The 53629-nt window shown below is 70.1% G+C and carries 59 protein-coding genes and 4 pseudogenes (2 of these 63 only partly in view); 39 read left to right on the plus strand and 24 right to left on the minus strand.

Going from position 1 to position 53629, the window contains the following annotated elements; genetic code table 11:
* Both rpsI and cynS read left to right on the plus strand, forming a co-directional pair.
* Window positions 1–389 carry the 3' portion of a 30S ribosomal protein S9 gene (rpsI, locus tag ACZ5AJ_RS02245; protein ID WP_464136721.1) on the plus strand. It extends 112 nt beyond the left edge of the window, so only the last 389 of its 501 coding nucleotides appear in the window; its start codon lies beyond the left edge, outside the window; it ends in the stop codon at window positions 387–389.
* A 212-nt stretch (window positions 390–601) separates the two neighbouring features.
* Window positions 602–1063 carry a cyanase gene (gene cynS / locus ACZ5AJ_RS02250; RefSeq protein WP_464136722.1) on the plus strand — a complete coding sequence of 154 codons (462 nt, stop codon included), beginning with the start codon at window positions 602–604 and terminating at the stop codon, window positions 1061–1063.
* A gap of 21 nt (window positions 1064–1084) precedes the next feature.
* Here cynS and ACZ5AJ_RS02255 read toward each other — a convergent pair whose 3' ends face one another.
* Window positions 1085–4486, minus strand: a complete 3402-nt coding sequence (locus ACZ5AJ_RS02255; RefSeq protein ID WP_464136725.1) for a DEAD/DEAH box helicase — start codon at window positions 4484–4486, stop codon at window positions 1085–1087.
* A 93-nt stretch (window positions 4487–4579) separates the two neighbouring features.
* Here ACZ5AJ_RS02255 and glmM point away from each other — a divergent pair, with 93 nt between their 5' ends.
* Window positions 4580–5926: a phosphoglucosamine mutase gene (glmM, locus tag ACZ5AJ_RS02260; RefSeq protein ID WP_464136726.1), complete on the plus strand. Its 1347-nt coding sequence runs from the start codon at window positions 4580–4582 to the stop codon at window positions 5924–5926.
* A 48-nt stretch (window positions 5927–5974) separates the two neighbouring features.
* Here glmM and coaA read toward each other — a convergent pair whose 3' ends face one another.
* Window positions 5975–6931: a type I pantothenate kinase gene (gene coaA / locus ACZ5AJ_RS02265; RefSeq protein ID WP_464136728.1), complete on the minus strand. Its 957-nt coding sequence runs from the start codon at window positions 6929–6931 to the stop codon at window positions 5975–5977.
* Window positions 6932–7152: 221 nt separating this feature from the next.
* On the opposite strand from coaA, the gene glmS reads away from it, so the two are divergent.
* The 7 genes from glmS to ACZ5AJ_RS02300 all read left to right on the plus strand — a co-directional run bounded on the left by glmS (window position 7153) and on the right by ACZ5AJ_RS02300 (window position 14298).
* Complete coding sequence (glmS, locus tag ACZ5AJ_RS02270; protein WP_464136730.1) at window positions 7153–9024, plus strand: glutamine--fructose-6-phosphate transaminase (isomerizing); 1872 nt, start codon at window positions 7153–7155, stop codon at window positions 9022–9024.
* 100 nt (window positions 9025–9124) lie between these two features.
* On the plus strand, window positions 9125–9610 hold the full coding sequence (locus tag ACZ5AJ_RS02275; RefSeq protein ID WP_464136732.1) for a holo-ACP synthase: 486 nt from the start codon (window positions 9125–9127) through the stop codon (window positions 9608–9610).
* Window positions 9607–11280 (plus strand): bifunctional ADP-dependent NAD(P)H-hydrate dehydratase/NAD(P)H-hydrate epimerase, encoded by a 1674-nt coding sequence (locus ACZ5AJ_RS02280; RefSeq protein ID WP_464136733.1) that lies wholly within the window; start codon window positions 9607–9609, stop codon window positions 11278–11280. The genes ACZ5AJ_RS02275 and ACZ5AJ_RS02280 overlap by 4 nt, the downstream gene beginning before the upstream one ends.
* A gap of 13 nt (window positions 11281–11293) precedes the next feature.
* Complete coding sequence (gene alr / locus ACZ5AJ_RS02285; RefSeq protein ID WP_464136734.1) at window positions 11294–12469, plus strand: alanine racemase; 1176 nt, start codon at window positions 11294–11296, stop codon at window positions 12467–12469.
* Window positions 12466–13071 carry a tRNA (adenosine(37)-N6)-threonylcarbamoyltransferase complex ATPase subunit type 1 TsaE gene (gene tsaE, locus ACZ5AJ_RS02290; protein WP_464136736.1) on the plus strand — a complete coding sequence of 202 codons (606 nt, stop codon included), beginning with the start codon at window positions 12466–12468 and terminating at the stop codon, window positions 13069–13071. The genes alr and tsaE overlap by 4 nt, the downstream gene beginning before the upstream one ends.
* Entirely contained in the window at window positions 13071–13787 is a 717-nt protein-coding gene (tsaB, locus tag ACZ5AJ_RS02295) for a tRNA (adenosine(37)-N6)-threonylcarbamoyltransferase complex dimerization subunit type 1 TsaB (RefSeq protein WP_464136738.1), read from the plus strand. Before tsaE ends, tsaB begins: the two co-directional genes overlap by 1 nt.
* Window position 13788: 1 nt before the next feature.
* Window positions 13789–14298 carry a GNAT family N-acetyltransferase gene (locus tag ACZ5AJ_RS02300; protein ID WP_464136739.1) on the plus strand — a complete coding sequence of 170 codons (510 nt, stop codon included), beginning with the start codon at window positions 13789–13791 and terminating at the stop codon, window positions 14296–14298.
* A gap of 52 nt (window positions 14299–14350) precedes the next feature.
* Here the strand turns inward: ACZ5AJ_RS02300 and ACZ5AJ_RS02305 are convergent, their stop codons facing one another.
* Together ACZ5AJ_RS02305 and ACZ5AJ_RS02310 are read right to left on the minus strand one after the other, a co-directional pair.
* Window positions 14351–16099 (minus strand): hypothetical protein, encoded by a 1749-nt coding sequence (locus ACZ5AJ_RS02305; protein ID WP_464136741.1) that lies wholly within the window; start codon window positions 16097–16099, stop codon window positions 14351–14353.
* Window positions 16084–17019, minus strand: coding sequence for an ABC transporter ATP-binding protein (locus tag ACZ5AJ_RS02310; protein ID WP_464136742.1), 936 nt, complete (start codon window positions 17017–17019; stop codon window positions 16084–16086). Before ACZ5AJ_RS02310 ends, ACZ5AJ_RS02305 begins: the two co-directional genes overlap by 16 nt.
* A gap of 166 nt (window positions 17020–17185) precedes the next feature.
* On the opposite strand from ACZ5AJ_RS02310, the gene ACZ5AJ_RS02315 reads away from it, so the two are divergent.
* Window positions 17186–18367, plus strand: a complete 1182-nt coding sequence (locus ACZ5AJ_RS02315; protein ID WP_464136744.1) for an AI-2E family transporter — start codon at window positions 17186–17188, stop codon at window positions 18365–18367.
* Window positions 18368–18515: 148 nt separating this feature from the next.
* On the opposite strand, the gene greA is transcribed toward ACZ5AJ_RS02315, so the two are convergent.
* Window positions 18516–19004, minus strand: a complete 489-nt coding sequence (gene greA / locus ACZ5AJ_RS02320; RefSeq protein WP_464136745.1) for a transcription elongation factor GreA — start codon at window positions 19002–19004, stop codon at window positions 18516–18518.
* 220 nt (window positions 19005–19224) lie between these two features.
* On the minus strand, window positions 19225–19629 hold the full coding sequence (locus tag ACZ5AJ_RS02325; protein ID WP_464136747.1) for a DUF4307 domain-containing protein: 405 nt from the start codon (window positions 19627–19629) through the stop codon (window positions 19225–19227).
* Between the two features lie 203 nt (window positions 19630–19832).
* Here ACZ5AJ_RS02325 and mca point away from each other — a divergent pair, with 203 nt between their 5' ends.
* On the plus strand, window positions 19833–20738 hold the full coding sequence (mca, locus tag ACZ5AJ_RS02330) for a mycothiol conjugate amidase Mca (protein WP_464136748.1): 906 nt from the start codon (window positions 19833–19835) through the stop codon (window positions 20736–20738).
* The gene (locus ACZ5AJ_RS02335) at window positions 20735–21142 is read left to right on the plus strand and encodes a hypothetical protein (RefSeq protein WP_464136749.1); all 408 of its coding nucleotides are present in this window, start codon (window positions 20735–20737) and stop codon (window positions 21140–21142) included. The genes mca and ACZ5AJ_RS02335 overlap by 4 nt, the downstream gene beginning before the upstream one ends.
* 65 nt (window positions 21143–21207) lie before the next feature.
* Here the strand turns inward: ACZ5AJ_RS02335 and trhA are convergent, their stop codons facing one another.
* Window positions 21208–22005, minus strand: coding sequence for a PAQR family membrane homeostasis protein TrhA (trhA, locus tag ACZ5AJ_RS02340; RefSeq protein WP_464136751.1), 798 nt, complete (start codon window positions 22003–22005; stop codon window positions 21208–21210).
* A 193-nt stretch (window positions 22006–22198) separates the two neighbouring features.
* Between trhA and ACZ5AJ_RS02345 the strand changes: the two genes are divergently transcribed.
* From ACZ5AJ_RS02345 to ACZ5AJ_RS02355, 3 genes are all read left to right on the plus strand, one after another.
* Window positions 22199–22957, plus strand: a complete 759-nt coding sequence (locus ACZ5AJ_RS02345; protein ID WP_464136753.1) for an isoprenyl transferase — start codon at window positions 22199–22201, stop codon at window positions 22955–22957.
* 236 nt (window positions 22958–23193) lie between these two features.
* Window positions 23194–24750: a PhoH family protein gene (locus ACZ5AJ_RS02350; RefSeq protein WP_464136754.1), complete on the plus strand. Its 1557-nt coding sequence runs from the start codon at window positions 23194–23196 to the stop codon at window positions 24748–24750.
* Window positions 24751–24928: 178 nt separating this feature from the next.
* Window positions 24929–25822 carry a hypothetical protein gene (locus ACZ5AJ_RS02355; RefSeq protein ID WP_464136756.1) on the plus strand — a complete coding sequence of 298 codons (894 nt, stop codon included), beginning with the start codon at window positions 24929–24931 and terminating at the stop codon, window positions 25820–25822.
* Window positions 25823–26084: 262 nt separating this feature from the next.
* On the opposite strand, the gene ACZ5AJ_RS02360 is transcribed toward ACZ5AJ_RS02355, so the two are convergent.
* The 8 genes from ACZ5AJ_RS02360 to ACZ5AJ_RS02395 form a co-directional block, all read right to left on the minus strand.
* Entirely contained in the window at window positions 26085–26738 is a 654-nt protein-coding gene (locus ACZ5AJ_RS02360) for a response regulator transcription factor (RefSeq protein ID WP_464136758.1), read from the minus strand.
* A complete protein-coding gene (locus ACZ5AJ_RS02365) occupies window positions 26729–27166 on the minus strand; it encodes a sensor histidine kinase (protein WP_464136759.1) in 438 nt (145 codons plus the stop codon). Before ACZ5AJ_RS02365 ends, ACZ5AJ_RS02360 begins: the two co-directional genes overlap by 10 nt.
* A gap of 66 nt (window positions 27167–27232) precedes the next feature.
* Window positions 27233–27907: a histidine kinase gene (locus ACZ5AJ_RS02370; protein ID WP_464136762.1), complete on the minus strand. Its 675-nt coding sequence runs from the start codon at window positions 27905–27907 to the stop codon at window positions 27233–27235.
* A 32-nt stretch (window positions 27908–27939) separates the two neighbouring features.
* Window positions 27940–28527, minus strand: coding sequence for a DedA family protein (locus ACZ5AJ_RS02375; protein ID WP_464136763.1), 588 nt, complete (start codon window positions 28525–28527; stop codon window positions 27940–27942).
* Window positions 28528–28708: 181 nt separating this feature from the next.
* Entirely contained in the window at window positions 28709–29143 is a 435-nt protein-coding gene (locus ACZ5AJ_RS02380; RefSeq protein WP_464136765.1) for a MerR family transcriptional regulator, read from the minus strand.
* Entirely contained in the window at window positions 29124–29501 is a 378-nt protein-coding gene (locus ACZ5AJ_RS02385; protein WP_464136766.1) for a hypothetical protein, read from the minus strand. Before ACZ5AJ_RS02385 ends, ACZ5AJ_RS02380 begins: the two co-directional genes overlap by 20 nt.
* A gap of 117 nt (window positions 29502–29618) precedes the next feature.
* Window positions 29619–31031: a class II fumarate hydratase gene (locus ACZ5AJ_RS02390; protein WP_464136768.1), complete on the minus strand. Its 1413-nt coding sequence runs from the start codon at window positions 31029–31031 to the stop codon at window positions 29619–29621.
* A 167-nt stretch (window positions 31032–31198) separates the two neighbouring features.
* Window positions 31199–32110 carry a carbohydrate kinase family protein gene (locus tag ACZ5AJ_RS02395; protein WP_464136769.1) on the minus strand — a complete coding sequence of 304 codons (912 nt, stop codon included), beginning with the start codon at window positions 32108–32110 and terminating at the stop codon, window positions 31199–31201.
* Between the two features lie 342 nt (window positions 32111–32452).
* Here ACZ5AJ_RS02395 and ACZ5AJ_RS02400 point away from each other — a divergent pair, with 342 nt between their 5' ends.
* Window positions 32453–32992 (plus strand): DUF4245 family protein, encoded by a 540-nt coding sequence (locus ACZ5AJ_RS02400; protein WP_464136771.1) that lies wholly within the window; start codon window positions 32453–32455, stop codon window positions 32990–32992.
* Between the two features lie 133 nt (window positions 32993–33125).
* Here ACZ5AJ_RS02400 and ACZ5AJ_RS02405 read toward each other — a convergent pair whose 3' ends face one another.
* Both ACZ5AJ_RS02405 and xseA read right to left on the minus strand, forming a co-directional pair.
* Window positions 33126–33413, minus strand: a complete 288-nt coding sequence (locus ACZ5AJ_RS02405; protein WP_464136772.1) for an exodeoxyribonuclease VII small subunit — start codon at window positions 33411–33413, stop codon at window positions 33126–33128.
* A complete protein-coding gene (gene xseA / locus ACZ5AJ_RS02410) occupies window positions 33410–34750 on the minus strand; it encodes an exodeoxyribonuclease VII large subunit (RefSeq protein WP_464136774.1) in 1341 nt (446 codons plus the stop codon). The genes ACZ5AJ_RS02405 and xseA overlap by 4 nt, the downstream gene beginning before the upstream one ends.
* 199 nt (window positions 34751–34949) lie before the next feature.
* Between xseA and ACZ5AJ_RS02415 the strand changes: the two genes are divergently transcribed.
* Together ACZ5AJ_RS02415 and ACZ5AJ_RS02420 are read left to right on the plus strand one after the other, a co-directional pair.
* Window positions 34950–35954 carry a 4-hydroxy-3-methylbut-2-enyl diphosphate reductase gene (locus tag ACZ5AJ_RS02415; protein WP_464136776.1) on the plus strand — a complete coding sequence of 335 codons (1005 nt, stop codon included), beginning with the start codon at window positions 34950–34952 and terminating at the stop codon, window positions 35952–35954.
* Window positions 35955–36115: 161 nt separating this feature from the next.
* A complete protein-coding gene (locus ACZ5AJ_RS02420; RefSeq protein WP_464138674.1) occupies window positions 36116–36853 on the plus strand; it encodes a TetR/AcrR family transcriptional regulator C-terminal domain-containing protein in 738 nt (245 codons plus the stop codon).
* Here the strand turns inward: ACZ5AJ_RS02420 and ACZ5AJ_RS02425 are convergent.
* Window positions 36742–37956, minus strand: coding sequence for a DNA recombination protein RmuC (locus ACZ5AJ_RS02425; RefSeq protein WP_464136777.1), 1215 nt, complete (start codon window positions 37954–37956; stop codon window positions 36742–36744). The genes ACZ5AJ_RS02420 and ACZ5AJ_RS02425 overlap by 112 nt on opposite strands.
* Before the next feature lie 158 nt (window positions 37957–38114).
* Between ACZ5AJ_RS02425 and ACZ5AJ_RS02430 the strand changes: the two genes are divergently transcribed.
* Window positions 38115–38894, plus strand: coding sequence for a hypothetical protein (locus tag ACZ5AJ_RS02430; protein ID WP_464136778.1), 780 nt, complete (start codon window positions 38115–38117; stop codon window positions 38892–38894).
* A gap of 33 nt (window positions 38895–38927) precedes the next feature.
* Here ACZ5AJ_RS02430 and ACZ5AJ_RS02435 read toward each other — a convergent pair whose 3' ends face one another.
* On the minus strand, window positions 38928–39332 hold the full coding sequence (locus ACZ5AJ_RS02435; RefSeq protein ID WP_464136780.1) for a winged helix-turn-helix transcriptional regulator: 405 nt from the start codon (window positions 39330–39332) through the stop codon (window positions 38928–38930).
* Window positions 39333–39579: 247 nt separating this feature from the next.
* Between ACZ5AJ_RS02435 and ACZ5AJ_RS02440 the strand changes: the two genes are divergently transcribed.
* Window positions 39580–40224, plus strand: a complete 645-nt coding sequence (locus tag ACZ5AJ_RS02440; RefSeq protein WP_464136782.1) for an NAD(P)-dependent oxidoreductase — start codon at window positions 39580–39582, stop codon at window positions 40222–40224.
* 52 nt (window positions 40225–40276) lie between these two features.
* Here the strand turns inward: ACZ5AJ_RS02440 and ACZ5AJ_RS02445 are convergent, their stop codons facing one another.
* The gene (locus tag ACZ5AJ_RS02445; RefSeq protein ID WP_464136784.1) at window positions 40277–41080 is read right to left on the minus strand and encodes a nuclear transport factor 2 family protein; all 804 of its coding nucleotides are present in this window, start codon (window positions 41078–41080) and stop codon (window positions 40277–40279) included.
* Between the two features lie 96 nt (window positions 41081–41176).
* On the opposite strand from ACZ5AJ_RS02445, the gene ychF reads away from it, so the two are divergent.
* The 6 genes and pseudogenes from ychF (at window position 41177) to ACZ5AJ_RS02475 (ending at window position 43374) form a co-directional block, all read left to right on the plus strand.
* Window positions 41177–42262, plus strand: a complete 1086-nt coding sequence (ychF, locus tag ACZ5AJ_RS02450) for a redox-regulated ATPase YchF (protein ID WP_464136785.1) — start codon at window positions 41177–41179, stop codon at window positions 42260–42262.
* Between the two features lie 33 nt (window positions 42263–42295).
* Window positions 42296–42554: pseudogene (locus ACZ5AJ_RS02455) on the plus strand (type II toxin-antitoxin system RelE/ParE family toxin).
* Window positions 42541–42841, plus strand: a pseudogene (locus ACZ5AJ_RS02460) (HigA family addiction module antitoxin). The pseudogenes ACZ5AJ_RS02455 and ACZ5AJ_RS02460 overlap by 14 nt, the downstream one beginning before the upstream one ends.
* The gene (locus ACZ5AJ_RS02465; RefSeq protein WP_464136787.1) at window positions 42838–43089 is read left to right on the plus strand and encodes a GNAT family N-acetyltransferase; all 252 of its coding nucleotides are present in this window, start codon (window positions 42838–42840) and stop codon (window positions 43087–43089) included. The pseudogene ACZ5AJ_RS02460 and the gene ACZ5AJ_RS02465 overlap by 4 nt, the downstream one beginning before the upstream one ends.
* 6 nt (window positions 43090–43095) lie before the next feature.
* Window positions 43096–43191, plus strand: a pseudogene (locus tag ACZ5AJ_RS02470) (GNAT family N-acetyltransferase); the annotation flags it as partial.
* A 57-nt stretch (window positions 43192–43248) separates the two neighbouring features.
* Window positions 43249–43374, plus strand: a complete 126-nt coding sequence (locus ACZ5AJ_RS02475; RefSeq protein WP_464138792.1) for a hypothetical protein — start codon at window positions 43249–43251, stop codon at window positions 43372–43374.
* A 473-nt stretch (window positions 43375–43847) separates the two neighbouring features.
* Here ACZ5AJ_RS02475 and ACZ5AJ_RS02480 read toward each other — a convergent pair whose 3' ends face one another.
* Both ACZ5AJ_RS02480 and ACZ5AJ_RS02485 read right to left on the minus strand, forming a co-directional pair.
* The gene (locus ACZ5AJ_RS02480) at window positions 43848–44135 is read right to left on the minus strand and encodes a DUF6966 domain-containing protein (protein ID WP_464136789.1); all 288 of its coding nucleotides are present in this window, start codon (window positions 44133–44135) and stop codon (window positions 43848–43850) included.
* Between the two features lie 38 nt (window positions 44136–44173).
* Complete coding sequence (locus tag ACZ5AJ_RS02485) at window positions 44174–45493, minus strand: ISL3 family transposase (protein ID WP_464136791.1); 1320 nt, start codon at window positions 45491–45493, stop codon at window positions 44174–44176.
* A gap of 878 nt (window positions 45494–46371) precedes the next feature.
* Between ACZ5AJ_RS02485 and ACZ5AJ_RS02490 the strand changes: the two genes are divergently transcribed.
* From ACZ5AJ_RS02490 to ACZ5AJ_RS02545, 12 genes and pseudogenes are all read left to right on the plus strand, one after another.
* Window positions 46372–47091: a tyrosine-protein phosphatase gene (locus ACZ5AJ_RS02490; RefSeq protein ID WP_464136793.1), complete on the plus strand. Its 720-nt coding sequence runs from the start codon at window positions 46372–46374 to the stop codon at window positions 47089–47091.
* A 312-nt stretch (window positions 47092–47403) separates the two neighbouring features.
* A pseudogene (locus tag ACZ5AJ_RS02495) lies at window positions 47404–47708 on the plus strand (HigA family addiction module antitoxin).
* Between the two features lie 47 nt (window positions 47709–47755).
* Window positions 47756–48247 (plus strand): GNAT family N-acetyltransferase, encoded by a 492-nt coding sequence (locus tag ACZ5AJ_RS02500; protein ID WP_464136794.1) that lies wholly within the window; start codon window positions 47756–47758, stop codon window positions 48245–48247.
* 86 nt (window positions 48248–48333) lie between these two features.
* On the plus strand, window positions 48334–48615 hold the full coding sequence (locus ACZ5AJ_RS02505) for a type II toxin-antitoxin system RelE/ParE family toxin (protein ID WP_464136796.1): 282 nt from the start codon (window positions 48334–48336) through the stop codon (window positions 48613–48615).
* Window positions 48602–48904 (plus strand): HigA family addiction module antitoxin, encoded by a 303-nt coding sequence (locus tag ACZ5AJ_RS02510; protein ID WP_175985843.1) that lies wholly within the window; start codon window positions 48602–48604, stop codon window positions 48902–48904. Before ACZ5AJ_RS02505 ends, ACZ5AJ_RS02510 begins: the two co-directional genes overlap by 14 nt.
* A gap of 11 nt (window positions 48905–48915) precedes the next feature.
* Window positions 48916–49395 carry a nucleotidyltransferase domain-containing protein gene (locus ACZ5AJ_RS02515; protein ID WP_464136798.1) on the plus strand — a complete coding sequence of 160 codons (480 nt, stop codon included), beginning with the start codon at window positions 48916–48918 and terminating at the stop codon, window positions 49393–49395.
* 130 nt (window positions 49396–49525) lie between these two features.
* Window positions 49526–50269, plus strand: a complete 744-nt coding sequence (locus ACZ5AJ_RS02520; protein WP_172801974.1) for a class I SAM-dependent methyltransferase — start codon at window positions 49526–49528, stop codon at window positions 50267–50269.
* A gap of 102 nt (window positions 50270–50371) precedes the next feature.
* On the plus strand, window positions 50372–50626 hold the full coding sequence (locus tag ACZ5AJ_RS02525; protein ID WP_464136800.1) for a HigA family addiction module antitoxin: 255 nt from the start codon (window positions 50372–50374) through the stop codon (window positions 50624–50626).
* On the plus strand, window positions 50626–51447 hold the full coding sequence (locus ACZ5AJ_RS02530; protein WP_464136802.1) for an alpha/beta fold hydrolase: 822 nt from the start codon (window positions 50626–50628) through the stop codon (window positions 51445–51447). The genes ACZ5AJ_RS02525 and ACZ5AJ_RS02530 overlap by 1 nt, the downstream gene beginning before the upstream one ends.
* Before the next feature lie 79 nt (window positions 51448–51526).
* Window positions 51527–51718, plus strand: coding sequence for a type II toxin-antitoxin system RelE/ParE family toxin (locus ACZ5AJ_RS02535; RefSeq protein WP_464136804.1), 192 nt, complete (start codon window positions 51527–51529; stop codon window positions 51716–51718).
* A gap of 64 nt (window positions 51719–51782) precedes the next feature.
* Window positions 51783–52103: a HigA family addiction module antitoxin gene (locus ACZ5AJ_RS02540; protein WP_464136805.1), complete on the plus strand. Its 321-nt coding sequence runs from the start codon at window positions 51783–51785 to the stop codon at window positions 52101–52103.
* Complete coding sequence (locus ACZ5AJ_RS02545; protein ID WP_464136807.1) at window positions 52100–52621, plus strand: P-loop nucleotide/nucleoside kinase family protein; 522 nt, start codon at window positions 52100–52102, stop codon at window positions 52619–52621. The genes ACZ5AJ_RS02540 and ACZ5AJ_RS02545 overlap by 4 nt, the downstream gene beginning before the upstream one ends.
* 52 nt (window positions 52622–52673) lie before the next feature.
* On the opposite strand, the gene ACZ5AJ_RS02550 is transcribed toward ACZ5AJ_RS02545, so the two are convergent.
* Window positions 52674–53054, minus strand: a complete 381-nt coding sequence (locus ACZ5AJ_RS02550) for a hypothetical protein (protein ID WP_464136808.1) — start codon at window positions 53052–53054, stop codon at window positions 52674–52676.
* 507 nt (window positions 53055–53561) lie between these two features.
* Window positions 53562–53629 carry the final stretch of a zinc-binding alcohol dehydrogenase family protein gene (locus tag ACZ5AJ_RS02555; protein ID WP_464136810.1) on the minus strand. 943 nt of this gene lie beyond the right edge of the window, so 68 of the gene's 1011 nt are visible here — the last part of the coding sequence; its start codon lies off the right edge, out of view; it ends in the stop codon at window positions 53562–53564.

The raw sequence follows: 53629 nt of genomic DNA on the forward strand, positions 1-53629 counted from the left end.
CCGCCCCCGGCTACGGGACCGGCCGCCGCAAGCAGGCCGTCGCCCGCGTCCGTCTGGTCCCCGGCTCCGGCCAGTGGACCGTGAACGGCCGCAGCCTCGAGGCGTACTTCCCCAACAAGGTGCACCAGCAGGAGGTCAACGAGCCGTTCAAGGTCCTCGACCTCCAGGGCCGCTTCGACGTCATCGCCCGCATCGACGGCGGCGGCGTGTCCGGCCAGGCCGGTGCGCTGCGCCTGGGCGTGGCCCGTGCCCTCAACCAGATCGACGAGGAGCACAACCGCCCGACCCTGAAGAAGGCCGGCTTCCTCACTCGTGACGCCCGCGTCATCGAGCGCAAGAAGGCGGGCCTCAAGAAGGCCCGCAAGGCGCCGCAGTACTCCAAGCGCTGATCGGCGCGGGGCACCGCCCCGCTGCGATCCCGCTGTGCGCACGATGCCCTCGACCTCCGGGTCGGGGGCATCGTCGCGTTCCCGGCGCCGGCATCCGTCCGATGACCGGGGTCCGAGACCGGACCGTGATGCCGTGCCTCGTCCGTCGGACCGGGACGATCCCCGAAGTCGTGCTCGACGAGCCTGCTCCCACCATCATGAGAGGACGGGACATGGAGCTGATCGAGAAGCGGAGGGCCGGCGAGATCATCGATGCGCGGCGACGGGAGCGGGGCCTGACCTGGGCGCAGCTCGCTGAGGAGGCAGGTCGGCCGGTCGTGTGGCTGACCTCGGCGGTGCTCGGCGCGCATCCCGTGCCGGAGTCGATCGCCGAGATGCTGCGGGAGCGGCTGGACCTCGAGGAGGAGCTGGTCGACGCGCTGTCCCGTCAGCCCTATCGGACGATCGACCCCGAGTTGCTCTCCGACCCCACGATCTACCGCTTCCAGGAGCTGATCCAGGTCTACGGCCCCGCGCTCAAGGTCCTCATCCACGAGGAGTTCGGCGACGGGATCATGAGTGCGATCAACTGCTCGATCGACCTGCGCCGCGGCACCCACCCCGGTGGGGACCGCGTGGTGCTGACCATCGACGGGAAGTTCCTGCCCTACGACTGGGCGGCCAGCGAGGGGTGAGTCAGGTCGGCGGTCGGCCGTTCAGCCGAGCAGCTCGCGGATGTCGTCGGCGGTGATGACGGAGCGGAAGGCGGCGCCGCCGTCGGTGAGGGCGTCGAAGAGCTCGGCCTTGCGCTGCTGCAGGGCGAGGACCTTCTCCTCGATCGTGTCCTCGGCGATCATCCGGTAGACCATCACCGTGCGGTCCTGGCCGATGCGGTGGGCTCGGTCGACGGCCTGGTTCTCCGCGGCCGGGTTCCACCAGGGGTCCAGCAGGAACACGTAGTCGGCCTCGGTGAGGGTGAGGCCGAAGCCTCCAGCCTTGAGCGAGATCAGGAAGACGGGCGCCTCGCCCTCGCGGAACTCCCGCACCACGGTGTCGCGGTCGCGGGTGGAGCCGTCGAGATAGGCATAGGGGACGCCGCGCCGGTCGAGCTCCTCGGCGACCCGCTGCAGGTATGAGGTGAACTGACTGAACAGCAGCACGCGATGCCGGTCGCCGATCACCTCGTCGAGACGGTCGAACAGGGCCTCCTGCTTGGAGCTGGGGACCCCTGCGTACTCCTCCTCGTCGACGATCGCGGGATGCAGCGCCATCATCCGCAGCAGCGTGAGCGAGCGGAAGACCGTGAAGCGGTGGCGGTCGAGGTCCTCCTCGATGAGGCCGAGCACCTTCTTCCGCTCCCGCTGCAGGACCGAGTCGTACAGCGCCCTGTGCTCCGGGCTGAGGGTCACGGTCAGGACCTGCTCGCGCTTCTCGGGGAGCTCCTCGGCGACCAGCTCCTTGGTGCGCCGGAGCATGAACGGGCGCACCCGCGAGCGCAGCTGCTCGATGCGATCGGGGTGCTCCCCGCTCTCGACGGGCATGGTGTAGCGCTGGCGGAAGCCCGTGGAGCCTCCCAGCAGTCCCGGTGCGGCGAGGTCGAACAGGGACCACAGGTCGTCCAGCGAGTTCTCCATGGGGGTTCCGGTGATCGCGAGCCGGAAGTCCGCGGCGATGCCCTCGGCGGCCTGATGGGTGCGCGAGCGACGGTTCTTCACGAACTGGGCCTCGTCCAGCACGAGCCCCTGGAAGCTCTCGCGGGCGAAGTCCTCGTCGTCCATCCGCAGCACGGTGTAGCTGGTGACCACGACGTCGGCCCCGCGGATCGCGGAGGACAGCGTCCGACCGCGAGAGCGGGAGGTGCGGTCCAGCACGCGGACGTCCAGGCCGGGGGTGAAGCGCTCGGCCTCCTGCTTCCACACGCCGAGCACGGAGGCGGGCGCGACGACCAGGAACGGCGGAGCGGGTGTCGTCGGATCGCCATCGGCCCGCGCCGGCGGCTCCGTCTCCGGCAGCCCCGTCGTCGGCAGCCCCGTCTCCGCCGTCCCCGTGCTCTCGGTCGACGTGCTCGCCTGTGCGGACTCGCGGGCGTGGGCGATGAGCGCGAGGGTCTGGACCGTCTTGCCCAGTCCCATGTCGTCGGCGAGGATCCCGCCGAGCCGATGCTCGAAGAGGAAGGCGAGCCAGGCGAAGCCCTCCCGCTGATAGGGGCGCAGGTCGGCGGTGAGCCCGGCGGGGACGGCGGGCGGCTCGATGGTGACGATCTCGCGGAGGGGCCCGACGCTCCGCTCCCAGGCGGAGACGGTCTCGGCGGACTCGGAGATCTCCTCGAGGTCCTCCCAGACGTCGACCTGGTAGCGGCTGATCGACTGATGCTCGGGGTTCCATTCGCTGAGCGCCTCGCCCTCGCGGATCAGCTCGCGCAGCGCATCGAACGCCGGGTGCTCCAGGGAGAAGTAGGTGCGATCGGGCATGAGCAGCCGGTCCTGGCCCTTGGCCAGAGCGACGAACAGCGTGGGGAACGGGATCTCGCGTCCCTCGATGGTGATCTGGAAGCCCAGGTCGAACCAGTCGCGCTTGCCGGGGGACTGGTGCTGGGAGACCCGCACCTGCGGGGCGCCGTCGAGCTCCCGGTAGGCGTGGCGGGTGCCGACGATCTCGACCTCGACGTCGGCCGTGGCCTGCAGCACGTCGAGCACATGCTCGGTGAAGCGCGCGGTCTCGGTGCCGTCGAGCCGCTCGGGCGCGTCGGAACCGGCCGTGGGCCAGGCCTCGCGGGCGTTCGCGAGCACCTCGTCCTCGTGGTCGGGGTCGCGCCGCTCGCCGCGGCTGCGGTCGATGGGGAGTGTCCGGGGCGGCTCGTGGTAGCGCCACGACCACTCCAGCGTGAGGCGGTCGCCGTCGGTGTAGCGAGCGGTCAGGCGGAGCGTCGCCGGTCGCGGCGCCGGCAGATCGACGCTGCCGTCGGTGCTGGTCACCGGAGAGATCGCGCGGAGCTGGGGGTAGGCCTGGGTGAGGAAGTCGTCGCGGTCCGCGGCGGGGATCCCGAGCGGCCCGGGACGCTGGAGCAGCTTGCGCAGCGTCATCGGCAGCGGGGAGCCGACCGGTGCGATCCGCGCGGCGAAGCCTCCGGTCGCGGTCTCCTCGAGGTCGATGACTCCCGCCGCGCCGAGCGGGCGTCCATGCCGGGCGGGCTCGCCGGCGATCGACACCCGAGGGCGCAGCTCGAGGTCCCTGGCTCCTTCGGGGGAGGCGAGGTCGAGGGAGACGTCGGCCTCGTCGACCAGCTCGATCGACTCCAGGCCGTCGCCCGCCAGGAGCTCGACGCCGACGTCGCGGGCGTGCGCGAGCGACTGCCAGATCAGGGGCGATCCGATGGAGTTGAGCCACAGATGCTCGATGGAGCCGCTGGCGTAGGAGCGCTCCGCGGAGGCCGAGGCGAAGATCCGTGTGAGGGCCTCGGCGTGGTCCCTGCGGTACTCGGTGCCGGACATGCGGTACTCGAAGGTCCGCCATGACAGCGATCCCTTGATCCATCCCCGGTTGCGGCCGCGGGTCATCGGGCGCATGCCCAGCCAGAGGTCCGATCCGGCCTCCAGATGCGCGGGGGTCGCGGTCACCCGGCGATGGCGCGGGGCCCGCGGCTCGAGGGAGGTCGCCTCCAGCTCGAACCGGATCGCCAGGGGCTTCGGCGCGGACTCCTCCTCGCCTCCGGACGCCAGCAGCGGGCGCAGGAGGGTGCGCCATTCGGCCGACGGGCGCTCCTCCTGCGCCGACCGCTCGAGCTCCACGAGCCGGTGCAGGAGCGCGGCGGCATGCTTGCACTCCCGGCCGACGGGGCAGCTGCAGCTCGACGCCCGCGGTCGCCACAGCCCGCCCGGAGCCGGAGCCTGGAAGCGACGGGAGACGGCGTCCTCGTCGTACTCCACGAGCTCGACGAGCGTGCGGTACGGGGCCGCTCCGCGACCGGCGACGGCGCCGCTCAGCGTCGACGTCGACGGCTGCCAGACGAGCTCCATGACCCGACCCTCGCGCTCATAGGCGAGCCCTCGGGCCGCCGCGCGCTCGCCCACGTGCTGGGCGATGGTCGAGGGCAGCAGACGGGGGAGCAGGTCGGGCATGCGGACAACGCTAGCGGCGGGCACCGCCGGACGGGGAGCCGCCGTGCGGGTACTCTCACTGCGTACCCCTTCCCATCCTGTGAGGAGAACCCTGTGGCCCGACTGTTCGGCACCGACGGCGTGCGCGGACGCGCGAACGACGACATCACCGCGGAGCTCGCGGTCGACCTGTCGGTGGGCGCGGCCCATGTGCTCGGCACCTTCGGCGCGTTCGGCGGCGCCCGGCCGCGGGCGATCATCGCTCGCGACACGCGGCCCTCGGGCGACTTCCTCGGCGCCGCCGTGAGCGCCGGCCTCGCCTCCGCGGGCGTCGACGTGCTCGACGCCGGCATCCTCCCCACGCCGGGCCTGGCCTTCCTGGTGCAGTCCACCGGCGCGGACCTGGGCGTGATGATCTCCGCCTCCCACAATCCCGCCCCCGACAACGGCATCAAGTTCTTCGCGCGCGGCGGCACCAAGCTGCCCGACGAGGTCGAGGACGCCATCGAGGCGCACATCGGCGAGCAGTGGGAGCGACCCCAGGGCATCGACGTCGGCTCCATCACCCCCTTCGACGGGGCGATCGAGGCCTATGTCGAGCATCTGGCGGGCACCCTGGACACCTCTCTCGAGGGCCTGACCGTCGTCGCCGACTGCGCCAACGGCGCCGCGTCCATCACCGGACCCGAGGCGCTGCGCCGGGCGGGTGCGACCGTCCACGTGATCGGCGACCGCAGCGACGGCGGGCTGATCAACGACGGCTGCGGCTCCACCCATCTCGAGCCCCTGCAGGCGGCGGTGCGCGAGCACGGCGCCGACCTCGGCGTCGCCTTCGACGGCGATGCCGACCGCTGCCTCGCGGTCGATGCCGCGGGCGAGGTCATCGACGGCGACCAGATCATGGCGATCCTGGCCCTCGACCTCAAGGAGCGGGGCAAGCTCCACGACGACACCCTCGTGGTGACGGTCATGAGCAATCTCGGGCTCAAGCTCGCCATGCGCGAGCACGGCATCACCCTCGGGCAGACGTCCGTGGGCGACCGCTACGTCCTCGAGGAGATGAACCTCGGCGGGTACTCCATCGGCGGCGAGCAGTCCGGCCATGTCATCCTCGCCGAGCATGCCACCACCGGCGACGGCGAGCTCACCGCTCTGCACCTGCTGCAGCGCATGGCCACCACCGGGAGGTCGGCTCGCGAGCTGGCCGATGTCATGACCCGCCTCCCGCAGGCCCTGATCAACGTCAAGGGCGTGGACAAGGCCCGTGCGGGCATCGACCGCGCCGTCGGCGACGCCGTGGCCGCCGCCGAGGCTGAGCTGGGGGAGACCGGGCGCGTCCTCCTGCGGCCCTCGGGGACCGAGCCCGTCGTGCGCGTCATGGTCGAGGCTCCCGACGACGCCGCCGCCACCTCGATCGCCGAGCGCCTCGCGGGTGTCGTCAGCGAGCGCCTCGCCCTCTGAGGCTCTGGCCCTCGGATTCCTCGGACTCTCCCGGACGGTCGTCCCGGGTCAGACCTTCCGCAGCAGGACGGTCTGCACCCGGTGGCGGCCGTCCTTGCGCAGGACCAGGTCGGCGCGGCCCCGGGTGGGCAGGACGTTCTCGGACAGGTTCGGGCCGTTGATCCGGTGCCAGATGTCCAGGGCGGTCTCCCGCGCCTCGTCGTCGGAGAGGCCCGCGTAGCGGCGGAAGTAGGAGCGGGGGTCGGTGAAGGCGGTGCGGCGCAGGGTGAGGAAGCGCTCGACGTACCAGCGCTGGACGTCCTCGGGGCGGGCGTCGACGTAGACGGAGAAGTCGAAGAAGTCGGAGACGGCCATGCCGAGCCTCCCGTCCGAGCGGGGGCGGGCCGGCTGCAGGACGTTCAGGCCCTCGAGGATCAGCACGTCGGGGCTGTCCACGACGACCTTCTCCCCGGGCACGATGTCGTAGGTGAGATGGGAGTAGACGGGCGCCTCGACGCGCTCGACCCCTGCCTTCACGTCCGAGACGAAGCGCAGGAGGCGCCGGCGGTCGTAGCTCTCGGGGAATCCCTTGCGATGCATGATCCCGCGCGCCTCGAGCTCGGCGTTGGGCAGCAGGAAGCCGTCGGTCGTGACCAGCTGCACGCGCGGGGTGTCGGGCCAGCGGGCCAGCAGCTCGCGCAGCACGCGCGCCGTGGTGGACTTCCCGACGGCCACGGAGCCGGCGACCGCGATCACATAGGGGGTGCGGTGCTGCGGCTGGGAGAGGAAGTCCCCTCGCGCGCGCCGCAGCGACTGGGCGGCCGCGACCTGGATGTTCAGCAGCCGCGAGATGGGGCGGTAGACGGCATCGACCTCGCGCAGGTCCAGGCGGTCGCCGAGGCCCTGGAGGTGCGCGATGTCGTCCTCGTCCAGGGGGAGGGGGGTCTGCTGCGACAGCCGCGCCCAGTCGTCGCGAGGGATCTCGGCGAAGGGGGACACGGCGGTCGACACGGCAGCGGGTCTCATGGCGACGATTGTTCCAGCAACGGTGACGGCATCCGCGCATTCCGGGCCGGGTGAGACCGGCGCCGCACCCAGAGGCCTCCGCCGGTGCCCTGCGCGAAGGTGACCGCTAGTGCGCACGATGCGGCAGGTGCGAGCAGGGGGCGCTCCGATCGTGAGCAAGACCTCTCGCTATCAGGCGTCCTGGCGCGATCGGGGGCTGACGGATCGTTAGCGTGGTCGGCATGTGCGGAATCGTCGGATACGTGGGCCAGCGCCCCTCCTCCCCCTCCTCCCGTCCCATCGACGTGGCCCTCCAGGGCCTCGCCCGTCTCGAGTACCGCGGCTACGACTCCGCGGGAGTGGCCGTCCTCGACCAGGACGGTGTGCGGGTCGCCAAGCGAGCCGGCAAGCTCGCGAACCTGCGCGGCGCCGTCGACGGCAGCGAGGCGACCTCGTCGGCCGTCGCGATCGGCCACACTCGCTGGGCGACCCACGGCGCCCCGACGGACGGCAACGCCCACCCGCATGTCGGCGGGAAGGACGATGAGCTGGCGCTCGTCCACAACGGCATCATCGAGAACTTCGCGACCCTCCGCGCCGAGCTGGAGGCCGACGGCTACGCGTTCCGCTCGGAGACGGACTCCGAGGTCGCCGCTCACCTGGTGGCTCGCGAGGTGGAGCGCGCCGGCGGCGATCTGACGGCCGCGATGCGTGCCGCCGTCGCGCACCTCGAGGGCGCCTTCACCCTCCTGGCCGTGCACCGCGACAGCCCCGAGCAGGTCGTCGCCGCACGCCGCAACTCCCCGCTCGTCGTCGGCCTCGGCGACGGGGAGAACTTCCTGGGGTCGGACGTCGCCGCCTTCGTCGACGTCACCCGCGATGCTCTCGAGATCGGGCAGGACCAGGTGGTCACGGTCACCGCCGACGACGTCGTCGTCACCGGCTTCGACGGATCCGAGGTCTCCGAGCCCAAGCGCTACTCCATCGAGTGGGACGTCAGCGCCGCGCAGAAGGGCGGTTACGACTCCTTCATGGCCAAGGAGATCCACGAGCAGGCCACTGCCGTCGCCGACACCCTGCGCGGCCGCATCGAGTCCGGTGCGCTGCATCTGGACGAGATGAGCATCGACGAGTCGGTGCTGCGCAGCGTCGACAAGATCATCGTGGTCGCCTGCGGCACCGCCGCGAACGCCGGCAACGTCGCCAAGTACGCGATCGAGCACTGGTGCCGCATCCCCACCGAGGTCGAGCTCGCCCACGAGTTCCGCTACCGCGACCCGATCGTCACCGAGAAGACCCTGGTGGTCGCGATCTCCCAGTCGGGCGAGACCATGGACACGCTCATGGCGATGCGGCACGCCCAGGAGCAGGGCGCCAAGGTCGTCGCGATCTGCAACACCTACGGATCCACCATCCCGCGCGAGGCCGATGCGGCGCTGTACCTGCATGTCGGCCCCGAGATCGCGGTGGCCTCCACCAAGGCGTACCTGGGCCAGATCACGGCCTGCTATCTGCTGGGCCTGTACCTCGCGCAGGTGCGCGGGAACCTGTTCCCGGACGAGATCGCGGCCCTCATGGAGGACCTCGAGCAGCTTCCCGCGCACGTCCAGACCGTGCTCGACGCCGCCGGCGACGTCGAGGACCTGGCGCAGTCGATGAAGGACGCCACGAGCGTGCTGTTCCTGGGCCGCCACGTCGGCTACCCGACCGCTCTCGAGGGTGCGCTCAAGCTCAAGGAGATCGCCTATATCCATGCGGAGGGCTTCGCCGCCGGCGAGCTCAAGCACGGTCCGATCGCCCTGGTCGAGGAGGGGCAGCCGGTGTTCGTCATCGTCCCCTCGCCCCACGGTCGCGACTCGCTGCACTCCAAGGTCGTCTCGAACATCCAGGAGGTGCGCGCCCGCGGCGCCCGCACCCTGGTGATCGCCGAGGAGGGCGATGAGGCGGTCCTGCCGTACTCCGACGTCGTCATCCGCGTGCCGCAGACCCGCACCCTGTTCGCGCCGCTGCTGACGGTCATCCCGCTGCAGATCTTCTCGTGCGCGCTCGCCGCCGCGAAGGGCCTGGACGTGGACCAGCCGCGCAACCTCGCCAAGTCGGTCACCGTGGAGTGACATCAGCACGCAGCACGCAGCACGCAGCATGCAGGGCAGGGCGTCGGGGGAGCTCCCCCGACGCCCTGCGCCGTCCGCACCGAGGTGTGATACTGCCGAGGTGAGCAATCCCGTCGACCACCACGATCCCGCGGGCTCCGCTGGCCCCGCGGGCCCCGTCGAACCCGCCGCCGCCCGGGCCTTCCCGCCGCGGGACGACGGGACAGTCGTGGGCGTGGGCATCGACGTCGCGGAGATCTCCCGTCTGGCGCGCTCGATCGAGCGCACGCCGGCGCTCGCCGACCGGCTGTTCACCGAGGAGGAGCGTGCTCTGTCCGATGCCTCCCGGGCGGCCCGCGTCGCGGCGAAGGAGGCGGTCGGCAAGGCGCTCGGCGCTCCCGGCGACTTCTCCTGGCAGGACGTGACCGTGCACCGCACAGCCTCCCGTCGCCCCTTCCTGGTCCTGCGCGGTGCGACCCTCGCCGCCGCCGAGGCCCTCGGGGTCGCGCACCTGCATCTCTCGCTCTCGCACGACGGGGACATCGCCACGGCGATCGTCGTCGCCGAGCGGGAGCGCCCCTCGGCTGACGACAGGAGGGCGTCGTGATCTGCGGATACTCGGCCGACGCCGTGCGCGCGGCCGAGGCGCCGCTGCTGGCCGCGGGGGAGCCGCTCATGCTGCGTGCCGCCGCCGCGCTCGCCGAGCACGTCCGCGAGGAGCTCGGCGACGGACCGGCGGCCGATGACGGCATCGCTCCCCGCGTCCTCGTCCTCGCCGGATCCGGGGCGAACGGAGGCGACGGGCTGCACGCCGCGGCGATGCTGCGGGAGGTCGGCATCCCCGCCGACGCGATCGCGACGTCGCCGCGGATCCACGAGGGAGGTGCGCGGGCGCTGCGGGAAGCAGGAGGCACGATCCACCGCCTTCACGCCGATCCTGGAGACGCCGCCTCTGCGGGCTCGGATGCCGAGGCGTCCTCCGCCGTCGGTCGGCTTCTCGGATCCGCCGAGGTCGTCCTCGACGCGATCCTCGGCATCGGCGGCCGTCCCGAGGTGCCCGAGGCGCTGCGTCCGCTCCTGAGGGCGGTCACGGCCTCCGGGACTCCCGTCATCGCCGTGGACCTGCCCAGCTTCGTCGACGCGACCACCGGGCAGGCCGCGCCCCAGGCTCTGAGGGCACGCAGCACCGTCACCTTCGGCGCCGTGAAGGCCGGGACGCTCCTTCCCGGCGGCAGCGGGCTCGTCGGACGGATGCACCTGGTCGACATCGGTCTCGCGGACTCCCGGCTCGGAGCCCCCGCCGTGACGCGGCTGGACGATGCGTCGGCGGCCGAGCTGTGGCCGCAGCCGGACCGCGAGGACAGCAAGTACTCCCGTGGGGTCGTGGCCCTGCTCGCGGGGAGCGAGCGCTACCCGGGCGCGGCCGTCCTGGCGGCCTCCGGGGCGGCGCGCGCGGGCGCGGGCATGGTGCGCCTGGTCGCTCCGGCGGAGGTGATCGCTCTCGTGCTCTGCAGCCGCCCGGAGATCGTCGGCCATCCGATCGCCGCCGGCGGCGGACCGACGGCCGACCCCTCCGAGGGGATCGGCGAGCTGGGTCGCACGGACGCGCTCGTCGTCGGCCCCGGGCTCCCGGCCGACGACCCCCGTGCCCGCGCCGGCATCATCGCGCTCTCCACAGCCCACCGGGCCGACGGACCGGACCGCGGTGTGATCGACGCCGGCGCGCTGGACGCCCTCGAAGCCGGAGACCGCTTCGACGCCGGGGTCGTGCTCACACCGCACCGCGGGGAGGCGGCGAGGCTCGTCGGACGGCTCGGCCTCGACGTCGACGCGCGCCCCTCGGCTCCCGCCGCGCCACTGGCGGAGGCGATCGCGGCCGCGTCCGGCGCCACCGTCCTGCTCAAGGGGGCCGTGACGGTGATCGCTCCTGGCCATCGCAGCGGCGGGGGCAGCGGCGAGCGCGCTGGCGGGAGCGTTGACGGGGGGACCGGCGGGCTCTCCGGGAGCGGAGCGGGGGAGAGCACCTCAGCCCTGCTCGCGCAGGACGACGCCGTGGCGCAGCTCGCGACCGCCGGCACCGGCGATGTCCTGTCCGGGATCCTCGGGACCCTGCTCGCGACGGGCCTTCCCGGCCCCGAGGCGGCGGCCCTCGCGGCACTCCTCCACGGGCGCGCGGGACGCCTCGCCTCCCGCGGCGGGGTCGTGCCCCTCGTCGCCCTGGACGTCGCCGAGCACCTCCCCGCCGCCGTCGGGACTATCCTGACGTGCGCCCAGTGAGCGAAGGAGCACGATGACCATCCCGATCCCCGCAGAGGATCCCCGACACCTCCCCACCCGGGCGGTGATCGATCCGTCCGCGATCACGGAGAACACCCGTGCGCTGACGGGGCTGCTCTCCGAGCACACCGCGCTGATGGCGGTGGTGAAGGCCGACGGCTACGGCCACGGCATGCTCACCGCCGCCCGAGCCGCCCTCGAGGGCGGCGCCACGTGGCTCGGCGTCGCCCATCCGGCGAGCGCCCTCGCCCTCTCCCGCGCGGGCCTGGACGTGCCGATCCTGTGCTGGCTGTACGAGCCGGAGACAGCACGGACGGTGCTCCCCGAGGCGCTGCGCGCAGGCATCCACGTCTCCGTCGGGTCCCTGGAGATGCTCGAACTGGTCTCGCGAGCGGCGCGCGAGGCGGATCGGCGCGCCCGCGTGCATCTGAAGATCGACACCGGCATGGGCCGCAACGGCGTGCTCCCGCATCAGGTGCGGGAGGTCGGAGCGGCCCTCCAGGCCGACGACTTCGTGAGCGTCGGCGCCGCGTGGACCCATCTGACCAGTGCTGATGAGGTCGACGATCCCTCGCTGACGGACCGTCAGGTGGAGGTCTTCGACTCCGCCTGCGAGGCGCTCGCCGAGGAGGTCGGGCCGATCCCGCTGCAGCACCTGGCGAACTCCGCGGCGCTGCTCACCCGCCCCGACCTGCACCGCGACATCGTCCGTCCCGGCATCGCGATCTACGGCTGCCCTCCGGTGCCGACGGACCTGCCGCTGCGGCCCGCGATGACGCTCACCAGCCGGCTCGCGCTGGTCAAGGAGGTGGAGGCCGGGCAGACGGTCGGATACGGCCGCCTGCACACGACGAGCGGGCGCACCCGACTGGGTCTGGTCCCCGCCGGGTACGCCGACGGCCTGCATCGCGCCGCGAGCGGCCGGTCGGAGGTCCTCGTGCGCACCGCCTCCGGCGACCGCCGCGTCCCGCAGGTCGGTCGGATCAGCATGGACCAGATCGTCGTGGACCTCGGTCCCGACAGCGATGCCCGTGCCGGCGACCCGGTCGTGATCTTCGGCGATGCGGGCGGCGAGCCCACCCAGCCCTCCGCGCCGACGGCCGGGGACTGGGGTCGCGCCGCCGGCACCATCCCCTACGAGGTCCTCACCTCCGTCTCCGGTCGCATCGCGCGGGAGGTCCTGGCATGAGCGCCGCCGCAGCGGCCCTCACGGTCCGCACCCGCGACGCGGAGGGCACCCGTGCCGTGTCGCAGGCGCTCGCGTCCGTGCTGCGGGCGGGAGACCTGCTGGTCCTGGACGGTCCGCTCGGTGCGGGCAAGACCACCTTCACGCAGGGCCTCGGCGCCGGTCTCGGAGTGCGCGGGCCGGTCGCCTCCCCGACCTTCGTGATCGAGCGCGTCCACCCGAGCCTCGTCGGCGGGCCCGATCTCGTGCACGTGGACGCCTATCGTCTCGGGGACGGCGGGGACATCGACGACCTCGACCTCGAGGCCGATCTCGACAGCGCCGTCACCGTCATCGAGTGGGGCCGGGACCGGGTCGAGCATCTCGCCGCGTCCTGGCTGCTGGTGGAGCTCGAGCGCCCCGACCAGGTCGTCGACCCCGAGGATCCCGACGAGCCGCGGGTGCTGCGGCTGCACCCCGAGGGCCCGCGCTGGGACGACCGGGCGGTCGCCGCGCTCGCCGCCGCGGTGGATGCCGCGGCGGGCGCCGCAGAGCCCGATCCCTCCGCCGATCCTGCGGCCCCCCTCGCCGATCCCGTCACCCCTGCCCCTGAGGAGAACCGCTGATGCTGCTCGGACTGGACACCTCCGGCGCGGTCAGCGTCGCCGTCGCCCGCGGAGCCCTCGACGGCTCCGCCGACGATCCCGCCCCCGAGATCCTCGCGGTGCGTGCGGACACCCGCTCCCGTCACCATGACGAGGTGCTCCTGGACCTGGTCGACCGGACCCTCGCCGAGGCGGGGAGCTCCCGGTCCGAGCTCTCGGGGGTCGTGGCGGGCCGTGGCCCGGGGCCCTTCACGGGCCTGCGGGTCGGTCTCGTCGTCGCCCGCTCCATCGCCGCGGTGCTGGACATCCCCCTCGTCGGCGTCAGCTCCCTGGATGCGCTCGCCCACCAGGCGCTCGCCGAGGACGAGGCCGCAGGAGGATCCGCCAGCACGGTCGCGGTCGCGCTCGACGCCCGTCGCCGCGAGGTCTACCACGCCCGGTATCGACGTGGGGACGACGGCGCTCTCGTGCGCGTGCAGGACCCCGCCGTCGGCGCCCCTGCGGACGTCGCCGAGCAGCTGCGGGGCGCGGACCTGCTGGTCGGCTCCGGGACTGCGCTGTATCCGCAGCTGCTGCCGGGGACCTCGGAGCTCGAGCACGTCGACGCGGGGCATCTGATCCTCGTCGCCGCTGAGCTCACTGCCCGCGGCGAGGACCTGTCGAGCACGGAGCCGATGTACCTGCGCGAGCCCGACGCCGCCAAGCCCACCGCCCGCAAGAGCGCGCTGGGACGCTGACATGGCGGAGCCCCCGACCCCCAGCGCCCACCACGGCCCGGCTGCCGCCCCCTGGGGCCTGCGTCCGGCGACCCTCGCGGACGTCGAGGAGATCGCCTTCGCGGAGCTCGAGCTGTTCCCCGACGAGGCCTGGAGCGTCTTCCAGCTCGCGGAGGAGATCGACCACCCCTCGCGCCGCTACGTCGTCGTCCGCGAGGGGGAGGACGCCGACGGCGAGCTCCTGGGCTGCGCCGGCATCATGATCGCCGGGGGCGTCGCCGACCTCCACACGATCGGCACCCGTCGTCCCGGCGTCGGCATCGGACGGGCGATGCTCTCCTGGTGCGAGGACCAGGCCCGGGCGGGCGGTGCCCGGCGGATGATGCTCGAGGTCCGCGAGGACAACGAGCGCGCCCGCGCCGTCTACACCCGGGCCGGATACCGGCAGATCGCGCGCCGCGCCGGCTACTACCGGATCCGCGGCCGGGCAGTCGACGCCCTCGTGATGGAGCGCGATCTGCGCGAGGACTGAGCCGGACGGCAGGCGCCGGGGCGCAGCCGGGCCGGACGGCAGGCGCCGGCTCTCACAGGAAGTCGCGCACCTTCTGGAAGAGATCCGGATAGCGCGTCTCGAGCCGGATGGTCCCGATCCGCAGGCCGACGAGGAGCACGATCACGCCGACGACGATCGAGAGCACCCCGGCGAGCAGCTGGATCAGCAGGTCCCCGGTGACCGCTCCCCAGATGCCGAGACCCGCCGCAGGAAGCTGCGGCACGGCCATGATCGCCATCGCGGCGCTCATGGCGAGCATCGCGTTCGCGCTCGAGGCGGACTTGTCCTTCATCGGGTTGGTCCCCGGGGGAGATGTCGGGTAGGGCAGCAGGGTGCCGATGACGACGGAGGCGCCCCAGCCCGTCGCCTGGATGCCGAGCGAGCACAGCACGGTCAGCGGGATCAGCTGCGGAAGGCCGTAGACCACCGGGACCAGGACCGCGAACACGAGCGTCGTCGGGAGCATGATGATCGCCATCGCGGCGATCCGGCCCAGCAGGTTCGCGCGCGCCGGCAGCGAGGCGGTGATGTTCACCCAGCCCGACGGCCCGTCGAATCCGATCTCGTTGGCGAGGGTGATGCCGGTGAAGCCGCACATCACCACGACCATCGCGAGCATCATCGGACGGGACTCCGGCAGCATCAGACCCATGGCCAGGAAGAACACCAGGATCACGGGGTAGATGCCGACGGCGGCGAGATAGCGGGTGTCGCGCCGCCAGTAGCGCAGCGACTTGCCCATCACGGCCCCGAAGCTGTTCGAGGGGGCGAAGCGGGGGACCAGCGAGGTGACCTTCGCCGAGCCCGAGGAGGCGTCCCCGCTGAGCGCCGAGGTCAGCGAGGCGTCCAGCGACCGGCGCCACCAGTGCCACACGAGCACGACGGTCGCCGCGGTCACGAGCGCCCGGACCAGGGCTGTGAGCAGACGTCCCTCGGCGAGGTCCATCGGGATCGAGAAGGGTGCTCCGAAGGGCGTCCACGCGAGCACCTCGATGCCCGTGCGGATCCAGCCCAGGAGCATCCGGGCGTCGATCTCCCCGAGCTTCTGCATCGACAGCGAGAAGCCGTACACGACGACGAGGAACAGCAGCAGGCCGATGATCCCGCCGACCTCGCGGCCGCTGCGGGAGCTGGCCCGGCTCGCAGCGTGGGCGAAGACGGCGCGCGGGAGCAGGAGGCACAGACCGATGCCGACCGCGTTGGCAGGCAGCAGCACGATCAGGGCGAGCACCACCTGCAGCGCGCCGCTGCCGAAGGCCAGCAGCCAGATCACCTCGAAGACCGTGGCGATCCCGACGGCGAGCACCGTCAGCAGGGTCGGCAGGGACACCGCCGCGGCCGCCAGCAGGCCCGGCTGCAGCTCTCGCGCGCTGCGCGGATACGGGGCGAAGGCTCGCGGGTCGAGGGTGTCGTCCATCCCGAAGGCGAGGAGCGGGACCAGCAGCCACGCCAGCACGGCGACGGCCCCGAGCCCGCGGACGATCAGCGGGAACGCCTCGCCCTCGCCGCTCCACACCGTCGCACCCAGCATCGCGAAGGCGAGGGCGGTGAGGCCGCCGGCCCCGTACAGCACGCCGATGATGGTGCCGATCAGCTTGCCGACGTTCTTCCGGTAGGACCGCTTCCACAGGGTCCACTTCAGCCGGACCAGGCCGCGCAGGAGCTCACGCCGGTCAGCGCGGCTGCGAGGTCCGACGGAGCCGCTCCCGACGGCGCCCGACGGGGCGTCGGCGCCCGGTGCGACGGCGGCGACCTGCTCGCTGCTCAGGACTCCAGCCACGACAGGCTCCCCTCCGCGACCCGGCCGCCTCCGACCAGGTCGATGAAGCGCTGCACCAGGCTGCCGCCCTGACGGACCTCGTCGAGGGTGCCGTCGGCCAGCAGGCGTCCGTCACCGATCACGGCGACATGGGTGCACAGGCCCTCGACCAGCTCCATCACATGGCTGGACAGCACCACGGTGCCCCCTCCTTCGACGTATGCGGTCAGGATCGAGCGGATGACCTGGGCGGAGACCGGGTCGACGGCCTCGAGAGGCTCGTCGAGCACGAGCAGCCGCGGAGCATGGACCAGCGCGCAGGCCAGCAGGATCTTCTTGGTCATCCCCGCGGAGTAGTCGACCACCAGCTTGCCGTCCTCCCCGGCGAGGTCGAGCGCATCGAGGAGCGACTGGCTGCGCTCCTCGACGACGTCGCCGTCCATCCCGCGGATGAGACCGACGTAGGTCAGCAGCTCCCGGCCGGTCAGACGGTCGAAGGTGCGCAGGCCGTCGGCGAGGACGCCGAGCCGGGCCTTGGCCCGCTCGGGCTCGCTCCACATGTCGACGCCGAGCACGTGCGAGGTGCCGCCGGTGGGGCGGAGCATGCCGGTGGCCATCGACAGCGTGGTGGTCTTCCCGGCCCCGTTGGGGCCGACGATGCCGTAGAAGGACCCGCGGGGGACATCGAGGGAGAGGCCGTGGACGACCTCGCTGTCGCCGAAGGACTTGGCCAGTCCTCGGATCGAGAGGGCCGCGCCCTCGTCGACGGCGGCGGTGGCGGACAGCGGAGCGTCGGCCGGCAGGGCCGCGGCGGAGGAGGACGGACCACCGGTCTCGGCCGACGTCGCGGGGTGCGTCCCGGAGGACACCCCAGGGCGCGTCGCGGAGGGGCCGGGGGATGAGCCGTGGGGAGGGGCGGGGAGGGGATCGGCGCTGGACATGCTTCCACGGTAGAGGGCCGCGAGCATCGTCCCCACCTCCGACCGGGGGATCCGCGCGTCGACCTTCGTCGGATCCTTCCGCTCCTGCCGTCGCCTTCCGTGTTCCGGGTTCCGTCGACCGCTAGAGTGAGCGGGTCAATCGCCCGGTGCGACGGAAGGAACCCCGATGCCCAAGCTGCGACCACAGCCGCGCGAGCACGTGCATCCTCGCGAGGTCGAGGAGATCCCCATGGGCGTGCGTCGGCTCGCAGCCTGGTCCTGGCGCTTCCTCGTGATCGCCGCCGCCGCCGCGCTCGTGCTCTGGGGCCTCATGCAGGTCTCCACGATCCTCGTCCCGGTGCTGCTGGCAGTGCTGCTCACGGTGCTGCTGATGCCGGTCGTCAAGGCGCTCACCCGCTACACCTTCCTGGGGCGGGGCGCAGCCAGCGGGATCGCCCTGCTGGGGCTGATCCTCATCGTGGCCGGCATGTTCACGCTCGCGGGCCGCCAGCTGATCGCCCAGTGGGCGGACATCCAGGACAAGGCGGTCACCGGCTTCCAGTCACTGCTGAGCTGGGTGACCACGACCTTCGACATCGATGCCCCGATGATCGACGAGGCGATCGACGAGGGGCTCGCGCAGCTGCAGGCGAACGCCGACGCCCTGGTCAGCTCCGCGATGAGCACGGCCGCGGTGCTCGCGAACATCGGCACCGGGATCGTCGTCTGCCTCTTCAGCCTGTTCTTCATGCTCTCGAGCGGGCCGACGATCTGGCGCTGGCTGCTGGGGCTGCTCCCGCCGGCCTCGCGGGTGACGACCAACGAGGCCTTCCGCAGGGGATGGAAGGCGCTGTCGGCGTACGTGCGCACCCAGATCCTGGTGGCCGGCGTCGACGCGACCGGCATCGCGATCGGCATGGTGTGCCTGGGCATGGGCTCCTACGCGGTGCCGATCTGGCTGCTGGTCTTCCTGTTCTCCTTCATCCCGCTGGTCGGCGCCATCATCTCCGGCGCGATCGCCGTTCTCCTGGTGCTCGTCCTCCAGGGGTGGGTGTTCGCGGTGATCATGCTCGCTGTGGTGCTCGCGGTGCAGCAGATCGAGGGGAACGTGCTGCAGCCGTTCCTCATGGGCAAGGCCGTGGAGCTGCATCCGCTGGCGGTCTTCCTGGGCGTGGCCGCCGGCGCGATGGTCGCCGGGATCCCCGGTGCGCTGTTCGCGATCCCGCTGATCGCCTTCATCAACGCCACGCTGCTGTACGTCGTCGGCCGGGATCCCAGTCCCGAGCTCGGGACCGACAGAGCCACCGAAGCGCACTTCGCGGAGCTCGCGCGCCGCAACCGCCGCTTCCGCGCCGCTCGGGCCCGCTGAGGCGCCGCTTGACCGCGCCGCTGGACCGACGGGCGGGACCGACGGGCGGGACATCGACTCCCGATAGTGGAGGAGCCCCGCTCCGGCAGCTGCCGGAGCGGGGCTCCTCCACGAGGGCGGGCTGCGTCGGGAGCGCCCGCGGTGCGGATCAGGGCTTGTAGGGCGTGGCGGCCTTGATCTCGATCGGCAGCGCCTTGCCGTTGGGCGCGGTGTAGTCGATCGTCTGGCCGACGGACGAGCCGTTGATCGCGGTGCCCAGAGGGGAGTCGGTCGAGTACACCTCGATGTCGTTGCCCTCGGCGATCTCGCGATTGCCCAGGAGGAACGTGCGCTCCTTGCCGGCCATGGAGATGGTGACGACCATGCCCGGCTCGACGACGCCGTCGTCCTCCGGCGCGGCACCGACGACGGCCGTCTTCAGCAGATGCTTGAGGTCCGTGATGCGGGCCTCGTTCATGCCCTGCTCCTCGCGAGCCGCGTGGTAGCCGCCGTTCTCCTTCAGATCGCCCTCGTCGCGGGCCGCGGCGATGCGCTCGGCGATCTCCGTGCGGCGCGGGCCCTCGAGCTCGGCGAGCTCCTGGACCAGACGGTCGTATGCGTCCTGGGTGAGCCAGGCGCCATTCGGCTGGCTGCTCATGGGTTCACTCCTGTCGTCGTGGTGGCGCCGAGCGGGCGGATCGCCCCTCAACGCGAATCACGGGGCACATGACACTCATGCGCCCCGTGTGCGGGTGATGAAGTCCGGCTCGGTGCCGGGTGTTCGGGGTAGCTTACACCGCACGATCACTGCGACCTGGGATCCCGGTCACGTCCGCTCCGGTCGAGCCTCTCGGGCAGCCGGCGATGCGGGAGCGGGCTCAGCCGACCTCGCAGTCGATGACCTCGGCGGTGACCGCATCGCCCTGGGTGGCGATCTCGACGTGGTGCGCGGTGCGACGCTCGGACTGAGCCTCGATGTCGACCTCGACGAAGCCCACCTGCGCGCTGCCCTCGTTCAGCGCCTGCAGGGTGCAGGTCGCCGCCGTCCCCGGCGTCATCGTGACCTGGAAGTCGACGCCCACCAGATGCTCGTCGATGTGCTCATAGGAGATGACTTCGGACTTCACAGGCTGATCCGCGAAGCGCAGGCCCACGAACACGACCGCGGCGAGGAACAGGACCGCACCGAGGATCACGAGCAGGCGGGCTGAGCGCGGCGAGACGAGCGGCTTTCCGTACCGGTCGACGTTCCGGGCGGAGGAGCGGGCCGAGGGTGAGGTCATGGCCCTCAGTGTCCCATCCTCCCCTGGATGCTGGAGGACAGCCCTCCCGTCCGCTGCGTCGGAAGGACGAGGGCCTGTGGCGGCGATGACATGTGAGGACCCGGAAGGTCGCGAGGCAGGTGCTGTCCAGGTGCGGTGGCGTACTCTCGAGCGGTGGTGCCTCGGCGCCCGCCGTCCGTCGTCGTCCCCGACCGAGGAGAGTCGTGAGCGTCCAGCTGCCCGCCCCCGATGAGCCCCTGCGCATGATGGCGGTCCACGCGCATCCCGACGACGAGTCGTCCAAGGGCGCCGGCTCGACCGCACGCTACGTGCGCGAGGGCGTCCAGGTCACGGTCATCACCTGCACGGGCGGTGAGCGCGGCGACGTGCTGAACCCCCGGCTGAAGGGCGATCCGGAGCTCGAGCGGAACCTCCCTGCGGTCCGACGCCAGGAGATGGCCAGGGCGCGGGAGATCCTCGGCGTGGACCACGAGTGGCTGGGCTTCGTGGACTCCGGTCTGCCTGAGGGCGATCCCCTCCCGCCGCTGCCGGACGGGTGCTTCGCGTCCCTCCCGGCGGAGGAGGCCGCGCGCCCCCTGGTGGAGGCGGTCCGTCGTCTGCGCCCGCATGTCATGACGACGTACGACGAGAACGGCGGCTACCCGCATCCCGACCACATCCAGGTCAACCGGGTCAGCCTGGCCGCCTTCGCTCTGGCCGCGGATCCCGACTTCGCGCCCGAGCTCGGAGAGCCCTGGGAGATCGCGAAGATCTACTACATCAACGGCTTCCATCGGCAGCGCTTCGCCGCGGTCGCCCGTCACCAGCGCGCGATGGGATCGCCCAACGAGGAGCTCGAGCAGATGCTCCAGCACTACGACGAGGGCCGGGATCGTCTGCTGACCACGCGCATCGATGTGCGCGACTACCTGCAGGTGCGGGACGACGCGCTGCGTGCCCATGCCACCCAGGTGGATCCCGACGGCCCGTTCTTCCGCATCTCCCATGATGTGGAGACCGAGGCCTGGGGCACCGAGGACTACGAGCTGCACATCTCCCGGATCGGGGTGCGGCTGCCGGAGGACGACCTGTTCGCCGGCCTGCGACCTGACACGGAGGAGGCCCGATGACCCCGTTCGGCATCGGCACGCTCGGCTTGCTGCTCGCGGAGGGCGCGACATCCGACGGGGAGGACATGACCGCGGCGACGGTCACCCCCGGCGTCGGAGGGTTCCTGCTCGTGTTCGCGGTGGGCGCCGTGATCATCCTGCTGGTGGTCGACATGAATCGCCGCGTGCGCCGCGTCCAGGCCGACGCCAAGGTCGCCGCGCGCCTCGACGCGGAGGCCGCCGCGGACCGGGCCGACGATGCGGGTGGTTCGGACGACGCCGGCGGCTCGCATGATGCCGGTGGCGCGGAGGACGCAGGCGGCTCCGATGATCCGGATGGGCCCGGTGGGTCCGGTGGGCCCGGTGGGCCGGATGGTTCCGACGGATCCGATGACTCCGACGGGTCGGCTCCTGCGCAGCGCTGAGCCACGAGCGCCGGGCATGTGCGCTCGGCACCCGCGCTGGGGCAGCGCCGCCTCGTCGGGCGTGCTCAGATCACCGCGATCGCGACGGCGATGAAGTGGCAGACGAAGCCGGCGATCGTGCAGGCGTGGAAGATCTCGTGGAACCCGAACCAGGCGAACGACGGGTTGGGCCCCTTGAGTCCGTAGACCACGGCGCCGGCGGTGTAGGCGATGCCCCCGGCGACCAGCAGCCAGACCACGGCCCAGCCGCCGCTGGCCTGGAGCTGCGGCATGTAGAACACGGCGATCCAGCCGAGGGCCACGTATGCGGGGACGTACAGCCAGCGCGGGGCTCCGGTCCAGAACAGGCGGAAGCAGACCCCGATCGCTGCGCCCGCCCAGGCGATCGTCAGCAGGATCGCCGCCTGCCGGGGCTCGAGCAGGGCGACGGCGAGCGGCGTGTACGTGCCGGCGATGATGAGGAAGATGTTGGCGTGGTCGAAGCGGCGCAGCATCATCGTGCGCTCGGGGGACCAGGTCCCCCGGTGGTAGGTCGCGGAGATCCCGAACAGGAGCCCGGCGGTGACCACATAGATGACGCTGGCCAATCGGGTACCTAGGCTGTCCCCGAGGGCGACCAGGAGCAGTCCCGCGATGACTGAGGCGGGGAACGTGATCAGGTGCAGGACTCCCCGCAGGCGCGGCTTGGGGAGCTGGAGGCCGAGCTGCTGGCCCCGGCGGGCCATCGCGCGGGTCAGGGTGCGTGGCGCGAACGGATGCGACGCGGCGGTGGGGATGTCGTCATCGCCGGGCTGGGGGTCTCCATCGGAGGGGAGGAGCGGCTCCTTCGTGCGAGCCTCCTCGGGCAGGGTGCCGGTGTTCATCTTCGAAGCGTAACCTACGGAACCGTAACCAGGGAATGGTGCGGCTGTGTCGATGTCGTGTCGATTCGCGCTCCGACGCAGGGACGTTCGTCCGCGTCTTGGATAATGGGGCACGACGTCGGAACGGCCTGCTCGAGCGCCCGAGGTCGACAGTCCGACAGCGAACACCGGAGAGCCTGTGGAACGGAGGCCCATGGACGACGACGGCCTCCTGTACCGCGTCTACGAGAGACGGCTGGTCAAGGAGCTCGATGAGTTCGATCTGCCGCAGCACCTGGGTGTGATCGTCGACGGGAACCGCCGCTGGGCGAAGTCGACCGGCGCCACCACCGCCGAAGGCCATCGCATGGGGGCCGCGAAGATCCTCGAGTTCCTCTCCTGGTGCCAGGATCTCGAGATCCCCCTGGTCACGGTGTGGCTGCTGTCGACGGACAACGTCCGCCGCCCAGAGGACGAGCTCGCCGCGCTGTACGGGATCATCGGAGCTGCGGTCGAGCAGATCGCCGACGCCGGCTACTGCGTGCGCCTGACGGGGAGCCTCGACTCGCTGCCCGCGGAAGGGCGCAGGGTCCTCGAGAAGGCGATCGAAGGGGCGACGCCGACGTCCTCCCTCACCGTGAACGTCGCCATCGGCTACGGGGGGCGGGAGGAGATCGTCGACGCCGTGCGCGAGCTCGTGCTGGACCTCGGCCGCGAGGGTCGTTCTCCCGAGGAGATCGCCGCGGCGATCAGCACCGAGTCCATCGCGGAGCATCTCTACACGCGAGGTCAGCCCGATCCGGATCTGATCATCCGCACCTCCGGTGAGCAGCGGCTGTCCGGCTTCCTGCTGTGGCAGTCGGTGCACTCGGAGTACTGGTTCTGCGAGACCTACTGGCCGGGGTTCCGTCGCGTCGACCTGCTGCGGGCCCTGCGCGACTTCTGCAAGCGCGAGCGCCGCTTCGGCGCCTGAGCGGGGGCCGCGGTCCGGGGTCGGCGGTCACGGCATCGTCTCGTCGGCGCGGGGATGCGACGTCGGCCGACGACGATGGCAGGATGGCGACATCCGATGCGGATGTGATCCGGCCAACATCGGGTGATGATCGGGTGAACGTCGACCCCGTGCCCCGCGGGGAGCACCCGACGGCCCGCCGGGTCGGGCTTATCGTCCCGGTGAGCACCTGCTGACGGGAGGCACCGATGGACGACATGAGCACTGTGGAGCATGTGACCGCAGAGCGCGGAGCGCAGGCACGAGAGACCGCGGAGGTCGAGGGGGCGATCGGTGGGAACTCGACCGGTGGGGACTCGATCGGTGGGGACTCGATCGGTGGGGACTCGATCGGTGGGGACTCGATCGATGGGACCTGGGCCGAGAACCCGGCGCTCGGAGGCGTCTCCGCTCCGGAGCCCGCACCCGTGGTCCCCTCCTTGCGGCCCAGCGGAGCGCAGGGAGCGCTTCCGGACCTGCACACCGGGACCATCACCTATGTCCTCGACACCTCGGTGCTGCTGTCGGATCCGCTCGCGATGGTGAGGTTCGCCGAGCATGACGTGGTGCTTCCCGTCGTCGTGGTCACCGAGCTCGAAGCCAAGCGTCATCATCCGGATCTGGGCTACTTCGCCCGCCAGGCGCTCAGGATCCTCGACGACCTGCGCGAACAGCACGGGAACCTCTCCCAGCCCCTGCCGATCGGGAAGAGCGGCGGCCACGTCCAGGTGGAGCTGAACCACATGAGCGTCTCCTCCCTGCCCGACGGGTTCCGTCTCGGAGACAACGACACGCGCATCCTCGCGGTCGCCAAGAACCTCCAGCTGGAGGGCAAGCACGTCGTGCTCGTCTCCAAGGACCTGCCGATGCGCATCAAGGCCTCCGCCTCCGGCATCCATGCCGAGGAGTATCGCGCCGAGCTCGCCCGCGACCGCGGGTACACGGGCATGGTCACCGCCGCGACCGACGAGGAGACGATGACCGCGCTCTACGACGGCGACGAGGTCGAGATCCCCGGCGTCGTGCATCTGCCGGTCCACACGGGACTGACGATCACCTCCGCCCGCGGCTCCGCTCTCGGTCGCGTCACCCGTGAGAAGAAGGTTCGACTGGTGCCCGGTGATCAGACGGTCTTCGGCGTCTCCGGCCGCTCCGCTGAGCAGAGGGTCGCGATCGACCTGCTGCTCGACGAATCCATCGGCATCGTCTCCCTCGGCGGACGTGCCGGCACCGGCAAGAGTGCGCTGGCGCTCTGCATGGGGCTCGAGGCTGTCCTCGAGCGTCGCACCCAGCGCAAGATCATGGTGTTCCGGCCCCTGTACGCGGTAGGCGGTCAGGAGCTCGGCTACCTGCCCGGCGACCAGGGAGAGAAGATGGGGCCGTGGGGTCAGGCCGTATTCGACACGCTCGGCTCGATGGTCTCGCAGAACGTGATCGATGAGGTCCTCTCCCGGGGGATGCTCGAGGTGCTGCCGCTGACGCACATCCGTGGCCGCTCCCTCCACGACGCCTTCGTGATCGTCGACGAGGCGCAGTCCCTCGAACGCAACGTCCTTCTGACCATGCTCTCCCGCATCGGTCAGAACTCCCGCGTCGTCCTCACCCACGACATCGCCCAGCGCGACAACCTGCGCATCGGTCGATACGACGGCATCGCCTCCGTGGTCGAGGCCCTCAAGGAGCACGAGCTCTTCGCCCATGTCACGCTGCAGCGCTCCGAGCGCTCCAAGGTGGCTGAGCTCGTCACGCACGTCCTGGACGAGCCGGTGCTCTGATCGCGCACGGACGCAAGGCCCCGCTGGGGCATGGGACGCATGCGCGCACGTGATGGCCTATGGCGATCACATGCGCGCATGCGTCCCGTAACCTCCCCGACCGCCCCCTCCGCCCCGCTTTTCCACATTCCGCGGCGCCCCATGGCGGTGCCACGAGGACGGTGGTCGGATCAGGGGCATGCAGATCCCCGGCATCATCCATCGCACGCGGCTGGCGCAGGTGGTCGCGGAGCGTCCCGAGCTCGAACCGGGACCGCGCGCCTGGGGGCTGCGCCGGGTCGGGCCGTGGTATGTCGCCGAGGACGCGCCACCGGACGTGGTCGCAGTGCTCCGTCAGGGCATGCGTCCCACCTGCGCGGACGGTGCGGCGCTGCACGGCCTGTTCGTCCCGCCTGTCCAGGGGGTGCACCTCTACCGCCCTCGCGTGCTCGTGGTCCCACAGGAGCAGCGCGGGGTGAAGCTCGACCGGATCCGGCGCCGGAACGGGAAGCCGCAGCGCATCGGCGATGCGCAGCCGATCATCCTCCACGGTCCGCAGCTGAGGGCATGGCCCGGAACGGACCCGGTCCCGGACCTGCCGCTGGTCCTCGAGCACGCGGGGCGGTGCCTGCCGACCGTGACGGCCGCCGTGATCCTCGAGTCCGCGGTCCACCGAGGCCGCGTCTCGCTCCTGGAGGCGCAGCGGATAGTGGCCGGGCTCCCGCATGACCCGCGCCGCGCACTGTCCCGGATCCGGGCCGACGCGGAGTCGGGCTCTGAGACGGCGGTGCGCTGGTGGTTCGAGAGCCTCGGCGTCGCCGTTCGCGCGCAGGTGCCCTTCCCGGGTGGGCTCCGGCGGCGCATGGACCTGCTGGTCGGGCTGAGCTGGGTGATCGAATGCGACAGCCGTGCCCATCATGACGACCCCCGCAGCTATGCCGAGGACCGGGAGAGGGACCTCTATCTCCGATCGCGGGGATATCACGTCACCCGCTTGACCTGGGAGCAGGTGTTCCTGCAGTGGCACACGACGGAGGTGCTGCTGCGGAGGATCCTGCGCCGTGGCGAGCACCGGCGCCCACCGAAGGCATGAGTCGGGAGTGCGCACGCGGAGCATTCGGCAGGCGCCGCAAGGCGGGCGAGGCGAGGCACGGCGCGGTGGGAGCGCAGGGAGGCGCGGCGAGCGGGGCGAATGCGCGCATGTGATGGCGTATGGCAATCGCATGCGCGTGTTCGTCCCGTCCTCGCACTCGTCCGCGTGTCCGTCCCCGCCCGGGTGCCCGCACCGGGTCGATGATGCAGCACAGACGGGTCGATGGTTCGGATGGTGCGGGGCGGAAGGGGCCTCGGCGGCGTCAGCCATGCTCGGCGCCGAGGTACAGGAGCACGGCGAGGACGCGTCGATTGACCTCCCTGCCGGCGGGGATGGCGAGCTTCGAGAAGATCGTGTTGATGTGCTTCTCGACGCCGCTGCGGCTGATGCAGAGGCGCTGAGCGATCGAGGTGTTGGAGAGTCCCTGCGCCAGGTGCGCCAGGACGTCCCGCTCCCGGTCCGTGAGCGCGGCGAGACGGGGGGCGAGTCCGTTGCTCGCGGCGAGGAGCTGGCGGATCACCTCGGGGTCGAAGGCGGTGCCGCCGGCGGCGACCGCCTCGATGGCGTCGAGGAAGTGACGGATGTCGGAGACCCGGTCCTTGAGCAGGTAGCCCACGTCGCCGGAGCCGTCCAGCAGCTCACGGGCATAGCGCCGCTCGATGACCTGGGACAGCAGCAGCACGGCGGTCCCGGGGTGGTCGCGGCGGATCCGCAGCGCTGCGTGCACGCCCTCATCCACGAAGTCCGGGGGCATGCGCACATCGATGATCGCGAGAGCCGGTGCGTGCTGGGCGACGGCGCGCAGCAGCTCGGTCGCGTTCGAGGTGCCGTCGACGATCTCGTGTCCCTCGAGGGCGAGGAGCTGGGCGACGCCCTCGCGCAGCAGGAGGGAGTCTTCGGCGAGCACTATGCGCATGGGAAGCGGGCCTCCACGGTCGTCGGGCCCCCGTCGGGGCTGGTCACCTGCATGGTCCCACCGCGGGCAGCGACGCGGGAGCGGATCCCACCGAGCCCCGGCCCGTCGGGATCGGCGCCGCCGCGGCCGTCGTCCAGGACCCTGATGCTCAGCGCGCCGGGTTCACGGGTGAGCCGGATCTCCAGCCGCGTCGCCCCGGAGTGCTTGAGCGCGTTGGAGACGGCCTCGCTCGCCGCATAGAAGGCGGCTGTCTCCGTCACGAGGTCGGTACGGCGCGCGACGTCCGAGTGCCGGTCGATGCCGGGGGCGGAATCAGGACGCGGGTCGATGTGCAGGGCGGTCGGCAGCGTCGTGCGGTCGCGCAGCGCCTCGAGGGCAGCGTCTAGGCCGTCGCGGGCGAGCATCGCCGGATGCAGCCGCCAGGACACCTCGCGCAGATCGTCCAGGACCGTCTGGACCTCGTCCCGGGCGCGGCTCAGGAGGGCGTCCTGCTCCTACCCGGGCACGGTGCGCTCGACGCGTGCGAGGAGCAGCGACAGGGCGACGACCCGCTGCTGGACGCCGTCGTGGATATCGCGCTCGATGCGTCGGCGCTCGCCGTCCACTGCCACGACCACATCGTCCAGGGTGGTGGACAGCGAGCGGACCTGCCGTTCCAGGTCCTCGGCGGCAGGCCGGGAGAAGGCGGCGCGTGCCAGGCGGGACAGCCAGCAGGTCCCGGCGAGCCCGCACAGCGCAAGGAACAGCAGCACCAGCCCGGGCGGCCCGAACCAGAGGACGGACTCCCAGGTCACGGCACCCGCGGGGGCGTCGAACACGGCCACCGGCCCACCGGTGGCGGCGCCGACCAGCATGCTCGCGCCGGTGACCAGGCCCAGCAGGATCAGCGCCCAGATCGCTGCGGCGAGAATGCCGAGCCCGAGCTGCACCCCGAGGAACGCGGTGGGGCGTCGCAGCGGACGCAGCGGCGCTGCGCGGAGCCCATCGGACGCGGTGCGGCCATCCGCCCAGGCATGAAGGCGGTCCACGGCGCCGAGCGCGCTGCGGGAGGAGCGCGCGTTCGCGGGCAGCGTCAGCAGGGCGACGACCAGAAGGGGGACCAGGGCGACGATCGCGGCCGCTTCGACGGTGCGGTGCAGCGCCGCATGCGCGACCTGGGGCGCAGCCATGACCGACCCGGTCCTCCTCATGATCGAGGTGTTCATCGTGCTGGGCGCGCCCGCAGGCCCTGACGGATCCGGATCGTGAGGAACCCGGCGAGAGCTGCCGCGCAGGCGATGATGACCAGCTTCTGCAGGATGTCAGAGTACTGCTTGACCAGATGCCAGTTCTCACCGAGTCCGTAGCCGGCCAGCACGAACACCGTGTTCCACAGGCCGCTGCCGATGCTGGTGAGCAGCGTGAACCGGCCCAGCGGCATCCGTTCGACTCCTGCGGGGATCGAGATGAGGCTGCGGAAGAGGGGGATCATCCGCCCCAGCAGGACGGCCTTCCCGCCGTGGCGGGCGAAACACGCCTCGGCCCGCTCGACATCGGCGACGCGGACCAGCGGCAGCCGACCGGCGACGCGCTTCAGGCGGTCCGCTCCGAGCCAGGCCCCGAGCCCGTACAGCATGAGCGCGCCGACCACGGACCCGGCGGTGGTCCACACGAGCGCCTCGATCAGGCTGAAGCTGCCTCGGCTCGCGGTGAATCCCGCCAGCGGGAGGATGATCTCGCTGGGGAGAGGCGGGAAGAGGTTCTCCAGGGCGATGGCGATGCCGGTGCCGGGCGCGCCGAGGGTCTCCATGAGGTCGACCGCCCAGGCGGCGACGGAGTTCAGGGGGGTGTCGGTGTCATGGTATCGACGCTAGGGCCACGGGCAGCGCGATCCACTCCTGCGTGCCACCCGAACAGGTGCGGAGAACCGCAGCGCTCGGTGTGATCCGGTACGCACGGGACGAATGCGTGCGGGTGATGGCATATGGCGATCACATGCGTGCATGCGTCCCGTCAGCCTCCTTGTCTGCGACCTCGCAGTGCACCGGGATGTCCGGCCACGGCTCCCCGGCGTCGAGCTCAGCACGCCAGGTCTGCAGCTGCTCCCGCGCCTCCGCGAGGGCGCGCTCCCTCTCGTCGAGGAGCTCGCCCAGCCGGTCCAGGCTCGACCGCGCCGCCTCGATCCTTCCGCGTACCGTGCTGTGCTCTGTCTTCGCCGCGAGGAGGTCGCGCACCTGGTCCAGGCCGAACCCGATCCGGCGCAGCGCGCCGACGATGCGCAGCTGGTCGAGGACCGAGGGATCATAGCGTCGCGCCCCGCCGCCCGTGCGCGCCGCCGGTGGGATGATGCCCTCGCGCTCGTAGAAGCGCAGGGCGTCCGGGCTCAGCCCGCTGCGGCGGGACACCTCACCGATGGGAAGCGACATACCAGGAGTAAAGCACGAGGCAGACCGCGACGAGCGCGCCCCGCACCAGATGGTGGCTGAGGTGGAACTCGCCGATCGTCCGCCCCCACAGAAGGGGAGCGGCGCACACCATCACTCCGGCGAGCAGGCCGAAGGCGATGAGCACCTCCCTTGGCGCGGGCTCGCCGAGGCGGGAGGGGAGCGCCGCGAGCGCCACGGCGGAGACGCTCAGCAGCGCGGCCGACGCATAGGCGATCAGGGGTGCCGCGAGGGCGGCGGGGCTCGCCCCGCTCTCGGGCACCGCCTGCGCGAAGGCGACGAGGGCGAGGATCTGGGACAGGGCCAGGAGCGCGAAGGGCGTGAGCAGGAGGATCCACATGCCGCCAGCACACTCCCTGGAGTGCGCTCCAGGTCAAGGGACGACGAGCGCCCCGTCCCTCGCGGGGGCGGGGCGCTCGGTCGCGATGCCGGACAGCGGCGCGCGCCGCCGAGGCGCTCAGGCCTTCGGCGAGGTCATGGAGAGCACGTCGAGGGCCTCATCGAGCTGGGCCTCGGTCAGCTCGCCGCGCTCGACGAACCCGAGAGCGATGGTCGCCTCGCGCACTGAGACCTGCTCCTTGACGGCATGCTTGGCGATCTTCGCGGCCGACTCGTAGCCGATGAGCTTGTTCAGGGGCGTCACGATCGAGGGGGAGGCCTCGGCATAGAAGCGGGCCTTGTCCTCGTTGGCGACGAGCCCGTCGACCGTCTTGTCCGCGAGGACCGTGGAGGCGCTGGCGAGCAGGCGGATCGACTCCAGGAGGCTGGTTCCCATCAGGGGGATCTGCACATTCAGCTCGAAGGCGCCCTGCGCGCCGCCCCAGGCGATGGCCGCGTCGTTGCCGACGACCTTCGCGCACACCTGGAGGACGGCCTCGGGGATGACGGGATTGACCTTGCCGGGCATGATCGAGGAGCCCGGCTGCAGATCGGGGATGGCGATCTCGCCGAGACCCGTGTTGGGGCCGGACCCCATCCAGCGCAGGTCATTGCAGATCTTCGTCAGCGACACCGCGATGGTGCGCAGCGCGCCGGACATCTCGACCAGACCGTCGCGCGCGGACTGCGCCTCGAAATGGTTGCGCGCCTCCGTGAGCGGGAGGGACGTCTGCTCGGCGAGGTTCGCGATGACCTTCTGCGGGAAACCGGCGGGGGTGTTGATGCCGGTGCCGACGGCAGTGCCGCCCTGCGGGACCTCGGCGGTGCGAGGCAGAGCCGCCTCGACGCGCTCGATCCCGTAGCGGATCGCGGCGGCGTAGCCCCCGAACTCCTGGCCGAGGGTCACCGGTGTCGCGTCCATGAGATGGGTCCGACCGGACTTCACGACGCTCTTCCAGGCCTCGGCCTTGGTCTCGAGGGACTCGGCCAGGTGGGCGAGTGCGGGCAGCAGCGTCTCGACGACGCCCGCGGTGACCGCGACGTGCACCGACGTCGGGAAGACGTCGTTGGAGGACTGGGAGGCGTTGACGTGGTCGTTGGGGTGGACCTCGAGACCGTCGTGGGAGGCGAGCGTCGCCAGCACCTCGTTCATGTTCATGTTCGAGCTGGTGCCGGAGCCGGTCTGATAGGTGTCCACGGGAAACTGGTCGTCGTGCGCGCCGGAGATGACCTCGTCGGCTGCGGCGATGATCGCACCGGCAGTGCGCTCGTCGAGCACGCCGAGCTCGAGATTGGCGCGGGCGGCGGCCTTCTTCACCTCGGCGAGAGCGTGGATGTGCGCTGGCTCCAGCCCCTGGCCGGAGATCGGGAAGTTCTCGACGGCGCGCTGCGTCTGGGCGCGGTACAGGGCGGACGCGGGTACGCGGACCTCGCCCATGGTGTCGTGCTCGATGCGGTAGCCGTCGGATTCGGCGGTGGTGTTCTGGGACATGTGCTGCTGCTCCCTGGTGGTGGTACGGAGACGTCGTTGTTCCGAGGAGGTCGGGGCCCGGGGCGCGGGCCCGGCGGCCCGGGCCGGATCAGGCGGGCCCGGGAATCCGGCCCCGCCCATCTTGCGGCGACAGACGGGGCACGGTGGATCGGGGCGGAGCCGGGAGCTCAGGCGAGCTCATGGCTCCACGGGGGATTGGCTCCGGCGCGGGAGACCGTCACCGAGGCCAGACGCGAGGCGCGCCGGAGCACCCCCGCGAGATCGTCGGACGGGGTGCTGGCGAGCTGCTCCCGCGCTCCGGCGCCCACCAGTCCCTTGTCGGCGAGGGCATCGAGGATGCCGGCGGAGAAGGTGTCACCGGCGCCGACGGTGTCGACGGCCTGCACCTTGAACGGGGCGACCTGGACGCGGCCGGCGTCGGAGAATCCGACAGCGCCCTCGCCCCCGCGGGTGAGGAAGGTGAGGCCCGGCCCGAGCCGGCGCCAGGACGCGACGACGTCCTCGACATCGTCCGTGCCGTAGAGCCAGGCGACGTCCTCGTCGGAGGACTTGACCACGTCGCTGAGCGCGATGTTCGCCTCGACCAGCTCACGGGTCGCTGCGGCATCGCCCATCAGGCTCGGCCGGGCGTTGGGGTCATAGCTGATCAGCGCGGTGTCGCGATAGCGGCGCAGCACGTCGACGACGGTCGAGGCGCCCGGTTGCAGCACGGCGGCGATCGAGGAGGTATGCACGGCGGAGACCTGATCGGGCAGTCCCGTCGGGTTCGGATCCCACTGGATGTCGAAGGTGTAGGTCGCAGCACCCGTCTCGTCCAGCACGGCCTGGGCGGTGGAGGTGGGGGCGTCGACGACGCTGCCGGGCGTGAGGGCCACCCGGGACTCCTCCAGGTGGGCGCGGATCGCGTCGCCTCGGGCGTCCTTGCCGATGTGGGTGAGCAGATGGCTGTCGTGGCCGAGGCGTCCGAGGGCCACGGCCACATTCAGGGGGGATCCGCCGGGGTGCTCGGCACGGGGGCCGTCCGCAGGGACGACGATATCCGTGAGGGCTTCACCGACGATGAGGAATGTGGCAGTCACCCGTCGATCATCGCAGGTTTCGCGCCTGGGGGCGAACTGTCCGGCCGCTGATGTGGACGGGTGCGGACCGGTGCGTGGACCAGTGGGGGATCACTCGCCCTGCCCTCAGGCGCGGCAGGGGAGAATGGGGGCATGCACGGTCCCTCCGACGCCTCTTCCTCACCCTCTCCGATGACGGCCGACAGCGCTGCACCCGACCAGGCTCCCACTGACCAGGTCTCGTCGGACCAGGCTCCCACCGACCAGTCCCCGTCGGACCAGTCTCCGTCGGAGCATGCTCCGCACGATCAGGTCCCTGCCTCGGCACCGGCCCCGGCGCCCAGGAAGTCACGCTATGCCGATATGGCGAGGACTCCGCTGCGGAACATGGTGTGGGCGATGAGCCTGACGATGGCGGTCGTCGTGCTCATCGCGATCGCGTTCTTCGGCGTCGGCAGCAAGGATGACCAGGAGACGCCCGAGAACTCGCAGCTGGATCTGTCGGAGACCGCGGAGCGCGCCCGCGGCGCCGTGGACTTCCCGGTCGCCGAGCCGGCCCTGGGTGAGGAGTGGACGGTGCGCACTGCGCGGCTGGATGCGTCGGACGTCGCCAGCTGGGAGATCACCTACACGTCGCCCGACGGAGAGCTGGTGACCCTGACGGAGCAGGAGGAGATCGGCGCCCCCGTCATCGCCGCGGCACTGCCCGGTGCATCGGTCGAGGAGGAGATCGAGGTCGAGGGGGCCCAGTGCCAGGTGCTCGCGACCGGCGGCTCCTCCGAGGAGGAGCTCGCCCGTGGGCTCTCCTGCGCAGGCGACGGCTGGGGGATCCTCGTGCACGGGACGACTGACGACGCCGAGCTGCGTGCGGTGATGGAGGCATCGATCAGCTCGATGAGCTGACACTCCGCTCGTTCTGCGCGACGACCGTCGGACCGGGTTCAGATCGGACGCGAGCACGGTCGGACGTGAGCACGGTCGGACGTGACGACCACCCCACGGGAGGCCGATCCGACCGGAACCGCGAGAGCCTCTCTCACCCCTCGTCGCGACGGGCCGAGACGGCGTCCTCGAGGCGTTCGCGGGCGCCATCGAGCCACTGCTGGCAGCGGCGGGCGAGCATCTCTCCGCGCTCCCACAGCGCGATCGAGTCCTCGAGGCCGCCCTGCCCGGACTCGAGTCGTCGGACCACGTCGACGAGCTGGTCCCGGGCGGCCTCATAGCTGAGCGCTGCGATGTCCTCGGGCAGCGCTTCGGCTGCGTCGGCGTCGGCGGGCTCGGCCGGCTCGATGCTCTCGGTGCGGTGGTCGTCGGCGGCGGTCATGCGGTCTCCTCGCGGGTCGGGGGGATGTAGGGGTCGTGCTCGGTGCGCTGGACGCCGAAGCGGCCGTCGGCGACCCTCACGGTGAGCGGATCGCCGGGAGCCGAGTCGGCGGGGGAGCGCAGGATCGCGCCGTCGGGAGTCTGCACGACGGCGTAGCCGCGCTCGAGGGTGGCCAGGGGGCTGAGCGCTCGGACCTGCCGTCCGAGGTGCGCGACCTCGTCCGCGGCGCGGTCGAGCCGTGCGCCGATGAGGGTGCGGGCGAGCGCCGTGCGAGAGCGGATCTCGTCGGCTCGGCCGGTGAGGATGGTGGTGGGATCCTCCAGCACCGGCCGTGAGCGGATCGCCTCCAGTGCGGACTGCTCGCGCTCGAGGCGGCCGCGGATCGCGGTGCGCAGACGGGTGCGTCCGAGTGTGAGCTGGTCCAGCTCCGCCTGGATGTCGGGGACCACTCGCTTGGCGGCGTCCGTCGGTGTCGAGGCGCGGACGTCGGCGGCGAGGTCGATCAGCGGCGTGTCGACCTCGTGTCCGATGGCCGAGACGATCGGGGTGGAGGCGGAGGCGACCAGGCGCGTGAGCTGCTCGTCGGAGAAGGGCAGCAGGTCCTCGAGCGAGCCCCCTCCTCGGGAGACGATGATGACGTCGACCTCCTCGAGATCGTCGAGCTCCCGCAGTGCTGCCGAGACCTCGCGCACGGCCTTCGCCCCCTGCACCGCGACCTCGCGGATCTCGAAGCGCACCGCGGGCCAGCGGCGCCGGGCGTTGACGACCACATCGCGCTCGGCGGCGGACTCGCGGCCGCAGATGAGCCCGACCGTGCGCGGAAGGAACGGCAGGGGCTTCTTGCGGGCGGGATCGAACAGGCCCTCCGCGGCGAGCACTCGCTTGAGCTGCTCGAGCTGCGCGAGGAGCTCTCCGATGCCGACGGGGCGCATGTCGTCGGCCTCCAGCTGGAGGCTGCCGCGCTTGGTCCAGAAGGTCGGCCTGGCGTGCACGACGACTCGCGCGCCCGCGACCGGCTCCATGGGCAGCGTGCGCAGGACGCGCTCGCGCACCGGGACGGAGAAGGACATGTCCACCTCCGCATCCCGCAGCGTCATGAAGGCCATGCCGGAGCCGGGGCGGCGGTTCAGCTGCACGATCTGGCCCTCGACCCAGATCGGCGACATCCGCTCGACGTACTCGCGGACCTTCACCGCCAGCTGGCGCAGGGGCCAGGGGTTCTCCGCGGTGGTCTGCGCGGCGGTGGGCGCGAGGGCACGGCGGGGTGCGTCGGCCGCGGCGCCCTCTGCTGCGGCGCCGTCGGCCCCGGGCTCCGGCTCGGGGAGGGTCTGGCTCATGGGTCCACTCTGGCATGTCCCGGTGACAGCTCAGCGGTGACGGGCCCGCTGGGGACGAAGGCCGCATGGGGAGGAGCACCGCGCCGTCGGATGTGGGATGCCGGTTGCCGGATGCCCGGGAGCACGGCGCATGTGGAGGGTTGGTGAGCCTCGCCCCACGGACCGCCCCATCGGGCCTGCGGTTTCCTACGATGGAGCGGTGAGCACCGGAACCGTCCTCCTGGCAGAGCCCCGCGGATACTGCGCGGGCGTCGACCGCGCCGTCGTCGCCGTCGAGAGGGCGCTCGAGCACTACGACGAGACCGTGTACGTGCGGCACGAGATCGTGCACAACAAGTACGTCGTCGATCGCCTGAAGGACAAGGGCGCCGTGTTCGTCGACGAGGTCGACGAGATCCCCGAGGGCTCGCTCGTGATCTTCTCCGCGCACGGCATCTCGCCGAAGGTGCGGGAGATGGCGAAGGAGCGCAACCTGCGCACGATCGACGCGACCTGCCCGCTCGTGACCAAGGTCCACAAGGAGGCGGTGCGCTTCGCGCGTCAGGACTACGACATCCTGCTCGTCGGCCACACCGGCCATGAGGAGGTCGAGGGCACCGCGGGGGAGGCGCCGGACCACGTCCAGATCGTGAACTCGCCCGACGACGTCGGCTCGGTCACCGTGCGCGATCCCGAGAAGGTCGTGTGGCTGTCGCAGACCACGCTCAGCGTCGACGAGACCATGGAGACGGTGGACCGGCTCAAGGAGCGCTTCCCGACGCTGCAGGCCCCGCCCAGCGACGACATCTGCTACGCCACGCAGAACCGGCAGGTCGCGATCAAGAAGATCGCTCCGGAGTCGGACCTGGTGCTCGTGGTCGGCTCCCCGAACTCCTCCAACTCGGTGCGTCTCATGGAGGTCGCGCTCGAGGCCGGCGCCAAGGCCTCTCATCGGATCGACTCCGTCGAGGAGCTGCGTGAGGAGTGGTTCGAGGGCGTCGGGACCGTCGGCGTGACCTCGGGCGCCTCGGTCCCGGACATCCTGGTCCAGCAGCTGCTCGCCGAGCTCGCCGAGCGCGGCTACGGCGACGTCAAGCCGGTGCGCACCGCGACCGAGGACCTGATGTTCTCGCTGCCGCGCGAGCTGCGCCAGGAGCTGTCCTCGCGGGGGGACGGCGACCGCCGCACCAAGCCCAGCGGGGACCGCGCCACCGCCGAGTCCTGATCGGCCGGCCGCCTGCCGCTGACGGCCTACCGCTGACGGCCTGCCGCCGACGGTCCGGTGCGCGCGGGTGCGGTCACCCGGCGGTCCGCCGTGGGAAGACGAACGCCGCCACGGCGACGGCGAGGGCTATCGCCGATGCCGAGGGGCTCGCCGCCGTGACGATGCAGGCTGTCGCGGCGTCTCTGGGGTTCACCACCATGTCCCTGTACCGCTACGTCTCCAGCAAGGAGGAGCTGCTGCAGCTCATGCAGGATGCGGCGCTGAGCATCCCCGAGGAGGTGCGGCTTCCTGACGGATGGCGCGAAGGGCTCCGGGCCTGGGCGCTGATGGTGCGCGAGGTCTATCGGTCGCACCCCTGGGCGCTGGAGATCCCGCGGGGCCAGGCCGCCGTGCTGATGCCGAACTCGGTGCGGGCGGCGGATCTGGGCGTCGGCGCGCTGGAGGATCTCGACATCGACGACGAGGCGAAGCTCGGAGTGATCCTGGTGATCTCCCAGCTCGCCGCCTCCATGGTCGAGCTGGAGCGCTCGCTCGCCGATGAGGGGATGCTGGCGGCGACCGCCGACGGAGCCGCGCTGCTCTCCGATGCGGTCACGAGCGAGCGCTTCCCGCACGTCCATCGGCTGTACGCCCTGGAGTCGCGATCACCTGCAGCCGATGCCGCCGTGCCGGTGCTCGAGGGTGCCACCCTCGAGGTCGACGACGAGTTCATGCTGGGTGTCGACCTGCTGCTGGACGGACTCGAGAAGCGACGGTCCCGCAGTCGGCAGGCCCGAGGCGGCGAGGCTCAGCTCGCCGACCGGCCGTCGTCGGCCTCCTCCTTGAGACTGCTGTCCGCAGGGGTGGCGAGATCGGCGATTTCGGACTCGTCGAGGGTGCGGGCTCGGCGCGTCAGCTGATCGACCTCATCGATCCGGGTGGCCGTCAGCCCCAGGTCCTCGAAGCGGCGTGCGGTCACCATCACGCGCGACTGCAGGGAGCCGACGGCGTCGTTGAACGCCGCGACCGAGGAGTCCAGCGAGCGCCCCACCTTGCCCAGGTGCCCGCTGAGGGTCCCGAGCCGATGATGGAGCTCCCGCCCGGTCTCCAGCACGGTGCGGGCATCGCGGTTCAGGGCGTCGGTGCGCCAGGTGTGCGCGACGGTGCGCAGCAGTGCCATCAGCGTGGCGGGGGAGGCGATCACGACGTCCTGGGTGAAGGCGTGCTCGAGCAGGCCCGGATCCGGTTCGAGCGCGGCCGCGAGCACTCCGTCGCTGGGGACGAACAGGACCGTGAACTCCGGGGTGTCGCCCAGCGCCTTCCAGTAGGCCTTCGAGGAGATCACGTCGACGTGGCGGCGCAGCGCCTTCGCATGCGCATGCCGACGACCCGCGGCGCGATCGGGATCGGCCTCCTCGACGGAGTCGAGGTAGGCCTCCATCGGCGCCTTGGCGTCCACCACCACCCGGCGGTCCCCGGCGAGGTGGACCACCAGGTCGGGGCGCTGACCGCCTGCGCCGTCGGCCCGCTTCCCCGGCAGCTGCTCGCTGAAGTCGACGTGCTCGAGCATGCCCGCGGCCTCGACGATCCGCCGCAGCTGCACCTCACCCCATCGCCCCCGCGCTGTGGGGGCGCGGAGGGCGGCCGTGAGGGCATGGGTCCCCGCATCGAGCTGCTCGGTACGTGCGGCGAGCTCCCCGAGGTGCTGGCGCAGCATCCCCTCGGACTCGGCGCGCAGCCGCTCGGTCCTTGCGAGGGCCCGCTCCACCTGGGCGAGGGACTCGCTGATGGGGGCGAGGGTGCGGTGGAGGCTCGCCTCCCGCGCCTGGTCCGCGGCCTCTCGTCGGGCCGTGTCGCGATCGAAGCGCTCACCGGCCAGATCCAGCAGCATGGCGGAGGCTCCCGCCTGCTCCTCGCGGCGGGTCTCGGCGGAGCGCGAGCGCTCGCGCATGATCAGGAACGTCCCGGTCGCACCGAGCGCGATGCCGAGCAGCAGGACCAGGACGAGGGGGAGGGCTTCCATCCCTCCAGCACATCACGCGGTCCCGACATTCCGGCCGCGACATGCGGCGCGGGGCACGTCGGGCCTGGTGGTGACGGCGCGGGTGGGGCATTCTGGGAGCAGTCGGAGCAGTTCCCGGGCGCATCCGGGGTCGGGGCAGGGGGTCGAGCATGGTCACGATGCGCAGGGGCCTGGGCCGACGGATCGGCATCGTCCTCTGCGCGATCGTCCTCGTCGTCGTGCTGATCTGGGGCGTCGCCCTCGTGCAGGTCACCCTGCTCCTGCCCCGGGACGCGCAGCGTGATGCGACGGCCGGCCTGGCGGCAGGGGTCGCGGAGCTGGCCGATCTCGCCGCCGCCGACGCCGCGATCCTGGATGAGGAGTTCGGTGAGCCTGTCGGCGCGGAGCGCAGGCTGCGCTGCGCGATCCACCCGGTCGACAGCGGCTGGTTCACCTCCGATCATCGACAGAGATGCACCCTGATCGAGGTCGAGTACCGCGAGGTCCCCGTCGGCCCGACCGATCAGAGGCGGACTGCGGCCGAGGCCGCGGCCCTGACGCTGCGGTCGGTCGACTCCTGGTCGGAGGGGGATGGCGCGACGGGCGAGCTCCTCGGCGATGACGGGACATGCCAGGAGGTGCTCCGCTCCGAGGTCGACAGCTCGGGCGACGGGCACGGCTTCCCGATCGACGACCCGGAGGCCGACCTGCATGCCGTCCTGGTCACCGATCTCGCTGCGGTCGAGGACTGCGCGCTGCCCTATCTGATCAGCGCCCGTCTGATGGACGAGCGGACGATCACGGATCCGTCCGCCTCCGCACCCGAACTGCCCGACGGCGCGGTCTCCCTGGTGATCGTGCGCAGCATGAAGGTCTCGAGCAGCTCGCTGGGATGCCTGCCGCTGCCGGTCTTCTGCCAGCCGCCGACGACGAGCGTCCGCATGCCCGACTCCTTCTGAACGACCTCGGCGACCGCGCTCAGCCGACCGTGCTCAGCCGGCTGCGCGCACGCGCTCTGGGTCGTCCCCGGGCTCCTGCTCGCCGCCGCTCGCCTCCCGGCGTGCCGCGAGCACCTGCGGCATGTGGGAGCGTGCCCATTCGAACAGGGCGTCGAGGGGTTCGAGGAGCGTGCCGCCCAGCTCGGACAGCTCGTACTCGACATGCGGCGGGACCTCGGCGAAGACGGTCCGCTCGACGAGCCCGTCGGCTTCGAGGGAGCGCAGGGTCTGGGTGAGCATCTTCTGGGAGATGCCGTCGATCCGACGACGGATCTGCGAGAAGCGCAGCGGACCGTCCTGGAGCGTGAGGATCACCAGCACCGTCCAGCGGTCGCCGATGCGGTCGAGCAGGCCGCGCGAGGGGCAGGTGCGGTCGAAGGGGTCGAAGTCGAGGGCCATCTGAGTCCTTCCGGAGCGGCCGGGAACGAGGTGGAGCTGGAGCTCCGGGCACCTCGAGGCAGTTACCTCAAGGTGCCTACTTCCCGACAGTTCCTAGGTTACCTATAGTGACCATCGAGTGCACAGAGGCGATCGGCTGTCGATCGGCTGTCAACCGGTTGTCGATCGGCGCCGTCGTCCCCGCCGCATGGCCGTCTCGGCCGTGCTCACCCATCGTCAGGGCGCATCCCGCCCGGAAGGAGCAGACATGGCTCGCATCATCGTCCTCGGAGGCACCGGCTACGCCGGCTCGCACATCGTCGCGGAGGCCGCTCGTCGCGGTCACGACGTCGTCTCCGTCTCCCGCACCGCCCCCGACTCCCTGCCCGAGGGCGCATCGCACGCGGCCGGCGACCTGCGGGACACGGCATTCGTCGGATCGGTGCTCGAGGGCGCCGACGTCGTCATCGAGGCGGCGTCCCCGCGCGGGGACCTCGCCGAGCCCGGCGCCCTGCGCGCCGTGTACAGCGCCGTGCTGCCGCTGGTCGGCAGTCGGCGGCTGGGCGTCATCGGCGGTGCAGGGTCGCTGCGGGTCTCCGAGGATGGCCCGCTCGTCATCGACACCCCCGAGTTCCCGGACGCGATCAAGGATGAGGCCCGCGAGCTCGGCGGCGTGCTCGAGGACCTCCGGGCGACAGGCGAGGAGCATGACTGGTTCTACGTCAGCCCCGCGGGCGGCTTCGGCGGCTTCGCGCCCGGAGAGGCGACGGGCAGCTACCGCACCGGCGGAGACGTGCTGCTGACCGATGACGAGGGTCAGTCCTTCATCTCCGGAGCGGACCTCGCGCTCGCCGTCGTCGACGAGATCGAGGAGCCCGCGCACCGTCGCGAGCGCTTCACCGTCGCCTACTGACACGGGCGCGCCCTCCGGATGGCACCGTGCTCCGGAGGGCGGCCCCCGCCGGTCAGTCGACCGACGAGGAGTCGATCAGCCAGTCGCCGTCGACCTTGACCAGATGGAAGTCGCCGGACTGCTCGTACTCGTCGCCGTAGTAGGTGTAGGTTTCCTCGACCGACACCGTCGCGGAGTCGCCGCTCCTCGAGGTCTCGACGATCTCGAACTCGAAGTCGGAGATCTCTGAGGCGGCGCTCTCGAAGTCGTCGCAGGTGGCCTCGGCGCGGAAGTCCTCGGTGGTGGTGGCGAAGAACGCCTCGCAGTCGCCGTCGACCCACGCCTGCTCGTACTGCTCGACCGTGCTGCGCGGGCCGCTCGTGGCGTTGATGACGAAGACGAAAATCAGGACCACGGCGACGATCGCCAGGATCAGGAGGCAGCCGCAGCCGCCGATCGCCCAGGGGAGCCAGCGCTTCTTGGACGTCGGCGGCTGGCCGCCGGCGGCCTGGGCGGGTGCTCCCTGGCCGGGTGCTCCCTGACCGGGGGTGCCCAGCCACGGTGACGCCGACGCAGGAGCCGAGGAGTCCGACGACGAGAAGCCGCCGGAGAACGCGGGCTGCTGGCCGTTCTGGGCAGGCTGGAACTCGGGCTGCTGGCCCGACTGGGGCTGGCTGGGCTGGGCGGGCTGGGGCTGGCCGGGCTGGGCGGGCTGGGGCTGGCCGGGCTGGGCGGGCTGGGGCTGGCCGGGCTGGCCCGGCTGGCCCGACGGAACAGCGCCGGGCGCCGCCGACGGAGGCTGCTGGCCGGAGGTCGGCGGCTGTGCGGGACGGCCGGAGGAGGGATCGGGCGCGGCGGGAGGCAGGGGATAGGTCATGCCGGAAGCGTATCGGTTCGCATTCGCGGAGACGCGGAAGAGAGCTTCGCCCCTTCGGCTGGGACGACCGCATCCCGGGCCGTAGACTCTCCTGCCGTGGCTCTCACCATCGGAATCGTCGGACTGCCCAATGTCGGCAAGTCAACCCTGTTCAACGCCCTGACCCGCGCCGAGGTGCTCGCGGCGAACTATCCGTTCGCCACGATCGACCCCAACATCGGCGTCGTCCCGCTGCCCGACCCGCGCCTCAAGGGGCTCGCCGAGGTCTTCGGCAGCGAGAAGCTGGTGCCCGCGACGGTGTCCTTCGTGGACATCGCCGGCATCGTCAAGGGCGCGAGCGAAGGAGAGGGGCTGGGCAACAAGTTCCTCGCGAACATCCGCGAGGCCGACGCGATCTGCCAGGTCACCCGCGCGTTCACCGATCCCGACGTCACCCGTGTCGACGGCTCCACCGATCCCTCCGGGGACATGGAGATCATCACCACCGAGCTCATCCTCGCCGACCTCCAGACCATCGAGAACGCGCTGCCGCGGCTCGAGAAGGAGACCAAGCGCAAGACCATCGAGCCCACCGTGCTCGAGAACGTCACCAAGGCGCAGGCGCTCCTCGAGACCGGCGTGACCCTGTTCCAGGGTGCCGAGGGCGCCGGCATCGACGTCGCCGAGCTGCGCGAGCTGCAGCTCATGACCGCGAAGCCGTTCATCTACGTGTTCAACACCGACGAGGAGGGCCTCGCCGACACCGCCTCCCAGGATGCGCTGCGCAAGCTCGTCGCCCCCGCCGAGGCGATCTTCCTCGACGCGAAGTTCGAGGCCGAGCTCATCGAGCTCGACGACGACGAGGCGAAGGAGATGCTCGAGTCCACTGGCCAGGAGGAGTCCGGCCTGGACCAGCTCGCACGCGTCGGCTTCGACACCCTCGGCCTGCAGACCTACCTCACCGCCGGTCCGAAGGAGTCCCGCGCCTGGACCATCCCCAAGGGCGCGACCGCCCCACAGGCCGCCGGTGTCATCCACACCGACTTCGAGCGCGGCTTCATCAAGGCGGAGATCGTCTCCTACGACCACCTCATCGAGGCCGGCTCCATGAACGAGGCCAAGGCCCATGGCTGGGTCCGCATGGAGGGCAAGGACTACGTCATGCGCGACGGGGATGTTGTTGAGTTTCGGTTTAACGTCTAGCGTTATTGACGCTGGTCGTTGCATCCTGGTTTCGTGATTAGGTCGTTCGGCGACAAGGTGACCGAACGGCTGTGGCGTCGTGAACGCGTGCACTCGATCGATCCTCGGATCCATCGAGTCGCATTGCGAAAGCTGCGTCAGCTGGGATCCGCGAAGATGCTTGACGACCTGCGCGTCCCACCCGGCAATCGGGCCGGCCAGCACAAGCATCAGGATCAACGACCAGTGGCGGGTCTGCTTCGTGTGGACCGACGCCGGACCAGAGGAGGTGGAGATCGTTGACTACCACTGACAAGATCGCGCGCTCCATCCCGGTGAGGTCCTCATGGAGGACTTCATCGAGGGCTTCGGCATCACACAGAACAAGCTGGCAGTGTCGATCGGCGTACCGCCGCGACGCATCAACGAGATCGTCCACGGTAAGCGGCGATCACGGCGGATACCCCGCTGCGCCTCGCGAAGTTCTTCGGCACCTCGGCCGAGTTCTGGATCAACCTCCAGAGTCACTACGAGCTTGACCGTGCAGAGGACCTGGCGGGCGAGCAGATCGCGGCGATCACACCGCTGAGCGTCGCATGAGCGTTGCGTCCCCGGCGCTGCGCCGGCTTCGTCCTGACGATGCTCCCGCCGTGCTTTCGGCTTTCAGGTCCAACCCCGACATGGCGCCCCAGGGCGGCGTGTCGACGCTCGCCGAGGCGGATAGCTACGTGAGCAGGTTGATGGAGCCGGGCTCGCCGCACGAAGCCTGGCCCGTCGTCGCTGAGGATGCGCTCGTCGGCCTGGTGTGCGTGAGCGTCGACGACGAGAACCGTAGCGGCTGGTTCTGATACTGGATGACGGATGCCGCCCGCGGACGCGGCTGGACTGCCGCGGCCGCTGCCACCATCGCGAAGTGGGCGCTGACCACACGTGGGCTGGAGCGCCTAGAGCTCGGTTATCGGGTGAATAACCCCGCATCAGGAGCGGTGGCGAGGCGATCGGGGTTCGTGAAAGAGGGGACCGAGCGTGAGAAGTTCCTCGTGGACGGTCAGCGGATCGACGTGGACACCTACGGACGGCTGGGATCCGATCCTTCACCATCCTTCGATCCCCTCCCGATGATCGACGGGTAGCGGCGGGGCTCCAGATGGTTCTCCGTGCCGGAACTCGGTCAAATTTCGTTTTGCGCTTTAACCTCTGACGGCTCTAGGTCGTGAAGAATTAGTGGCGATCTCGCCAGTTGTGCGAAGCGTCGATCAGTTCCTCAAGCGCGTCACGGGTGCTTGCTAGCGTGGCCCGATCCGGCCGTCGTAAACCAGAAGGTGGTCGACGAGCAATGGTATGGCGCACGGCTCAATTCTGTCGGTGTCATTGTCGGCGTCGCTCACCCCGACGTTGCGATCACATCTGTTGCGCTCGCTGAACTGCTTGCCAGTGTTCTGGGACTACCGGACGGTCGCCGTAAGACTTAACTGGCCAGGCACATCGAATCGGCGCTTGCGCCGTATCGAGGGAGTCGTTCGGTGTTGCCCTTCGATGACGTGGCGGCGGAACGCAAGAACGCTGACGTTCTTGCCGATCGCGAGGCCGCCCGCGAGCCGGTCGGCTAATGCTGTTGGCTCAACTGCCAGATTCTTGAACGGAGGCCGTCGAGTTTGTTGTTCACTGCGTCGACGTCGTCGGAGGCAATCTCGTGACCGTTGGCCGGGTGGATCACGAGATCGTTCAGGCTGCCCATTCCTCCGAACGCGGAGCGTACGTCCCCGGGCACCGCGCGCCCGCTTGCGAGTCTGGCCGCGGCTCGTCGAGCCCACGATGACCACCAGTCGTCGCTCACTTGGTCCAGGAGACTGCTCAGATTCATGAGTTCGACCTGCAGTGCGTCGTACGGCATGAGTTGAGTTTAGGGGCTCTTCGGACATCCGGTGGGGGTCATGGGGTGAGTCCGCCGGCGGCGAGGAGCATGCGGAGCCGGTAGTTGTGCCGGTTGCGGTAGCCGCGGGCGAGGCGGCGGTGGAGCTCGATGATCCCGTTCACGGCCTCGGTGCCACCGTTCGATGACCGCCCCGTCGTGAAGTACGCCAGGAACGCGTCGCGCCAGCGGCGGAGGGTGCGGCCCAGTCGTGCGATCTCGGGGATCGGGCAGGTGTGGAACGTGTCGACGACTTGCTCAGCGATCCGCCGCCCCGCAGCCAGATCGCCCTGGTGGTAGGCGGAGCGGAGTTGCTGCGCGCACTGCCAAGCGACGGACACTTCGTCGTGCGCGGGGTCGGCTTCCATCGCCGCGGTCAGCCTCACCCGCTGCTTCTCGGTGAGGTTCTCGGCCCCGGCGCGCAGGATGGTCTGCACCCCGTAGAGCGGGTCGCCCTTGCGTCCGCGGTGCCCGAGGGTGTCCTGCTGAACGCGACGGCGGACCTCGTCGACCGCGGCGGTGCCGAGCTTCGCAACGTGGAACGCGTCGAGGACGGCGACGGCGTCGTCGAGCTTGTCGTCGATCGCGGTCTTGTATCCGGCGAACGGATCCAACGCGGCGACCTTCACCTGCTTCCGGAACGCGTCGCCGCGCTCACCGAGCCAGGTCGCGTACGCCTTCCCGGATCGACCGGGCACCAGATCCAGCAGCCTGGCCCGCGTCTTCCCTTGGCTGTCGCGGGTGAGGTCGACCATCCCGGTCAGCTCCTTCGGCCCCCGTCGGCGCGGGTCGACGTGATGCCAGACGTGCTCGTCGACGCCGAGGCTGGTGACATTCTCGAACCGGGACTCGTCCGCCGCGAGCTTGACCAGTTCGGGTTCGACGGCCCGCCACACCGTCTTCCACGACGTCCCGAGCTGCCGGGCGAGTCCTTGGATGGTGGCGTGCTCGCGACGCAGCTGCCCGATCGCCCACGCGACGGCGCGCTTCGTGATCGACCCGCGCGGCGCGACCAGCGACGGGACCTGTTCCACGAACGTCTTCCGCGGACAGCCGGACTCGCCGCACCGCCACATCCGCTGCCGCCACACCACCCTCACCCGCGTCACACCCGGCACGTCATGCAGCACCCGAAGGCGCCGACCACGGCTCGTCACGAGCACGCCGCACCCCGGGCAGCCCGTCGGGGACGCCGGAGTCGAAACGGTCACCACAAGAAGTCCGTCGCGACGCTCGACGTGCTCGACATGGACGCCGTCGAGGCCGAGCAGCAGGTCGCAGCGGGCACACGGACAGTCGGCGGGGCGCGCGTCAGCGCACCCCGAAGTAGGGTGAAGCACGTCGAGGTCCTCGGTCGGAATCAGAGAGTTAGCGCTTCTGATCCTCGGGGACCTCGACCCCTACCGCCGAATCACCGCCCGGCCACCCTCACCCCACCGGATGTCCGAAGAGCCAGTTTAGGCCGGGCATCTCACCGATTCCTCCGCCACGGAACGGGCGAACCGTATTCTGGGAACATGCAGATGGAGCCTCGGATGTCGACGACGCGGCGACGCTCCTGGCCCTGTTGCCCAGCACAAAGCATTTCTACGACCTCGGGGCGGTATTGCCGAGCTGAGACATGCTCCAGGCCGATCTGCCCTCTCAGGAACGGCTGAGAACGGCCGCCTCGATCCTCGTCGGTTCGGGCCTCGGAGAGGTAGACACCGTATGGCGGCTGCGTCTCACTGCCGCAGGGGAGGTGGCGCTGTCGACGGTCAGCTGCGGGAGCACAGGGGATGCGAGAGCGCCCCTCGATGCTCGGCAGGGGCCTGCGCGCTCGCGAGCTGAGCCCCGTAGCGCTAAGCCTTCCTGAGGGCGCGTATGTTTCGGCCTTCGACTCCTACACGGATCGGGCGAAGCGTCGTGCCGCACGTCCGGTACGAAGCCGGTGGTGGTGGCCCGCCATGACCGGCAGGCGGTGACGCACCGCCGGATGCCTGAGCGGCAAGTCGCTCCGTCCGATCTGGCTCTGGGCGATGCTCCGCAGACCTGGCGGACTGTGCGTCGCGCCGACGAGACTGCAGAAGCGCTCCCCGCGCGCCTCCCCTTGGGATGAGGCAACGTCGGCGCTGATGGTTCTCCGTGCCGGAACCCGGTGGAGTTCCGCTTCAACGTGTGAGTGGAATGCCGGTTCGGGCGCGATGGTGCCGACCGGCAGTGATGCTAGCCTGAGTCGATGCGAGCGCTGACGTGGGATGGCATCCGCAATGTACGTGATCTGGGCGGGCTGCCGACTCCGCTGGTGGCCGACGGCGTGACCTCGCGCGGGCGGGTCGCTCGTGGCCCCCGGCGTGAGCTCTTGACCGATGAGGGGTGGCGCGACGCCTCGGCGTGGGGCCTTCGGTCGATCGTCGACCTGCGGTGCGACTACGAGGTCGGAGCGAGAGAAACGGATCCGGCAGCGGTGCCACCGCGCGACGTGTCAATCGTGCTCGCGCCCACCGAGGATCAAGGGCATCCGGAGTTCCGCGAGGTCTGCCTTCCGATCCTCGACTCGCCAGAGTATTGGCAACACAATGTGCGGATACTTCCCGAACACATCCGAGTGACGCTCGAGGCCATCGCCAGTTCGGACCCTGGAGTTTTCGTTCACTGCTCGGCGGGACGTGATCGAACGGGGATGATCTCGGCGCTCCTGCTCGCCAATGCCGGGGTGCGGGCGGCCGACATTGTGGCTGACTACGCGGAATCCGTCCGCGTCATGGCCGGAACGGCCGCTCACGGCGGGCCGACCCACGATCGACAGGCTTCATGGTCGCAGGAACAGGCCACGACGTGGCTGTCGGAGGTGACGCCGCATGTGGAGGCGTTCATCGCAGAACCCGACTCGATCATGGACGCCGTCGGTGTGGGTGGCGAGACGAGGGATGCACTCCAGAACCTCTTGACGACGTGATAGATACGCCGCGGGTCACGCACGAGTTCAGGCCGTGCGTGTAACGCCTATCGGTAACGCAACCCGGTGGAGTTCCGGTTCAACGTGTGAGCCGCGGCCGGTTGTTGAGCGAGCGAGCTCTCGCCGTTCGTTGAGCGACCGAGTTCGCCCCGTTCGTTGAGCGAGCGAAGCGAAGACGAAACGCCAACCGGAGCCTGCGGGATTCGATCTGAGTGGAGCTTCGACGGTTCGTCGACAGCGGCATGAGGATCAACGATCAGTGGAGGATCTGCTTCGTGCGGATACACTCTGGACCGGGGGAGATAGAGATCGTTGACTACCACTGACAAGATCGAGCCGATCCATCCCGGTGGGGTCCTGATGGAGGACTTCATCGAGGGCTTCGGGATCACGCAGCACAAGCTGGCCGTGTCCATCGGAGTGCCGCCGCGGCGGATCAACGAGAGCGTGCACCGCAAGCGTGGCATCACGGCAGACACGGCGCTTCGCCTTGCGAAGTACTTCGGCACCTCGGCGGAGTTCTGGATCAGCCTGCAGAGCCACTACGAGCTCGACCGCGCGGAGGATCTCGCGGGTGAGCAGATCGCGGCGATCTCCCGCCGCTGAGGGTCGCGTGACCGTCGGGCCGGACGTGGTGCTTCGCCGACTTCGAGCATCGGATGCGATGGCCGTCCTGACGGCGTTCACCTCAGCTCCCGATATGTCTCGCCAAGGAGACGTGGGGACCCTGGAGGATGCCCAGCGCTACGTCGCGCATCTTTGTGATACGGCCACGGCGCACGGGGCCTGGGGCATCGCTCGTGATGACGTGCTGCAGGGGCTGGTGTGCGTGACCGTCGACGAGGGGAATCGCAGCGGTTGGTTCTGGTACTGGATGACGAACTCCTCGCGGGGCCGTGGATGGACGAGTCGCGCTGCGGCGACCGTGGCGGACTGGGCGCTATCGGAGCGCGGTCTCGAGCGACTCGAGCTCGGACATCGCGTGAACAATCCGGTATCCGGTCGAGTGGCGAGGGCCGCCGGATTCCTCAAGGAAGGGACAGAGCGCGGGAAGTTCCTCGTGGACAGCCCGAGGGGCGATGTCGACACATACGGCCGACTGCGATCGGATCCGTCGCCGCCGTTCGCCTCCATCCCCATGGTTGACGTCGGATGACCGCAGATGGCCTTCCGTGCCGGAACTCGGTGGAGTTCCGATTTAAAGTATAGCGTTATTGACGCTCCGCGTTATACATTGGTCTCGTGATCAGATTGTTCGGCAACAAGGACACCGAGCGTCTGTGGCGTCGTGAGCGCGTGCGGTCCATCGATCCCAGGATCCATCGGGTTGCTCTGCGCAAGCTGCGTCAGGTGGGGTCGGCGGAAGTGCTCAACGACCTTCGCGTCCCGCCGGGCAGCCGGCTCGAAGCACCGAAGGGTGATCGGGTCGGGCAGTACAGCATCAGGATCAACGACCAGTGGCGAATCTGCTTCGTGTGGACGGATGCTGGGCCAGAGGAGGTGGAGATCGTTGACTATCACTGACAGGATCGAGCCGATCCACCCTGGAGAGGTCCTCATGGAGGACTTTATCGAGGGGTTCGGGATCACTCAGAACAAGCTCGCCGTGTCGATCGGGGTGCCGCCGCGTCGGATCAATGAGATCGTGCACGGCAAGCGGGGGATCACCGCGGACACCGCGTTGCGGCTGGCGAAGTACTTCGGCACGTCGGCTGAGTTCTGGATCAACCTGCAAAGCCACTACGAGCTGGATCGCGCAGAGGATGCTGCAGGGGATCAGATCGCGTCGATCACGCCGCTCCAGGTCGCGTGATGTCTGGAGGGATGGACGCCGAGGAGGTCGTCCGCGTCGTCGACTGGCTCGACGAGCGCTCTGTCGTGTACCAGGTGAACGGCGGCTGGGCTGTCGATGCCTTGGTCGGATCCCAGTCCAGAACGCACGGAGACCTGGACCTCTTCGTCGACGCTGGGCAAGTCGACACCCTCATCGAGTGGCTGTCCGGTCGCGGGTACGAGGTCGTCGAGGATTGGCGACCGATTCGTGTGGAGCTGCGATCGGGCGATCGGGCTGTCGACATCCACCCGATGACGCTGGACGCAGCCGGTGACGGTGTGCAGAGGGGGTTCGGGGACGAGACCTTCGCCCATCGTGCGCGCGATCGTGCTGAGGGGATGATTCGTGGTCGCCCAGTGGTCGTAGCGACTCCGGCGAGGCTCGTGGAGTTGAGGTCGGGATATGAGCTCCGGCCTGAGGACCATCACGATCTCGAGTTGCTCCGGGGGCTGGGTGACGGCAGAGGATGAGCGACGTCGACGCGTCTCGACCGAAGATGGTTCTCCGTGCCGGAACTCGGTGGAATTCCGCTTCAACGTCTGACGTGTTCCGGTCGTTGAGCCGGCCGCAGGCGAGACGAAACGTACCTATGCTGGCCTCATGATTGACGAGTGGCGACGCGTGTACAGAGAGTCGACGATGGTGGGCTGGGACTTCTCGACCCTCGACGGGCAGCTTAGCGCCGACGAACCGTGGTGGGACTTCGAACAGGATTGCTTCTCCGCCATTGCTTCTGCACGGCGGATTGCGGACCTTGGGACCGGTGGCGGTGAGAGGCTGCTGGACCTGCTGGGCTCGGACGACATCACGGGCAAGAGCATCATCGCCACTGAGGGTTGGGAACCGAACGTCGCGGTAGCGCACCGCGCTCTTGCCTCGCGGGGCATCGCAGTTGTCAGGTACGACTCTGAGCAGGACACGCGGATGCCGTTTGCCGACAGCAGCTTCGATCTCGTGATGTCCCGCCATGAGTCGATTGATCCGCAGGAGATTGCACGGGTGCTGGCTCCCGGGGGTCGATTGTTGACGCAACAGGTTGACGGGCATGATGCGGAGGAAGTCCACGAATGGTTCGGTCAGCCGTTTGAGTATCCGCATGTGACTTCGCGTCGCTTCGTCGATGACATTGAGACGGCGGGCCTGAATGTTGACGTCGTGGACGATTGGCATGGAACGATGGAGTTCGAGAGCGTGACGGCGCTGGTCACGTATCTTGCCTTGACTCCTTGGGATGCGCCGAACTTCTCCGTATCTGAGCACGAGGCCCAGCTGTTGGCGCTGGACGAAGATCGCCCGATCAAGGTGACTCAGCGGCGTTTCCGCGTGTACGCGACGAAGCCGTAGGCCGATGAAGCTGAGGGTTGGGCCGCACACCGTCAACGCTCAAGCAGCGCGGCGGGGACTGAGGCAGATCGGATCGAGACGATCCACCCGGGAGAGATCCTGATGGAGGACTTCATCGAGGGTTTCGGGATCACGCAAAACAAGCTTGCGGTGTCGATCGGTGTGCCCCCGCGCCGGATCAATGAGATCGTGCACGGCAAGCGCGGGATCAGTGAGGACACAGCTATCCGGCTCGCGCGCTACTTCGGCACGTCCGAGCAGTTTTGGATGAACTTACAGTCGAACCATGAGCTGCGGCTCGAGCGTCGAGCGCTGTGCGACATGGTCGCGGCGATCACGCCACTGCACTTGACGTGATGGACCGCATAGTGCTGCGCCCCGACGGCGTCTGGATCGCGGTCACCGACCTCGGTGGCGATGGCCCCACCGTCGTACTGTTGCACGGCCTCGCGGGGAGTTCACGCGAACTGTTGCCCACGGCGCATGCGCTACCGGGCTATCGTGTGCTGCTCGTAGACCAGCGGGGGCACGGCGCGAGCACGCGGCTTCCCGATGATCTGTCGCGCGATGCCTTCGTCGGAGACGTCGTCGCAGTGATTGAGGAACTCGTCCCTGGGCGGCGGGCGACGCTTGTCGGGCAGTCGATGGGAGCCCACACCGCGTTCCTTGTCGCGGCGGCGAGGCCAGACCTGGTCGAGGGGCTCGTGATGCTGGAAGGGCACGTGGCGGGCAACGGCGATCCGGGAGAGGCTGCCGGACTCGGCAGCTACTTCGAGTCCTGGCCGGTGCCGTTCGAAGACGAAGCTGCCGCGCGCGGGTTCCTCGGTGATGACGCGATCGTCAATGCCTGGGTGGCCGACCTTCTTCAGACCGATGATGGCCTGGTGCCGCGCTTCGATGCCTCGGTCATGCAGCGCACGATCGAGGCCGTCCATGAGCCGCGCTGGCAGGAGTGGGAGGCTCTGCAGGTTCCGACGCTCGCAGTCTTCGCAAAGCATGGGATGTTCAGCGATGCCGACAAGGACGAACTGATCCGGCGCAGACCCGAGACGGAGAGAGTAGATCTGGCCGACGGCAGCCATGACGCCCACCTCGACGCCTTCGACGAGTGGACCGATGTGCTCCATCACTGGCTGTCCCGCGATCAGACCGGGCCGTTGCGACCCAGCGGCCGCTGAGGTTGGTCCGTGCCGGAACTTGGTGGAGTTCCGATTTAACGTCTAGCGTTAATGACGGTGCGCGTTATATACTGATGGCGTGATCAGATCGTTCGGCAGCAAGGACACCGAGCGCATCTGGCATGAGCAGTACGTCAAGCGCGTTGACCGGACGGTGCAGAGGGCGACCCTGCGGAAGCTCGAGCTGATCCATGCGGCGAAGGATGTCGAGGACCTCAGGGTCCCGCCAGGTAACCGCCTGGAGCGTCTTGTCGGTGACCGACGCGGCTAGCACAGCATCCGCGTGAATGCGCAATGGCGTCTCTGCTTCGTCTGGAGAAACGGAGGTGCAGAAGATGTCGAACTCGTCGACTACCACTGAGGCCGACCTGATCGAGCCGATCCATCCGGGGGAGATCCTCCTGGAGGACTTCATCGAGGGCTTCGGGATCACGCAGAACAAGCTCGCCGTGTCCATCGGGGTGCCCCCGCGGCGGATCAACGAGATCGTGCACGGCAAGCGCGGGATCACCGCTGATACGGCGATCCGGCTGGCGCGCTACTTCGGCACATCCGAGGAGTTCTGGATGAACCTGCAGTCCCACTACGAGCTTCGGCTCGAGCGCCGAGCCCTGAGGGACAAGGTCGCCGCTATTACTCCACTGCGGGTCGCGTGACCGGCCGCCTCGTCGTCGTCTCCGGTCTACCCGGAGTCGGCAAGACGAGCATTGCCGAGATTGTCGCCGCGCGCACGAGGTCGGTCCACCTGTCCATCGACGCGATCGAGGAGTCGATCCTCGCCTGCGGTCTGCCGTCAGGGTGGCAGGTTGGTGTCGCGGCGTACGAGGCGGCGCGAGCGATGGCGGAGCAGAATCTGCGACTCGGCCACGATGTCGTAGTCGATGCTGTCAACGACAGTGAAGAGGCTCGCCAGACCTGGCGGACTGCAGCCCTGCGAACAGGCGCGCATGTCGAGTTCGTGCACCTCGTGACCTCCGACGTACAGGAACATGAACGGCGGCTCAGCAGCAGGGATCGCGGTCTCGTCCACGTCGGCGAGCCGACCTGGGCGGAAGTGCAGCGCCGTCGAGCTGACTACGCCGCGTGGTCCGATGAGTTCTTGGAGTTCGACACGACGGCGCGGACTGCGAACGAGGTTGCAGACGCACTCATCGCGCGCCTCGGCGCGGGATGAGGGCACGTCATCGCTGATGGTTCTCCGTGCCGGAACGTGGTCGAGTTCAGGTTTAACGTCTGAGCACTCGACGGACCGCATCCAGGGTGGTCTCGGGCGAATCGTTGAAGCAGAGCGGTGTGCCCGGTTGGAGAGCGATGATCGTGTTGACAACCCGCTCAAAGACCGGGGTGTAGTCGTGGGAGGCTCGAAGTCCCGACCCGATTTCGATCACGTCGTAACGCTGATCCGTCAGGGCCTCGCGCACCGCGCGCTCAGCACCCGTGGGGTCGTTGGGCACCAGACACGGGATCACGGCAAAGCCCTCACGACGCAAGTCCGTTTCGGCTGCGACGATGCGTGAATTCAGCGTGTCCGCGCTCTGACCCGGCCACGCGGAGAAGTCGACGACTGTAGGGTCGATTCCGACTTGGAGAACGCGCTGCGAGTCCATGCCCTCAACATACCCACTGGTGTCGGCATCGGACTGGTGATGCGCAATCCGCTCATGCCTATCCGTAACGTAATGCGGTGGAGTTCCGCTTCAACGTGTGATGCTCCGGTGCCATCGACGCAGGCGCGACCAGCCCCAAGCTGTTCGGCTCCGTCGCGCGGCACCGCGTACTCGGGGTCGGACATCGACATTCTCGTCGAGATGGATCCTGCGGACGGGAACCTGCTGATGCGGGCCTCCGGTCTGATGGAGGAGACGTGAGCACTGTTCGGTCGCGACGATATCGACGTGTTCCCTGTCCAGCTTCTCAAGCGCCCGGTCTCGGACTCGGCTCTCGCGGATGCGGTCGCCCTGTGAGGCGCGACCCTGCTCAGCGGATCACTGACGTTCTGGCAGCGATCGAGCGCTGTGAGCGGTATGTCGCTGCTCTCGGCGGGGCTCCGACTGGGTCGCCGGAGTGTCCGGCACTCCAGATGGCTGTACGTACCGGAACTCGGCGTTCTGCTCTCAGGACGCCCAGTCATGGAGCACGATCTTGCCGAGAGTTCTGCCGCCCTCGATGAGCGCATGCGCCT

The sequence above is a fragment of the Brachybacterium zhongshanense genome (assembly GCF_055385755.1).

Coding starts and splice junctions, on each gene's coding strand:
- ACZ5AJ_RS02355 (WP_464136756.1), top strand. CDS start 24,929: ATGCAGATCCCCGGCATCATCCATCGCACGCGGCTGGCGCAGGTGGTC.
- ACZ5AJ_RS02325 (WP_464136747.1), bottom strand. CDS start 19,629: ATGACCTCACCCTCGGCCCGCTCCTCCGCCCGGAACGTCGACCGGTAC.
- alr (WP_464136734.1), top strand. CDS start 11,294: ATGACCATCCCGATCCCCGCAGAGGATCCCCGACACCTCCCCACCCGG.
- xseA (WP_464136774.1), bottom strand. CDS start 34,750: ATGAGCCAGACCCTCCCCGAGCCGGAGCCCGGGGCCGACGGCGCCGCA.
- ACZ5AJ_RS02405 (WP_464136772.1), bottom strand. CDS start 33,413: ATGACCGCCGCCGACGACCACCGCACCGAGAGCATCGAGCCGGCCGAG.
- cynS (WP_464136722.1), top strand. CDS start 602: ATGGAGCTGATCGAGAAGCGGAGGGCCGGCGAGATCATCGATGCGCGG.
- ACZ5AJ_RS02310 (WP_464136742.1), bottom strand. CDS start 17,019: ATGTCCAGCGCCGATCCCCTCCCCGCCCCTCCCCACGGCTCATCCCCC.
- ACZ5AJ_RS02515 (WP_464136798.1), top strand. CDS start 48,916: ATGGACGCCGAGGAGGTCGTCCGCGTCGTCGACTGGCTCGACGAGCGC.
- trhA (WP_464136751.1), bottom strand. CDS start 22,005: ATGAACACCGGCACCCTGCCCGAGGAGGCTCGCACGAAGGAGCCGCTC.
- tsaE (WP_464136736.1), top strand. CDS start 12,466: ATGAGCGCCGCCGCAGCGGCCCTCACGGTCCGCACCCGCGACGCGGAG.
- ACZ5AJ_RS02400 (WP_464136771.1), top strand. CDS start 32,453: ATGGCGAGGACTCCGCTGCGGAACATGGTGTGGGCGATGAGCCTGACG.
- ACZ5AJ_RS02315 (WP_464136744.1), top strand. CDS start 17,186: ATGCCCAAGCTGCGACCACAGCCGCGCGAGCACGTGCATCCTCGCGAG.
- greA (WP_464136745.1), bottom strand. CDS start 19,004: ATGAGCAGCCAGCCGAATGGCGCCTGGCTCACCCAGGACGCATACGAC.
- ACZ5AJ_RS02540 (WP_464136805.1), top strand. CDS start 51,783: ATGTCGAACTCGTCGACTACCACTGAGGCCGACCTGATCGAGCCGATC.
- ACZ5AJ_RS02425 (WP_464136777.1), bottom strand. CDS start 37,956: ATGGAAGCCCTCCCCCTCGTCCTGGTCCTGCTGCTCGGCATCGCGCTC.
- ACZ5AJ_RS02335 (WP_464136749.1), top strand. CDS start 20,735: ATGACCCCGTTCGGCATCGGCACGCTCGGCTTGCTGCTCGCGGAGGGC.
- tsaB (WP_464136738.1), top strand. CDS start 13,071: ATGCTGCTCGGACTGGACACCTCCGGCGCGGTCAGCGTCGCCGTCGCC.
- ACZ5AJ_RS02430 (WP_464136778.1), top strand. CDS start 38,115: ATGCGCAGGGGCCTGGGCCGACGGATCGGCATCGTCCTCTGCGCGATC.
- ACZ5AJ_RS02375 (WP_464136763.1), bottom strand. CDS start 28,527: ATGGAGACCCTCGGCGCGCCCGGCACCGGCATCGCCATCGCCCTGGAG.
- ACZ5AJ_RS02390 (WP_464136768.1), bottom strand. CDS start 31,031: ATGTCCCAGAACACCACCGCCGAATCCGACGGCTACCGCATCGAGCAC.
- ACZ5AJ_RS02345 (WP_464136753.1), top strand. CDS start 22,199: ATGGACGACGACGGCCTCCTGTACCGCGTCTACGAGAGACGGCTGGTC.
- ACZ5AJ_RS02440 (WP_464136782.1), top strand. CDS start 39,580: ATGGCTCGCATCATCGTCCTCGGAGGCACCGGCTACGCCGGCTCGCAC.
- ACZ5AJ_RS02350 (WP_464136754.1), top strand. CDS start 23,194: ATGAGCACTGTGGAGCATGTGACCGCAGAGCGCGGAGCGCAGGCACGA.
- glmS (WP_464136730.1), top strand. CDS start 7,153: ATGTGCGGAATCGTCGGATACGTGGGCCAGCGCCCCTCCTCCCCCTCC.
- ACZ5AJ_RS02300 (WP_464136739.1), top strand. CDS start 13,789: ATGGCGGAGCCCCCGACCCCCAGCGCCCACCACGGCCCGGCTGCCGCC.
- ACZ5AJ_RS02525 (WP_464136800.1), top strand. CDS start 50,372: ATGGAGGACTTCATCGAGGGTTTCGGGATCACGCAAAACAAGCTTGCG.
- ACZ5AJ_RS02480 (WP_464136789.1), bottom strand. CDS start 44,135: ATGCCGTACGACGCACTGCAGGTCGAACTCATGAATCTGAGCAGTCTC.
- ACZ5AJ_RS02490 (WP_464136793.1), top strand. CDS start 46,372: ATGCGAGCGCTGACGTGGGATGGCATCCGCAATGTACGTGATCTGGGC.
- ACZ5AJ_RS02465 (WP_464136787.1), top strand. CDS start 42,838: ATGAGCGTTGCGTCCCCGGCGCTGCGCCGGCTTCGTCCTGACGATGCT.
- ACZ5AJ_RS02360 (WP_464136758.1), bottom strand. CDS start 26,738: ATGCGCATAGTGCTCGCCGAAGACTCCCTCCTGCTGCGCGAGGGCGTC.
- ACZ5AJ_RS02420 (WP_464138674.1), top strand. CDS start 36,116: ATGCAGGCTGTCGCGGCGTCTCTGGGGTTCACCACCATGTCCCTGTAC.
- ACZ5AJ_RS02370 (WP_464136762.1), bottom strand. CDS start 27,907: ATGGCTGCGCCCCAGGTCGCGCATGCGGCGCTGCACCGCACCGTCGAA.
- ACZ5AJ_RS02385 (WP_464136766.1), bottom strand. CDS start 29,501: ATGTGGATCCTCCTGCTCACGCCCTTCGCGCTCCTGGCCCTGTCCCAG.
- ACZ5AJ_RS02445 (WP_464136784.1), bottom strand. CDS start 41,080: ATGACCTATCCCCTGCCTCCCGCCGCGCCCGATCCCTCCTCCGGCCGT.
- ACZ5AJ_RS02550 (WP_464136808.1), bottom strand. CDS start 53,054: ATGGACTCGCAGCGCGTTCTCCAAGTCGGAATCGACCCTACAGTCGTC.
- ACZ5AJ_RS02530 (WP_464136802.1), top strand. CDS start 50,626: ATGGACCGCATAGTGCTGCGCCCCGACGGCGTCTGGATCGCGGTCACC.
- coaA (WP_464136728.1), bottom strand. CDS start 6,931: ATGAGACCCGCTGCCGTGTCGACCGCCGTGTCCCCCTTCGCCGAGATC.
- ACZ5AJ_RS02255 (WP_464136725.1), bottom strand. CDS start 4,486: ATGCCCGACCTGCTCCCCCGTCTGCTGCCCTCGACCATCGCCCAGCAC.
- ACZ5AJ_RS02500 (WP_464136794.1), top strand. CDS start 47,756: ATGGCCGTCCTGACGGCGTTCACCTCAGCTCCCGATATGTCTCGCCAA.
- ACZ5AJ_RS02380 (WP_464136765.1), bottom strand. CDS start 29,143: ATGTCGCTTCCCATCGGTGAGGTGTCCCGCCGCAGCGGGCTGAGCCCG.
- ACZ5AJ_RS02520 (WP_172801974.1), top strand. CDS start 49,526: ATGATTGACGAGTGGCGACGCGTGTACAGAGAGTCGACGATGGTGGGC.
- ACZ5AJ_RS02435 (WP_464136780.1), bottom strand. CDS start 39,332: ATGGCCCTCGACTTCGACCCCTTCGACCGCACCTGCCCCTCGCGCGGC.